This is a genomic window from Croceicoccus pelagius (assembly GCF_001661915.1).
Lineage (GTDB): Bacteria > Pseudomonadota > Alphaproteobacteria > Sphingomonadales > Sphingomonadaceae > Croceicoccus > Croceicoccus pelagius.
Genome location: NZ_LYWY01000019.1, coordinates 112327 through 167866, shown reverse-complemented (window position 1 = coordinate 167866; position 55540 = coordinate 112327). Strand labels below are relative to the sequence as shown.

Annotated in this window: 59 protein-coding genes (2 of these 59 running past the window's edge); 45 read left to right on the top strand and 14 right to left on the bottom strand. The window is 63.0% G+C overall.

What is annotated here, in order from left to right; translation table 11 throughout:
• A protein-coding gene (locus A9D15_RS04280; RefSeq protein ID WP_066762090.1) for a hypothetical protein crosses the window boundary here: on the bottom strand, positions 1 to 64 show its beginning. It extends 326 nt beyond the left edge of the window; only the first 64 of its 390 coding nucleotides appear in the window; it begins with the start codon at positions 62 to 64; its stop codon lies beyond the left edge, outside the window.
• A 41-nt stretch (positions 65 to 105) separates the two neighbouring features.
• Between A9D15_RS04280 and thiE the strand changes: the two genes are divergently transcribed.
• The 5 genes from thiE (at position 106) to trxB (ending at position 4249) form a co-directional block, all read left to right on the top strand.
• The gene (gene thiE / locus A9D15_RS04275; protein ID WP_066762088.1) at positions 106 to 756 is read left to right on the top strand and encodes a thiamine phosphate synthase; all 651 of its coding nucleotides are present in this window, start codon (positions 106 to 108) and stop codon (positions 754 to 756) included.
• A 73-nt stretch (positions 757 to 829) separates the two neighbouring features.
• Complete coding sequence (locus tag A9D15_RS04270) at positions 830 to 2056, top strand: L,D-transpeptidase family protein (protein WP_066762086.1); 1227 nt, start codon at positions 830 to 832, stop codon at positions 2054 to 2056.
• The gene (locus A9D15_RS04265; RefSeq protein WP_082924247.1) at positions 2053 to 2754 is read left to right on the top strand and encodes a M23 family metallopeptidase; all 702 of its coding nucleotides are present in this window, start codon (positions 2053 to 2055) and stop codon (positions 2752 to 2754) included. Before A9D15_RS04270 ends, A9D15_RS04265 begins: the two co-directional genes overlap by 4 nt.
• Positions 2755 to 2764: 10 nt before the next feature.
• Entirely contained in the window at positions 2765 to 3205 is a 441-nt protein-coding gene (locus A9D15_RS04260) for a cupin domain-containing protein (protein ID WP_066762084.1), read from the top strand.
• Between the two features lie 81 nt (positions 3206 to 3286).
• Positions 3287 to 4249, top strand: a complete 963-nt coding sequence (trxB, locus tag A9D15_RS04255) for a thioredoxin-disulfide reductase (RefSeq protein WP_066762076.1) — start codon at positions 3287 to 3289, stop codon at positions 4247 to 4249.
• A gap of 4 nt (positions 4250 to 4253) precedes the next feature.
• Here trxB and A9D15_RS04250 read toward each other — a convergent pair whose 3' ends face one another.
• Positions 4254 to 4535, bottom strand: a complete 282-nt coding sequence (locus A9D15_RS04250; protein ID WP_066762074.1) for a phosphopantetheine-binding protein — start codon at positions 4533 to 4535, stop codon at positions 4254 to 4256.
• Between the two features lie 78 nt (positions 4536 to 4613).
• Here A9D15_RS04250 and A9D15_RS04245 point away from each other — a divergent pair, with 78 nt between their 5' ends.
• The 3 genes from A9D15_RS04245 (at position 4614) to A9D15_RS04235 (ending at position 8001) form a co-directional block, all read left to right on the top strand.
• Positions 4614 to 6140 carry an acyl-CoA ligase (AMP-forming), exosortase A system-associated gene (locus A9D15_RS04245; RefSeq protein ID WP_066762205.1) on the top strand — a complete coding sequence of 509 codons (1527 nt, stop codon included), beginning with the start codon at positions 4614 to 4616 and terminating at the stop codon, positions 6138 to 6140.
• Positions 6137 to 7366: a pyridoxal-dependent decarboxylase, exosortase A system-associated gene (locus A9D15_RS04240; RefSeq protein WP_066762072.1), complete on the top strand. Its 1230-nt coding sequence runs from the start codon at positions 6137 to 6139 to the stop codon at positions 7364 to 7366. Before A9D15_RS04245 ends, A9D15_RS04240 begins: the two co-directional genes overlap by 4 nt.
• Before the next feature lie 305 nt (positions 7367 to 7671).
• Positions 7672 to 8001, top strand: a complete 330-nt coding sequence (locus tag A9D15_RS04235; protein WP_066762070.1) for a hypothetical protein — start codon at positions 7672 to 7674, stop codon at positions 7999 to 8001.
• A gap of 166 nt (positions 8002 to 8167) precedes the next feature.
• On the opposite strand, the gene A9D15_RS04225 is transcribed toward A9D15_RS04235, so the two are convergent.
• The 5 genes from A9D15_RS04225 to A9D15_RS04205 all read right to left on the bottom strand — a co-directional run bounded on the left by A9D15_RS04225 (position 8168) and on the right by A9D15_RS04205 (position 11654).
• On the bottom strand, positions 8168 to 8872 hold the full coding sequence (locus tag A9D15_RS04225; protein WP_066762198.1) for a pirin family protein: 705 nt from the start codon (positions 8870 to 8872) through the stop codon (positions 8168 to 8170).
• Positions 8873 to 9032: 160 nt separating this feature from the next.
• On the bottom strand, positions 9033 to 9233 hold the full coding sequence (locus tag A9D15_RS04220) for a hypothetical protein (RefSeq protein WP_066762066.1): 201 nt from the start codon (positions 9231 to 9233) through the stop codon (positions 9033 to 9035).
• Positions 9234 to 9298: 65 nt separating this feature from the next.
• Positions 9299 to 10411: a cell division protein ZapE gene (zapE, locus tag A9D15_RS04215; RefSeq protein WP_066762064.1), complete on the bottom strand. Its 1113-nt coding sequence runs from the start codon at positions 10409 to 10411 to the stop codon at positions 9299 to 9301.
• 5 nt (positions 10412 to 10416) lie between these two features.
• Positions 10417 to 10854, bottom strand: coding sequence for a PaaI family thioesterase (locus A9D15_RS04210; protein WP_066762061.1), 438 nt, complete (start codon positions 10852 to 10854; stop codon positions 10417 to 10419).
• A 14-nt stretch (positions 10855 to 10868) separates the two neighbouring features.
• Positions 10869 to 11654 (bottom strand): succinate dehydrogenase iron-sulfur subunit, encoded by a 786-nt coding sequence (locus tag A9D15_RS04205; RefSeq protein ID WP_066762060.1) that lies wholly within the window; start codon positions 11652 to 11654, stop codon positions 10869 to 10871.
• Between the two features lie 161 nt (positions 11655 to 11815).
• On the opposite strand from A9D15_RS04205, the gene A9D15_RS04200 reads away from it, so the two are divergent.
• Entirely contained in the window at positions 11816 to 12478 is a 663-nt protein-coding gene (locus A9D15_RS04200) for an HAD family hydrolase (protein WP_066762059.1), read from the top strand.
• Here A9D15_RS04200 and A9D15_RS04195 read toward each other — a convergent pair.
• The gene (locus A9D15_RS04195; protein WP_244881969.1) at positions 12475 to 13857 is read right to left on the bottom strand and encodes a lipopolysaccharide biosynthesis protein; all 1383 of its coding nucleotides are present in this window, start codon (positions 13855 to 13857) and stop codon (positions 12475 to 12477) included. The two genes, A9D15_RS04200 and A9D15_RS04195, sit on opposite strands and share 4 nt — an antisense overlap.
• Before the next feature lie 86 nt (positions 13858 to 13943).
• On the opposite strand from A9D15_RS04195, the gene A9D15_RS04190 reads away from it, so the two are divergent.
• Positions 13944 to 14687 (top strand): phosphocholine cytidylyltransferase family protein, encoded by a 744-nt coding sequence (locus A9D15_RS04190; protein WP_066762057.1) that lies wholly within the window; start codon positions 13944 to 13946, stop codon positions 14685 to 14687.
• On the opposite strand, the gene A9D15_RS04185 is transcribed toward A9D15_RS04190, so the two are convergent.
• Positions 14688 to 15116 (bottom strand): HIT family protein, encoded by a 429-nt coding sequence (locus A9D15_RS04185; RefSeq protein ID WP_066762054.1) that lies wholly within the window; start codon positions 15114 to 15116, stop codon positions 14688 to 14690.
• Positions 15117 to 15129: 13 nt separating this feature from the next.
• Positions 15130 to 16263, bottom strand: a complete 1134-nt coding sequence (locus A9D15_RS04180) for a CDP-alcohol phosphatidyltransferase family protein (RefSeq protein WP_066762052.1) — start codon at positions 16261 to 16263, stop codon at positions 15130 to 15132.
• 148 nt (positions 16264 to 16411) lie between these two features.
• Between A9D15_RS04180 and A9D15_RS04175 the strand changes: the two genes are divergently transcribed.
• Both A9D15_RS04175 and A9D15_RS04170 read left to right on the top strand, forming a co-directional pair.
• Positions 16412 to 17185: a nucleotidyltransferase family protein gene (locus tag A9D15_RS04175; RefSeq protein ID WP_229660361.1), complete on the top strand. Its 774-nt coding sequence runs from the start codon at positions 16412 to 16414 to the stop codon at positions 17183 to 17185.
• A 12-nt stretch (positions 17186 to 17197) separates the two neighbouring features.
• Positions 17198 to 17914 (top strand): SDR family NAD(P)-dependent oxidoreductase, encoded by a 717-nt coding sequence (locus A9D15_RS04170; RefSeq protein ID WP_066762048.1) that lies wholly within the window; start codon positions 17198 to 17200, stop codon positions 17912 to 17914.
• Positions 17915 to 17970: 56 nt separating this feature from the next.
• Here A9D15_RS04170 and A9D15_RS04165 read toward each other — a convergent pair whose 3' ends face one another.
• Positions 17971 to 20688: an Rne/Rng family ribonuclease gene (locus tag A9D15_RS04165; RefSeq protein WP_066762046.1), complete on the bottom strand. Its 2718-nt coding sequence runs from the start codon at positions 20686 to 20688 to the stop codon at positions 17971 to 17973.
• A gap of 622 nt (positions 20689 to 21310) precedes the next feature.
• Between A9D15_RS04165 and A9D15_RS04160 the strand changes: the two genes are divergently transcribed.
• From A9D15_RS04160 to A9D15_RS04130, 7 genes are all read left to right on the top strand, one after another.
• Positions 21311 to 22210, top strand: coding sequence for an N-acetylmuramoyl-L-alanine amidase family protein (locus A9D15_RS04160; RefSeq protein ID WP_082924246.1), 900 nt, complete (start codon positions 21311 to 21313; stop codon positions 22208 to 22210).
• Positions 22211 to 22291: 81 nt separating this feature from the next.
• A complete protein-coding gene (locus A9D15_RS04155) occupies positions 22292 to 24805 on the top strand; it encodes a penicillin-binding protein 1A (protein ID WP_066762044.1) in 2514 nt (837 codons plus the stop codon).
• Between the two features lie 69 nt (positions 24806 to 24874).
• Entirely contained in the window at positions 24875 to 25429 is a 555-nt protein-coding gene (locus tag A9D15_RS04150; RefSeq protein WP_066762042.1) for a peroxiredoxin, read from the top strand.
• A gap of 118 nt (positions 25430 to 25547) precedes the next feature.
• Positions 25548 to 26675 (top strand): peptide chain release factor 2, encoded by a 1128-nt coding sequence (gene prfB, locus A9D15_RS04145; protein ID WP_066762039.1) that lies wholly within the window; start codon positions 25548 to 25550, stop codon positions 26673 to 26675.
• A complete protein-coding gene (locus A9D15_RS04140; protein WP_082924245.1) occupies positions 26672 to 27475 on the top strand; it encodes a class I SAM-dependent methyltransferase in 804 nt (267 codons plus the stop codon). The genes prfB and A9D15_RS04140 overlap by 4 nt, the downstream gene beginning before the upstream one ends.
• Positions 27472 to 28878, top strand: coding sequence for an NAD(P)H-dependent flavin oxidoreductase (locus tag A9D15_RS04135; protein WP_066762037.1), 1407 nt, complete (start codon positions 27472 to 27474; stop codon positions 28876 to 28878). Before A9D15_RS04140 ends, A9D15_RS04135 begins: the two co-directional genes overlap by 4 nt.
• Entirely contained in the window at positions 28878 to 29318 is a 441-nt protein-coding gene (locus A9D15_RS04130; RefSeq protein ID WP_066762036.1) for a GFA family protein, read from the top strand. The genes A9D15_RS04135 and A9D15_RS04130 overlap by 1 nt, the downstream gene beginning before the upstream one ends.
• Here A9D15_RS04130 and A9D15_RS04125 read toward each other — a convergent pair.
• Both A9D15_RS04125 and A9D15_RS04120 read right to left on the bottom strand, forming a co-directional pair.
• Positions 29308 to 29823 carry a YkgJ family cysteine cluster protein gene (locus tag A9D15_RS04125; protein WP_066762035.1) on the bottom strand — a complete coding sequence of 172 codons (516 nt, stop codon included), beginning with the start codon at positions 29821 to 29823 and terminating at the stop codon, positions 29308 to 29310. The genes A9D15_RS04130 and A9D15_RS04125 overlap by 11 nt on opposite strands.
• 16 nt (positions 29824 to 29839) lie before the next feature.
• Positions 29840 to 30871 carry a 2-hydroxyacid dehydrogenase gene (locus A9D15_RS04120; RefSeq protein WP_066762033.1) on the bottom strand — a complete coding sequence of 344 codons (1032 nt, stop codon included), beginning with the start codon at positions 30869 to 30871 and terminating at the stop codon, positions 29840 to 29842.
• A gap of 72 nt (positions 30872 to 30943) precedes the next feature.
• Here A9D15_RS04120 and A9D15_RS04115 point away from each other — a divergent pair, with 72 nt between their 5' ends.
• The 25 genes from A9D15_RS04115 (at position 30944) to A9D15_RS04005 (ending at position 51741) form a co-directional block, all read left to right on the top strand.
• Positions 30944 to 31462, top strand: coding sequence for an SH3 domain-containing protein (locus A9D15_RS04115; protein ID WP_229660362.1), 519 nt, complete (start codon positions 30944 to 30946; stop codon positions 31460 to 31462).
• 3 nt (positions 31463 to 31465) lie between these two features.
• The gene (locus A9D15_RS04110; RefSeq protein ID WP_066762032.1) at positions 31466 to 32218 is read left to right on the top strand and encodes a prepilin peptidase; all 753 of its coding nucleotides are present in this window, start codon (positions 31466 to 31468) and stop codon (positions 32216 to 32218) included.
• 119 nt (positions 32219 to 32337) lie between these two features.
• On the top strand, positions 32338 to 32712 hold the full coding sequence (locus A9D15_RS04105; protein WP_066762031.1) for an NADH-quinone oxidoreductase subunit A: 375 nt from the start codon (positions 32338 to 32340) through the stop codon (positions 32710 to 32712).
• Positions 32703 to 33254, top strand: coding sequence for a NuoB/complex I 20 kDa subunit family protein (locus A9D15_RS04100; RefSeq protein ID WP_066762030.1), 552 nt, complete (start codon positions 32703 to 32705; stop codon positions 33252 to 33254). Before A9D15_RS04105 ends, A9D15_RS04100 begins: the two co-directional genes overlap by 10 nt.
• Positions 33255 to 33265: 11 nt before the next feature.
• The gene (locus A9D15_RS04095; protein WP_066762029.1) at positions 33266 to 34129 is read left to right on the top strand and encodes an NADH-quinone oxidoreductase subunit C; all 864 of its coding nucleotides are present in this window, start codon (positions 33266 to 33268) and stop codon (positions 34127 to 34129) included.
• Complete coding sequence (locus A9D15_RS04090) at positions 34126 to 34662, top strand: hypothetical protein (RefSeq protein ID WP_066762028.1); 537 nt, start codon at positions 34126 to 34128, stop codon at positions 34660 to 34662. The genes A9D15_RS04095 and A9D15_RS04090 overlap by 4 nt, the downstream gene beginning before the upstream one ends.
• Positions 34659 to 35870, top strand: a complete 1212-nt coding sequence (locus A9D15_RS04085; protein ID WP_066762027.1) for an NADH-quinone oxidoreductase subunit D — start codon at positions 34659 to 34661, stop codon at positions 35868 to 35870. The genes A9D15_RS04090 and A9D15_RS04085 overlap by 4 nt, the downstream gene beginning before the upstream one ends.
• Positions 35867 to 36091, top strand: a complete 225-nt coding sequence (locus A9D15_RS04080) for a hypothetical protein (RefSeq protein ID WP_066762025.1) — start codon at positions 35867 to 35869, stop codon at positions 36089 to 36091. Before A9D15_RS04085 ends, A9D15_RS04080 begins: the two co-directional genes overlap by 4 nt.
• A gap of 37 nt (positions 36092 to 36128) precedes the next feature.
• Positions 36129 to 36452 (top strand): nuclear transport factor 2 family protein, encoded by a 324-nt coding sequence (locus tag A9D15_RS04075; RefSeq protein WP_066762179.1) that lies wholly within the window; start codon positions 36129 to 36131, stop codon positions 36450 to 36452.
• The gene (locus A9D15_RS04070; RefSeq protein ID WP_066762023.1) at positions 36452 to 37120 is read left to right on the top strand and encodes a complex I 24 kDa subunit family protein; all 669 of its coding nucleotides are present in this window, start codon (positions 36452 to 36454) and stop codon (positions 37118 to 37120) included. The genes A9D15_RS04075 and A9D15_RS04070 overlap by 1 nt, the downstream gene beginning before the upstream one ends.
• Positions 37120 to 37284 (top strand): hypothetical protein, encoded by a 165-nt coding sequence (locus tag A9D15_RS16405; RefSeq protein ID WP_156521638.1) that lies wholly within the window; start codon positions 37120 to 37122, stop codon positions 37282 to 37284. Before A9D15_RS04070 ends, A9D15_RS16405 begins: the two co-directional genes overlap by 1 nt.
• Positions 37284 to 37421, top strand: a complete 138-nt coding sequence (locus A9D15_RS16720) for a hypothetical protein (protein ID WP_172807461.1) — start codon at positions 37284 to 37286, stop codon at positions 37419 to 37421. Before A9D15_RS16405 ends, A9D15_RS16720 begins: the two co-directional genes overlap by 1 nt.
• Positions 37421 to 38710 (top strand): NADH-quinone oxidoreductase subunit NuoF, encoded by a 1290-nt coding sequence (gene nuoF, locus A9D15_RS04065; RefSeq protein WP_172807460.1) that lies wholly within the window; start codon positions 37421 to 37423, stop codon positions 38708 to 38710. The genes A9D15_RS16720 and nuoF overlap by 1 nt, the downstream gene beginning before the upstream one ends.
• Positions 38710 to 40716 carry an NADH-quinone oxidoreductase subunit NuoG gene (gene nuoG / locus A9D15_RS04060; RefSeq protein ID WP_066762019.1) on the top strand — a complete coding sequence of 669 codons (2007 nt, stop codon included), beginning with the start codon at positions 38710 to 38712 and terminating at the stop codon, positions 40714 to 40716. Before nuoF ends, nuoG begins: the two co-directional genes overlap by 1 nt.
• On the top strand, positions 40713 to 41756 hold the full coding sequence (nuoH, locus tag A9D15_RS04055; RefSeq protein WP_066762017.1) for an NADH-quinone oxidoreductase subunit NuoH: 1044 nt from the start codon (positions 40713 to 40715) through the stop codon (positions 41754 to 41756). The genes nuoG and nuoH overlap by 4 nt, the downstream gene beginning before the upstream one ends.
• Positions 41753 to 42238, top strand: a complete 486-nt coding sequence (gene nuoI / locus A9D15_RS04050; RefSeq protein WP_066762016.1) for an NADH-quinone oxidoreductase subunit NuoI — start codon at positions 41753 to 41755, stop codon at positions 42236 to 42238. Before nuoH ends, nuoI begins: the two co-directional genes overlap by 4 nt.
• Positions 42239 to 42262: 24 nt before the next feature.
• The gene (locus A9D15_RS04045; protein WP_066762015.1) at positions 42263 to 42880 is read left to right on the top strand and encodes an NADH-quinone oxidoreductase subunit J; all 618 of its coding nucleotides are present in this window, start codon (positions 42263 to 42265) and stop codon (positions 42878 to 42880) included.
• On the top strand, positions 42877 to 43182 hold the full coding sequence (gene nuoK / locus A9D15_RS04040; protein WP_066762013.1) for an NADH-quinone oxidoreductase subunit NuoK: 306 nt from the start codon (positions 42877 to 42879) through the stop codon (positions 43180 to 43182). The genes A9D15_RS04045 and nuoK overlap by 4 nt, the downstream gene beginning before the upstream one ends.
• Complete coding sequence (nuoL, locus tag A9D15_RS04035; protein WP_066762011.1) at positions 43182 to 45176, top strand: NADH-quinone oxidoreductase subunit L; 1995 nt, start codon at positions 43182 to 43184, stop codon at positions 45174 to 45176. The genes nuoK and nuoL overlap by 1 nt, the downstream gene beginning before the upstream one ends.
• 21 nt (positions 45177 to 45197) lie before the next feature.
• A complete protein-coding gene (locus A9D15_RS04030; protein ID WP_066762009.1) occupies positions 45198 to 46748 on the top strand; it encodes an NADH-quinone oxidoreductase subunit M in 1551 nt (516 codons plus the stop codon).
• A complete protein-coding gene (gene nuoN, locus A9D15_RS04025; RefSeq protein ID WP_066762008.1) occupies positions 46745 to 48226 on the top strand; it encodes an NADH-quinone oxidoreductase subunit NuoN in 1482 nt (493 codons plus the stop codon). The genes A9D15_RS04030 and nuoN overlap by 4 nt, the downstream gene beginning before the upstream one ends.
• Before the next feature lie 12 nt (positions 48227 to 48238).
• Entirely contained in the window at positions 48239 to 48979 is a 741-nt protein-coding gene (locus A9D15_RS04020) for a biotin--[acetyl-CoA-carboxylase] ligase (protein ID WP_066762006.1), read from the top strand.
• A gap of 1 nt (position 48980) precedes the next feature.
• Positions 48981 to 49769, top strand: coding sequence for a type III pantothenate kinase (locus tag A9D15_RS04015; protein WP_066762005.1), 789 nt, complete (start codon positions 48981 to 48983; stop codon positions 49767 to 49769).
• Complete coding sequence (locus tag A9D15_RS04010) at positions 49766 to 51415, top strand: ribonuclease J (RefSeq protein WP_066762004.1); 1650 nt, start codon at positions 49766 to 49768, stop codon at positions 51413 to 51415. The genes A9D15_RS04015 and A9D15_RS04010 overlap by 4 nt, the downstream gene beginning before the upstream one ends.
• 11 nt (positions 51416 to 51426) lie before the next feature.
• Positions 51427 to 51741, top strand: coding sequence for a DUF1467 family protein (locus A9D15_RS04005; protein ID WP_066762003.1), 315 nt, complete (start codon positions 51427 to 51429; stop codon positions 51739 to 51741).
• A 10-nt stretch (positions 51742 to 51751) separates the two neighbouring features.
• On the opposite strand, the gene A9D15_RS04000 is transcribed toward A9D15_RS04005, so the two are convergent.
• Positions 51752 to 54976 carry a coiled-coil domain-containing protein gene (locus tag A9D15_RS04000; protein WP_066761996.1) on the bottom strand — a complete coding sequence of 1075 codons (3225 nt, stop codon included), beginning with the start codon at positions 54974 to 54976 and terminating at the stop codon, positions 51752 to 51754.
• Positions 54977 to 55199: 223 nt separating this feature from the next.
• On the opposite strand from A9D15_RS04000, the gene A9D15_RS03995 reads away from it, so the two are divergent.
• Positions 55200 to 55540 carry the 5' end (the start) of a hypothetical protein gene (locus A9D15_RS03995; protein WP_066761994.1) on the top strand. It continues 859 nt past the right edge of the window, so only the first 341 of its 1200 coding nucleotides appear in the window; the start codon lies at positions 55200 to 55202; the stop codon falls past the right edge of the window.

Sequence of the window (55540 nt, the reverse complement as noted above, 5' to 3'; positions counted from 1 at the left end):
TGTCGGGCAGGGTGGTGCATCCGGCGAGCAGGATCGCGAAGGCGGCGGCGGTCTGTTTCATCATGCGTCTTTCCTCTGGCGTCGCACGCGGGTAGAGCGCGGCACATGAACACAACGTGCCAGCTCTACCTGATATCCCCGCTCGACGTTTCGGGCGAGTTCCCCGAACGGCTTGCCCGCGCGCTCGACGCGGGCAAAGGCGTCGTCACCGCGTTCCAGTTCCGTGTGAAGGGGATCGAAGATCAGCATGAGGCCGCGCGCCTTGCCGAACCGCTTCAGGCGATTTGCGCGGAACGCGACGTCGCCTTCATCGTCAACGATTCGATCGCGCTTGCCAAACGGCTTAATGCCGATGGCGTGCATCTCGGCCAGTCGGACGGTGAGGTTAAGGACGCGCGCGAAAGGCTTGGCCGCGATGCGCAGATCGGCGTGACCTGCCACGACAGCCGCCACCTTGCCATGCAGGCGGGCGAGGATGGCGCAGACTATGTCGCCTTCGGCGCATTCTTCCCGACCGAGACGAAGGAGACCGAATACCGGGCAGAGCTCGACCTGCTTGAATGGTGGTACCACGTCTTCGAGCTTCCCTCGGTTGCAATCGGCGGCATCACGCCCGAAAACTGTGCGCCGCTGGTGACTGCTGGCGCGGACTTCCTCGCGGTTTGCGGTGCAGTCTGGAACGGGGACGAGGTTGCCGCTGTCAAGGCCTTCGCAAAGGCGATCGAAGGCGCACCGCCGCCCGATCCGGAGGCCTGATCAGGACGCGCGCGGACCCATCCGCGATTTCGCGCGTTGCTCCCGAAGACGATATAAATCTTCGGGAAATTCCATGATCCGCAAATCTGCACTGATGCTCGGCCTTCCGGTCATGCTGGCAATTGCCGGCTGCTCGGGCGGCGAGGAACAAGCCCCCGCACCGGAAGCGACCGCGACCCAGTCCGTCGATGAGAACTACGCCGACGAGATGCGCAGCAACGACCGCGGCGATGTCCAGAGCGAGGCCTCCATTCCCGATGCGGAGGATCGCCCTACGATGCAGGCACAGGTCGTGCTGGACCGCCTCGGCTTCTCGCCCGGCGTGATTGACGGAAAGATGGGCCTTTCGACCGAAAATGCGTTGGAAGCGTTCCAGGAAGCGAACGACCTCGACACTACCGGCAAGCTCGACGATGCGACAAAGGAGGCACTCCAGCGCTGGCAGGACATTCCTGCGACGCGCGTTGTGACCATCCCCGAGGATTTTGCAGTCGGCCGCTTCGAGAAGCTTCCCGATGACCCTGCAGAGCAGGCGAAGATGGCCCGCCTGGGTTACGAATCGCTGGACGAAAAGCTGGCGGAGCGTTTCCATACGACGGTCGAAACGCTGGAAATGTTGAACCCTGACGGCAAGCCGGCGACGAGCGAGGCGACACCGGACGGCGGTGCATCGCCCACGCCTTCGCCCACCACGACGTCCACGCCGACACCCGCCCCTAGCGCCACGGCATCGGGTGATGCGAAAGCCGGCCCGCCGAGCAAGTTTGCCGCGGGACAGAAGATCCGCGTGCCGAACATCGGCGCGGACTTCATCGACCGTAAAGCCGATGTCGACACGAATTGGCGGGACACGCTGCGCATGCTGGGCGTCGGAACCGACCAGCCCGAAGTCGCGAAGATCGTAGCGGACAAGTCGGAAGACACGCTCAAGGCATACGACGCGGAAGGCAAGCTCGTCGCGGCATTCACCATCACCAGCGGATCGAGCCACGATCCCCTGCCGATCGGCGAATGGAAAATCCTCGGCATCGCGCACAATCCGCCGTTCGCTTACGATCCCTCGCTGTTCTGGGACGTGCCAGACGATGCGGAGAAGCAGCAGCTACCCCCCGGTCCGAACGGTCCGGTCGGCGTTGTCTGGATCGACCTTTCGAAGGAGCACTACGGCATTCACGGCACGCCCGAGCCTGAAACGATCGGCCGCGCGGAAAGCCATGGCTGCGTCCGCCTGACAAACTGGGATGCCGCGCGCCTTGCCGAGATGGTCTCGCAGAGCACGCAGGTCATTTTCAAGGAATGAGCGAAACGGTTGTAACAACCGGAACCGCCCCGCGGTCGCGCCTGCGCCGGTTCGGGCGGGACTTGCGGTTGGTTCTCGTCACGGCTGCGCTGACATCTCTGGCGTGGATCGTCGTGCTGGCGTTCGCAGGCGTGGACCTGTTCGCGCCAAGGGTGGAGCCTGGCGAGCCTACGACCATAATTTCACCCGATGCCAACGATGGCTACCCCGACGACGTCGTGCCGATCGAGATGGTTTCTCCCATACAGTCGATGGAGCCGCTCGGCGCCTTGCGTGTCCCGGTCGAAGGCGTCGCCCCCTCGGACCTGATCGACACTTATGACGCCCCTCGCGGTTCGCGCAAACACGAGGCGCTCGACATCATGGCGCCCAAGGGCACGCCGGTCGTCGCGGCGGCGGAAGGAACAGTCGAAAAGCTGTTTCTGTCGGACGATGGCGGCAAGACGATCTATGTGCGCAGCGCCGACGGTGCGACGATTTACTATTACGCTCACCTCGCCACTTATGCGCCGGGTCTGGAAGAAGGCGCCTTCGTGCGTGCCGGACAGCGAATAGGCACGGTCGGCGCGTCGGGCAATGCCGATGCTTCAGCGCCGCATCTCCACTTTGCCGTTATGCAGACGACGCCCGATAAATCGTGGTGGGAAGGGACGCCGCAGAACCCTTATCCCTTGCTGAGCATGCCCGCCGCAGACTAACTTGCAGCCCATGGGCACAGCCGACGACGTCATCAGGCTTCTCGAGCTTCAGCCGCACCCTGAAGGCGGCTGGTACCGCGAGACATGGCGCGAGCCATCTCCGGTCGGTGGACGCGCGTTGGCGACAGGCATCCACTTCCTTTTGAAGGCCGACGAGAGGTCGCACTGGCACCGTGTCGATGCGTCGGAACTGTGGGTCTACAGCGCCGGCGGCCCGCTGCGCTTGCAGGGCGCAGAAGGCGCACAGGGCGAGATCGTACTGCCCGACCGTACGCTGGGGCCGGACCTGGCATCCGGGCACGTTATGCAGCACCTTCATCTCCCCCGCGCATGGCAGTCGGCGGAGCCCTTGGGTGACTGGACGCTCGTCACCTGCGTCGTCACGCCCGGCTTCGAGTTTGCCGGTTTCGAGCTTGCGCCGGCCGGTTGGGTGCCGATCGCGCTTCGCTGACGGGGAAAGCGGCCTTTCCCGCCATTGCATTTGGAGCCTGTCGGTCTATTTCCGAACCCGCGTTCAAAAGGGAAATCGTAAATGGCCACGCACAAGACCCGCATGCTCATCATCGGCTCCGGCCCGGCCGGGCTTTCCGCCGCAATCTATGGCGCGCGCGCGGGTATGGAACCGATCGTCGTGCAGGGGCTGCAGCCCGGCGGACAACTTACCATCACCACCGATGTTGAGAACTATCCCGGTTTCCGTGATGTGATCCAGGGGCCGTGGCTGATGCAGGAAATGCAGGCACAGGCCGAACACGTCGGCACGCGCATGATGTGGGATACGATAACCGAGATCGACATCGAAGGTGGCTCACCGTTTACCGCCAAGGGCGACAGCGGCGACGAATATGTCGGCGATGTGCTGGTCATCGCCACCGGCGCGCAGGCCAAGTGGCTGGGAGTTGAAGGCGAGCAGGAATGGTCGGGCAAGGGCGTTTCGGCTTGTGCGACTTGTGACGGGTTCTTTTACCGTGGCAAGAAGGTCGTGGTCATCGGCGGCGGAAACACCGCGGTCGAGGAGGCATTGTACCTCACAAACCATTCGGACGATGTGACGCTGATCCATCGCCGTGACGAACTGCGTTCGGAGAAGATCCTTCAGGAACGCCTTTTCAAGAACCCGAAGATCTCGACCCTGTGGAACAAGACGGTCAAGCGTTTCGAGGGCGATCCGGCAAAGGGCCTGACCCATCTCGTGCTGAAGGACACCGTGACGGGCGAGGAGTCGACTTTCGAGACCGAGGGCGCGTTCGTCGCCATCGGCCACGCGCCGGCGACCGAACTGTTCAAGGGCAAGCTACCGATGGACGAAAGCGGCTATCTGCTGGTCGAACCCGGCACGCCGAAAACCGCTGTACCGGGCGTGTTCGCCTGCGGTGACGTGATGGACCACACCTATCGTCAGGCCGTGACGGCGGCGGGCACGGGCTGCATGGCTGCGCTCGACGCCGAGCGTTTCCTCGCCACTCTCGATTTTGCGAAGGAAGCGGCCGAGTAAGGCGTTACTGCGCGCGCTTCTCGTCGACGAAGACGAGAAGTGCGCCGTAAGTCTCCAGCATCTCGCCGTCGATGTCCTCGTCCTCGATCACGATGTCGCAGCGATCCTCGATTTCGGTCAGAAGGCCTGCAACGGCCTGCGAATCGAGTTCGGGAAGGGCGCCGAATAGTTCGGTGTCCGCGTCAAATTCGGCAACGCGTTCAGGCGAAAGCGCCAGCACGTCGACAAGTATCGCGCGCAGGAGAACGTCGGTCGTCGGAAGTTCGGTAGGGTCGGCCTCACTCATGCGGCCCGCCTTTAACCGCGCGATCGGGCCTAGGCAAGCGTGGCGGTGCGGTGCACGCATGCTATGCGCTTGGCCATGATGGTCGCGAATCCCCAACCGATAGACCGGCTGACCTTGCGCGGCAGCCTGAACGCACCTGCATTGGTACTGCAGGGCGAGACGCTGAGCTATGCCGATCTGGAGCGCGACGTTGCCGCTCTGGCGGGCTGGCTGGCGGCGTTCGGATTCGCGCATGGTTCGCGTGTGGCAAGCTGGGCGGGGAAGGGCTGGCTGACCTGTTTGATGCCGCTTGCAGCGCCTAGGGCGGGGTTGGTGCATGTGCCGGTGAACCCATTGCTGAAACATGCGCAAGTCGCGCACATTCTTTCCGACTGCTCAGCCTCGTTGCTGATCGGTAACAAGGGTCGGCTCGGCGGGCTTGAGGACGGTGACGTCCCTGCCGACTGCCAGGTGAAGGACGAGAGCCATGTGCGCGCCGAATGTGTCGGCACCGACGATCTTGCGCCTTCCGACGCTGATCCCGATACTCTCGCGGCGATCCTCTATACCAGCGGTTCGACAGGCAAGCCCAAGGGCGTGATGCTGAGCCATGCGAACATGTGGCTGGGCGCGGAAGCGGTGGCTGGTTACTTGCGGCTCGATCCGTCCGACCGGACACTTGCGGTCTTGCCGCTGGCGTTCGATTACGGTCAGAACCAGCTGTTCTCGACATGGTATGCGGGCGGGGCGGTCGTGCCGATCGACTACCTGCTGCCTCGCGAGGTCGTTAAGGCGGTTGCCGCTCATGCGATCACCACGCTCGCCGCCGTCCCGCCCTTGTGGATCCAGCTTCTGGAACAGGACTGGCGCGAAGAAGCGGTGGCGCCGTTACGTAGGCTCACCAACAGCGGGGGCGCTCTTGGCGAACCGCTGGTCCGCGCATTGCGGAAGCAGTTTCCCGACGCTGATCTCTACGCGATGTACGGTCTGACAGAGGCATTCCGTTCGACTTACCTTCCTCCTTCGATGATCGATGAACATCCGACTTCGATCGGTGGGGCCATTCCTTACGCCGAGATCATGCTGGTGAAGGACGACGGCAACCTTGCCGGGCCGGGCGAGGAAGGCGAACTGGTTCACGCAGGGCCGCTTGTCGCGCAAGGTTACTGGCTGGATCAGGCCCGCACCGACGATCGGTTCAAGCCAGCGCCCGCTGCATCACAATACGGCGGTATCGCAGTCTGGTCCGGCGACAGGGCCCGGTATGACGATGACGGCCTGCTCCATTTCGTCGGACGGCGCGATGCAATGATCAAGTCGCTGGGACAGCGGATCAGTCCCCAGGAGATCGAGGACGCTGCGCTGGCAACTGGACTTGTCGCCGAATGCGTTGCGCTGGGCGTGCCGGATGCGAAGCTGGGGCAGGCGGTGCATCTCGTGGCGCGCCCGACCGTCGGGGTGGCTACCGACGATGCTCGGGCAGAATTGGTGAAGGCATTGCGCCGTGAACTGCCGAGCTACATGCAGCCGCAAGTCATCCATTGGCGCGATCAGTTGCCTCGCGGGGCGACCGGCAAGCTCGACCGGACGGGGCTGGCGCATGAAATTGCAGGGGAAGCGGCATGAAAGCGATGGGGCCGATACCGGCAGGCTACGTCGGCCGGGACGGCGAACTGGTCATTGCGGGGCAGCCGGTTTCGCACTGGATCGCCAAAGCGGGCGAGACGCCGCTGTTCGTCTATGACAGCGCTCGCCTGACCGGGCGTGTCGCTCAGTTGCGGGCCGCAATGCCGCAGCGGCTTTCGATCCATTACGCGATCAAGGCCAATCCTTTCGCGCCGGTGCTGCGCCACATGGCGGGCCTTGTCGACGGCTTCGACATTGCATCGGGCGGCGAGCTTGCGATGGCGCAGGAGGCCGGCTTTCCGGCGGATCGGATCAGTTTTGCAGGGCCGGGCAAGGATAACCGCGAGCTGGAAGCTGCCATTGCGGCGGGCGTGACGATAAACCTCGAGAGCGAGGGCGAGATGCGGCGGGCGCTGGCGACAGGCGAACGGCTTGGCGTGGCGCCGCGTCTGGCCATCCGGGTGAACCCAGATTTCGATCTCAAGGGCTCGGGCATGAAGATGGGCGGGGGCGCAAAGCCGTTCGGCATCGATGCGGCGCGCGTGCCAGCGCTGGCCCGGGAAATTGCGGACAGTGGGGCGCAGTGGCGCGGCTTTCACATCTTTGCGGGCAGCCAGGCGCTTTCCGCCGATGCTGTCATCGAAACGCAGGCCCAGACTCTGGCCCTGGCCGGCAGGCTGGCCGAGGAGACGGGCATCGCACTTCCGCACTGCAATCTGGGCGGCGGCTTTGGCATTCCCTATTTCCCGGGCGACGAACCGCTTAACATCGCGGCGGTCGGCGCCGCGCTGGGAGAGGCGTTTGATGCCTTGCCGGACGGGCTCGAAGAGACGCATTTCGCCATTGAACTGGGCCGCTGGCTGGTCGGAGAGGCGGGCGTTTACCTGACGCGCGTGATCGACGTGAAGGACAGCCACGGCGAGATTTTCGTTGTTGTCGACGGCGGCTTGCATCATCAGCTCGCCGCCTCGGGCAACTTCGGCACAGTCGTCAGGCGCAATTATCCTGTCGCTGTGGCCAACCGGTTCGGTGACGTGGACGCAGGCTTTGCGCAATCAGTCGTCGGCAGGCTTTGCACTCCGATAGACAGGCTGGCCGAAAAAGTCGCGCTGCCGCCGATATCCGAAGGTGATCTCATCGCGGTATTCTGCGCCGGAGCATACGGCGCCAGTGCCAGTCCCGCGATGTTCCTGGGGCATGGCGCCGCGGCAGAGCTGCTGGCCTGACGATCTTTCCGTAACGGATGCGTTTTGAGCGCCGATCGTCATGCTTAAGAGCATGTCGATCAATACGGAGGAAACTGCGCTTGCCGCCCATGTCTTCGATGCGTGAATGTACAAGCATCGAGCAAACATGGGTTATCTGTCATGTGCCATGGCAAATAAGGCGGCCCGACGCGAAGCGACAGGTTTCGCTTCTGTAGCGTGAGGGCAGGGCCGGCGCGGACATTACATTCGCTGCTGCAAGGTTTGTGCAGGGGGCGAAAATCGTGACGCTTTCAGCGGGTATGCGATGCGAACGCCAAGCGGTCATGTCCCAGGTCGAGCGTCTTGCCGGCCGGTATATTTCACGGTCGGTCAGCCTGAGAATTTCCGATATCGGCCGCGACTTTCCCGTCCATCTTGAGAGGGCGGGATTGTCGTGCGGACCGGGTCTTGGCGTATCGCCTTTCGCGACCTGGCAAACGCAGCGCACCTTGCTGATCGTCGATGAAGCCGAATTGCTGGACGACCGGAATTGCCGCCTCCTCACCGATATCTCAGACATAGGATTGGGCAATTCGGGGCAAGTGATTATCGCCGGAGGAAATGCTCTTCTACCACGTCTTTGCAGCCCCAATTGGGCGATGTCTGGCGGCTGACCGGCGTTGCGGCAACTCTCGAAAATCCGACTACGACCCCTGAACGCGAAATCGCCGGACTGCGCGATGAGATGGAGCGAACCTGGGCCTGCCTCGAAGCGCAGCGCCGCATACTCGCGATATCTGCAAGTAACGCGGGCGCTGCGCCCCATTGGGGTATCGACCCCTAGCGCGAATCCACCATGAGCAGTTCGACCGGTGAAATGGCCGTGACCGAAAGGCGCTCCTCGCCTGTGACGGCGACGCCGTCGCGATCGTTCGCAGTCTTGCCGTTGACTTCGACGGTACCGCCAATGGGCACCATATAGTAATGGCGATCACCGACGAGGTCGAGATCGATGGTCTCCCCTTCGTCCAGCGTCGCGGCCAGAACGCGGGCGTCGGCGTTCATCGAAAGAACGTCGCTACCCGTCTCGCCTTTGCGGCCACTGGCGAGTGTTACCCAGTTGCCTGCGCGCGTCCCCTTGGGGAATTCAAGCTGGCCCCAGCTGGGCGCAAGTCCCTTGCGATCGGGCAGGACCCAGATCTGGAACAGTTCGGTCGCCTCGTCCTCGAGATTGTACTCTGCATGCGTGATGCCGGTGCCCGCGCTCATCACCTGGACGTCGCCAGCCGCGGTGCGGCCTTCATTGCCGAGGCTGTCGCGGTGGCTGATCGCGCCCTTGCGGACGTAAGTAATGATTTCCATGTCGCTATGCGGATGGGGCGGAAAGCCGGAGCGTTCCTTGATCCAGTCGTCGTTCCACACGCGCAGCGCACCCCAGCCCATGCGGGACGGGTCGTAGTAGTTCGAGAACGAGAAGTGATAACTGGTGTCGAGCCAGCCGTGGTTGGCCTTCCCGAGGTTGTCGAAGGGCCTGATCTCAATCATGTCCATTTCCACATCGGCGGGGAAAATGCTACTGAAACAAGGGCAAGCCGCCGGAACAGGATCGAGATGGCCCCCGACGAAGGCTACTTCAAGAAGGCACAGCGGTGTGCCCTAACTGACCACCCCGATCATCGGGCGGAACGCCGCGCGGCGATGCCAGTCAAGGACGAGCAAGGCCGCCAATTACGAAGCTGGCCAGCATGAGCGGGGTTACGAAGCCGATATGCGACAACACGTCCTCAAATTGCGCACCGGGGCCGGTCTTTGGCGGAAACCGATTGCCCTTTTCGCAGGGCATCGACCAGCCGTCATAGATGCCGATTACAGCGAAGAACCCGCCGTAGCCGAACCTCAGTGCCATTATCGCAATGTCGCCGGTGTTTTTCGCACCAGTTTCTGACGCGGGGCGGTACGTGCAAGTGTGGCTTACTGCTCGCCGTGGCCCCGGGCGAGATAGTCGGCGCTCTGCATTTCCATGAGACGGCTGACGGTACGGTCGAATTCGAAACGCCCGTCGCCGGCTTCGTAGAGGTCGGCAGGCGCCGCATCGGCGGTCGCGATCAGTTTCACGCCATGTTCGTAGAGCGCGTCGATCAGCGTGACGAAGCGCGCGGCCTCGTTGCGCATGTCCGGGCCCATCTTCGGGATCGCGACGATAATGACCGAGTGATAATTGCGCGCAATCGCGAGATAGTCCGACGCCCCGCGCGCATCGACGCACAAACGCTTGAACGAGAAGACGGCAACGCCTTTCAGGCTCTTGGGCACCCACATCGTGCGTGCCGAGCCGACCTGCAACTCGCATCCCGTGACGTGTTCTGCATCTTCAGGCGGATAGTCGGTCAGGCGGAAGAAAATCTCGCGGACTCTCTCGGTCGCGACGGGGCCGATCGGCGTGTACCACACGTCTGCGCCGCCCAGGCGTTCGAGCCGGTAGTCGGTCGGGCCGTTGAGCGTAATGACGTCGAGCTTCTTTTCGATGAGGGCGATGAAGGGGAGGAAATGCTCCCGGTTCAGGCCGTCCTTGTAGAGTTCCGACGGTTCGCGGTTAGACGTCGTCACGATGGTGACGCCGCCCTCGATCAGCGCCGTGAACAGACGGCTCATAATCATGGCGTCTGCGGAATTGTTCACGACCATCTCGTCGAAGGCGAGCACGCGGGCTTCTGCCGCGATCTGGCTTGCGACGGGAAGGACCGGGTCGCCGCTTTCCTTCTTGCGTTCCTCGCGAAGGCGCGCATGTACGTCGAGCATGAATTCGTGGAAGTGCGCGCGGCGCTTGGCGGACACTTCCAGTGTGTTGTGGAACAGGTCCATCAGCATCGACTTGCCGCGCCCGACGCCGCCCCACATGTAGATGCCGCGCGGGGTAGGGCTGTCGCTACCGAACAGGCGCTTCAGCAAGCCTCCGCCGCGAGGCGTGGCCTCCAGCTGTTTTTGCAAGCCATCGAGCCGTTCGGCAGCTGCGCGCTGTTCGTCGTCGGGACGCAATTCGCCCGCGGCCAGAAGCTCTTCGTAGCGTTCGAGAAGACCTGCCATCTTGCTCAGGAAATCTTGCGGAGGAGTCCGGTGTAGGAACAGATCGTCACATCGTCCTGCACCAGCAAGCCACGCGTGAAGATCATGCGACCGGTTTCGCGTGTCAGTTCGACAAGCGCATCAAGCGGCTTTTCAAGGACGCCGGGTGCAAGGAACTGGGTTTGCATGTCGACCGTGACGCCGCGCTGGTCCGGCTTGCCCGCCAGCATGTTCGCACCGCCGAACATGGCCGTGTCGATAAAGGCCATCAGCGCGCCGCCATGGAAGACGCCGTTCACGTTCGCAAGCTTTTCCGTCGGTTCGAGCAGACGGACCCGCGCCTTGCCGTCTTCAGTCCGGATCAGCATGCGACCGAGCACCGCGCGGTTGAACTGGCCCGGCTCTCCGATCCGCCATTCCTGCCAGCCGGGATGGTCCGGCGCAGCGATGAACCTGTCCGACATCAGCCTCTCTTACCTCAGACGAGGCGTTCGGCTTCCATCTTCTTGATTTCGGCGATTGCCTTGGCCGGGTTCAGGCCCTTCGGACAGACGTTCGCGCAATTCATGATGGTGTGGCAGCGATAGAGACGGAAGGGATCTTCCAGCTCGTCCAGACGCTCGCCCGTCATTTCGTCGCGGCTGTCGGCCAGCCAGCGATAGGCCTGAAGCAGGATCGCGGGGCCGAGGAACTTGTCTGAGTTCCACCAGTAGCTGGGGCACGCGGTCGAGCAGCAAGCGCAAAGAATGCACTCGTACAGGCCGTCGAGCTTGTTGCGATCTTCCGGCGATTGCAGGCGTTCCTTGCCCGACGGGGTCGGCGTGACCGTTTGCAGCCAGGGGCGGATCGAGGCGTACTGTGCGTAGAAGTGCGTGAAGTCGGGGACGAGGTCCTTGATGACTTCCATGTGCGGCAGCGGCGTGATGCGAACTTCGCCCGTGCCGCAATCCTCGATCGCGGTGGTGCAGGCCAGACCGTTGCGGCCGTTGATGTTCATCGCGCACGAACCGCAGATGCCTTCGCGGCAGGACCGACGGAACGTCAGTGTCGGGTCCATCTCGTTCTTCATCTTGATGAGCGCGTCGAGAACCATCGGGCCGCAAGCGTCGAGATCGATCTCGAACACGTCGTAACGCGGGTTCTCACCGCTATCCGGGTCGTAGCGATAGACCTTGAAGTCCCGTTTCGCCCCATCGGTCTCAGCCTTATGGGTGCGGGTCTTGCCGCTGATCTTGCTGTTCTTCGGCAAAGCGAACTGGGCCATGGGAAAATCAACCTACCGACTGTGTGTTTGCATTGGTGCGTCAACAGCAGCAGCCCCGACAAGTCAAGGGTGCTGCAGTGCGTCATCGCAATTCTTTGCATGTTGTCAACGCGTGGCACAGCACCTAACCGGTTGACCAAGCGCAGGGAAGGAACGGAAAATTGCGTCGCCAAATCGCGATCTACGACCTTGACGGTACGTTCCTGTCACGCGCGACTTTCACGCCTTTCCTGTTGTTTGCGGCGGGAAAGCGGGCAAAATGGCGGCTCTCCTTCACGCCGGTGTGGATCGGCGCGATGATCGCCTACAAGGCCGGCGCCTTCACCCGACAGCAACTGAAGCAGCTGGGCCTGTCACTTTTTACAGGGGCGATATCGAAAGACGAACTTTCGGCCCTTTCCGAAGAATTTGCGGATCGCGTGGTGCCGGGCTGGATCGGTTCGGGCGCGGCAAAGGCGTTCGAGCGCGACCGTGAGGAAGGCCGGCTGCTGATCCTCGCGACCGCGGCGATGGAATTCTATGCATCGGGCATTGGAGAACGCGCCGGTTTCGATCACGTAATCGCGACGCGCAGCGAGATCGTGGACCGGCGGTGCCGTATTACGGGCGGCAACAACTATGGGCAGAACAAGATTCCACGGGTAGAGGCGGTGCTGGATGCGCTGGGCCTTCCTCGCGAGGAGTGCCACGTGCGCTTCTATTCCGACTCGATGGCCGATGCGCCCTTGCTCGACTGGTCGGACGAGGCGGTGTTCGTGAATGGTGGAGCGGCCAGGAACGCCAAGGCCTTGGCGCGGGGCTGGCAGGTCGCCGATTTTCGCTAGCCGCGAGGGAGCGCCGCTTCTTCTGCATCCATCCGGCGCAAGGTCATGACCGCCAGAATGCCCATTACGACGTAGCCTACCGCTCCGCCGATCGCGACGGCCCACGCGATGCCCGGGCTGCCGTAAGGGCCGACCAGCACATAGACCGCAGCCGCTGCGGCAAAGACCGAAACAAGCCGCGATATCAGCGATAGCATCGCCTTGCCGGTCGAGTGCAGAACCGGTTCGAAAGCAACGCCTGCCAATTCGAAACTTGCCGCGACGGTCAGCGGGATCAGTATCACATAGCCGCCCCGGAACTCGTCGCCGCCCAGCAGCGCCATGATCTGGCCGCCCAGCGCCACGGCGAGCAGCACGACGATCGCGCCGCCTGCGCCAGCGATCTTGCTGGTCTGCGCGGCGAGCTTGCGGAACTCCTTCGCGGCCGAGGCCACCTTGGCGCGCGAAATCTCGGCATAGGCGGCGCGGCTAAGCAGGCTGGACAGCTTGGCAAGGCCTTGTGCCAGCTGGTTCGCAAGGCGGAAAAGGCCAGCAGCGCTGGTATTGACGAAATAGCCAACTGCAAGCAGCGGGCCGTGGCGGAACACGGCCTCGACCGTGGCGCTGGCATAAGTGACGAAGAAGAACCGGACGAGACCGGGATTTTCCTCACGCGCTTTGAAAGCGTCCTTGAGGTGAGCCAGCCGGATCGCCTGCGGGCATAGCCTGCGGGCCACGATCCAGTAGATCGCCGCCTCGAGCAGGTCGATCACGGCCCATGCGATGAGGAAGAGAACAAGGCTTGGCCCCGTAAGCCAAATCGCGATCGCGGCCAGCAACCGGCCCAGCGGAACGATGGCCTCGATATAAACGGCCATGTCGAACCGGTCGAGCGCGCGCACTATGCCGGTCGGCGCCGAAACCAGAGCCCAGAGCGCGGCGACGTTGAACCAGAACGCGGTGTCGACCAGCGTCGGGTTCAGTTCCAGCGCATCGGCAAATTCGTAGAAGGCAAAGTATGCAATGACACAGCCCAGCACCGCGCCGATGACGTCGAGAACGCCCGACATCATGGCAAGCCGTCCGAACTTGCCCCAGTCCTTCTGATGTACGTGTTCGACGCCGTATTTCACGACGACGCGCCATGTCTGGAATTCAGCCAAGGCAATAAGCGCCTGCGAAGTGCCGAAGATCAGCGCGAAGTGGCCGAAGTCCTTGAGGCCGAGGGAGCGGGTCAGGATCGCGAGGTAGACGAGCGAGCACACCGCGCCGAAACCCTTGCCGCCGATCAACCAGGCGACATTGGTGAGCATGCGCGAAAGCAGCGAGCGTGTGCCCGTATTGTCTGGACCCTTGGCACCCATCATCGCGCCTTTGGACCAGAGCCACGCAAACGGCAAGCTTCTCACCTGCTCTCTGCCCGACTTGTGCGGCACTCCCTTCAGGTCATTGCGGTGAAAGGAAGCGCGGCCTAAAGGGCTGCGCCATGATCGAACATGCCATCCTTCTGAGCGCAGGCCAGGGTTCGCGCCTGTTGCCACTGACCGCAGAGCGCCCAAAGTGCCTCATCGACTTTTCCGGTCGCTCGCTGATCGAGTGGCAGATCGAGATGCTCGCCCGCGCAGGTGTGAAGCGTGTCGACGTTGTCACCGGCTTCATGACCGACATGGTTGAGGAACATCTTGCGAAGATCGACGATCCGCGGATCGAGGTGACTTGCCACTTCAACCCTTTCTTCAAGGTCGCCGACAATCTCGGTTCGTGCTGGATCGTGCGCGAGCAGATGAAGGGCGATTTCCTTATCCTCAACGGCGACACACTGGTGAGCGAAGACATCGTGAAGCGCGTCCAGGAAGGGTCGGAGTGGCCCATCGCCGTGACCGTCGATGTGAAGCCGTCCTACGATAGCGACGACATGAAGGTCTCGCGCGGCGAGAACGGCCGACTGGCCCGAATCGGCAAGACGCTCACCGCCGAAGTGTCCAACGCAGAGTCCATCGGCTTCCTTGCTTTCCGGGGCGAGGGCGCGGATCTGTTTCGCGAGACGGTCCGCCAGACGATGCGTACACCCGACGGTGTCAATCACTGGTACCTGAAAGTGATCGACATGATCGCGGACAGCGGCAAGGTCGGCACGAAGTCGATCGAAGGTCTCGACTGGGCCGAAGTCGACTTCCTCAACGACATCGAGATCGCGACCGAGCTGACCGATCGCTGGGTCGAGGGTTGATCAGGCGAAGAGCGGCGTAAGCGCATCGCGCAGGGCCGCTTTCGCATCCCCATCGAGCGCAACTGCAGAGCCAAGGTCGGGCACCTTGGGCCAGCCGGCATCGATATATTCGGTGCCGGCGAATTCGCGCGCGCCGTCATAGCGCGGGATCACGTGGAAGTGGACGTTCGGGTCCACCATCATCAGCATCAGGTAGTTGATCTTCGCGTATCGGACGAAGGTCTTGAGGGCGTCCTCGATCGCTTTCGTGACGGCGGCGAGCTCGGCAAAGGCCTCTGCCGGGAGCGCAGAGAAATTGGTGCAGTCCGACTTTGCGGCGAGCACGAGACTGCCGAGCGTCGGTTGGGCCGGGCGCAGCAGGACGACCCAGTGTTCGTATTCGTGCACCAGCGTTTCGGGGAAGCCGAACTTCTCGATCGTCTCGTTCATCTCAAGGTCTCCCTCAGGCGTCGCCGCTGAGCCAGCTGGTCAGCGGAGCGCCTTTCTTCGCGCGGGCGAATTCCGCCTGGATCAGCTGGATCACGTGTACGACAAGAGAGATCACGGTCCACCATGCTACCGCGATGATGCCGAGATCGGGGCGGGCAAACAACATCGACACGAACAGGATGACCATGTTGGGATTACGCCGCGCGGTGATCAGGCGGAACTGGCTGTCGATGCGGCGCCAGACATGGATGTGCATCATGTTGTTGCGGCGAATGAACAGGCCTTCGATCAGGCGCTGGACGACATAGCCACCCTGGATCGCGCCCTGAACCAGCCAGAAGGTCGTATCGTCGAAGCCGAGTCCCCAATAGACGAGGCCCGTCGTCCAGAACCACCACCAGAACGGCGGATGCACGAGGTCGATGCCGTGATCGAACACGTTGCCCCACCAGCTGGACGTGACGGTACAACGCGCGAGCTTTCCGTCCACGGTATCGAGCACCATGAAGACCAGTCCCATCGCCATGCCAGCCCAGTAGTGGCCATAGGCAAAGGCGAAAGTCGCCGCGACGCAAAGGATCGCACCGATGCCGGTCACCATGTTCGGCGTCATGCCGATCCTGGCCGCAAACCGCGTAACCACCAGTGCCCATTCGGGCCAAAGGTACTTGGTGAGGATGTCGGTGACGCCCTTGTAGGCACCGAAATAGCTCGCCCGCTCGATCTGCCGCACGGTTTGCCGCGTCAGTTCCATCAGGAACGGCGTCTCGCGCTTGCGTAGCTGCTTGTTTTCGATTGTCGGACCGTCTTCGTAAGCCCAGATGGTGAGGCCGGCGACGCTATCAAGCGGTGCATCACGCTCGATCGCGTCGCGGACCGCGGCGTTCTGCGCCGGGTCCGTCACGTGGACGAGCGCAGGCACTCCGCCGAGCGTCAAGGCCAGGCCTGGGGTTGCGGCAACATGGCGCAGCCAGGCCGGGTCGAAAGCGAACCGCGCATTGGCGAGGACGACAGGCGCGCCGTCGCCCACTTCCAGCTCGGATGCTCTGGCTAGGCGGCGCGTGCGCTCGGCCATCGAGAGGCCCCAGAGCTTCGTACTGTTCTCGCCGACGGACTGGACGGCAGGTTTCACGGGAGGCGTATTCATCGCCCAGCGATTAGGGCGAAGGGGGCTGCGCTGCAACAAGCGTGAGGTCGCACATGCACAGTCCAGAGTGTGAGTTGAGCCCAAGGGGATGGATAAGCAGCGTCAGGGGGCTGTGCGCTGTGGGTAAGGCTGGCTAAGGATGGCCGCGATGATCGAACTGGCAAAGACCACTGCCCTGATCCTTGCGGGCACTCGCCCCGGAGGCGATCCCTTTGCGCAAGAGGTCGGTGTCGAACACAAGGGGCTGATCGACGTCGGCGGGCGCGCGATCCTTCAGCGGGTCGTATCCGCGTTGCAGGCCGCGGATGTGGGCAGGGTGGTCGTATCGACGAACTGTGATGCCGTGGCGGAACTGGCGCAAGAACTTGGCGCGCAAGTCATCTCGTCGAAGGCGGGCCCGAGCGCCAGTGTCGATGCCGCCTTTGGCTATTTCGGCGCCCCGATGCTGGTGACGACATCGGATCATGCCCTGTTGCAGCCGGACTGGATTCGCCAGTTCGCTAACGACTATCCGCCTCATGCCGATCTTGCCGTGATGCTGGCCCGCCGCGAAGCGGTCGAACGTGCCGTTCCGGGTACGCAGCGCACCTGGATGCGCTTCGCCGACGGGCACTGGTCGGGGTGCAACCTGTTCATGCTCGCCACGCCTGCTTCATCCCGCGCGTTGGGCTTGTGGAGCGAGGTCGAGGCCAATCGCAAGAATCCGTGGCGGATCGCGGCGCGGCTGGGGTTCGGAACGCTGTTCGGCTATGCGCTGGGCAGGTTGAGCCTTGCCGCCGTCGTCGCACGGCTAGGTCAGCAGATCGGGATCGATGCGCGGATCGTGGCGGCGGATGACGGGCTTGCCGCTGTCGATGTCGACAAGGCCTCCGATCTTGCGCTCGTGCGATCTCTCGTGGAGGCTCGGCCCGAACTCACCTGAAGGGAGAGACGGATGCGCTGTGTCATTTTCGGAGGGAGCGGGGGGCTGGGGGCCGCATTCACAGCGTTACTGTTGAAGCGGGACGATATCGAACTGCTCCATGTCGGATCGCGAGTTGCCCCGACCTTTGACGATCGGCGTGTGCAGCCCTTTACCTTCGATCTAGAGGACGAGGCATCGATTTCCGCTGCGGCCGAAGCAATAGGGAAGGGCGGACCGCTTGACCTCGTGCTCGTCGTGAGCGGCATCCTGCAGCGCGAACCCGATGTCCGGCCCGAGCGTAGTTGGCGCTCCATAGAGCTTGAGGCGATGCAGCAGGTATTTGCCGTCAACACTTTCGGACCCGCGCTGATCGGCAAGCACTTTCTGCCGCTAATGCGCCGCGATGGGCCGTGCCGGTTCGCGGCAATCTCGGCGCGGGTGGGATCGATCGGCGACAACCGGCTTGGTGGATGGCACACCTACCGCGCGTCGAAGGCGGCGCTCAATATGATGATACGCAATTTCGCCATCGAGATGGGCCGCCACAATCGCGAGGCAATCGTCGTCTCGCTGCATCCGGGAACGGTCGATACCGGCCTTTCGCAGCCGTTCCAGAACAACGTCCCCGAAGGCAAGCTGTTCACGCCCGAATACTCGGCGTTCTGCCTGCTCTCGGTCCTCGACGGGCTTCAGCCGAAGGATACCGGTGGCTTCTTCGCGTGGGATGGTCAGCCGATAGAATGGTGATCGGCCGGACCCGCGCTTGGCGGACCCGGCCGATCTAGAACCCTGTATTCAGGCGATCAGTTGCCGAAAGTGCGCTGCCACCAGCCACGGCGGGGTTCGCCGTTTTCATCGAGCGCATCGGCGTCTGGGCCTTCGGCAGACACGTCGTTCGCGGGTTCAGCTTCTGCAGCGGGGGCTTCCTCAGCAGGAGTCTCGGCTGCGGGGGCTTCGGCAGTAGCGGCCGGTTCTTCGGTCACGACCGGCTCCGGCTCAGCTTCCGCGGTTACTTGCGATTCCTCGGCAGCCGGTTCGACCTTCTTGCGGCGCGTGCGACGCTTCTTCGGTTTTTCTTCGGCCTCTGCCTCGGCTTCGGGCTGAGCTACTTCGTCGGCAGCCGGCTCGGTAGCAGTTTCGTTCGCTTCCTCGGCAGTCGGTTCGACCTTCTTGCGACGCGTACGGCGCTTCTTGGGCTTTTCCTCGGCTTCGGCCGGCTCTGCACCGGCCTCGTCCGAGGCTTCCGCCGGAGCTTCCTCTGCTACGACTTCGGGCTTCTCTTCGGCTTCGGCAGGTCCTGCTTCTGCGTCGGTGTCGTCACCCGATGTCTCGTCACCGTTGTCGGCCTGCTTCTTGCCGCCACGGCGGCGGCGTCGGCGCTTCTTGGGTGCGGCTTCGGCTTCCTCGCCGTTGTCGTCACCGTTGCCGGTGTCGGTATCGTCGCTGTCGTCCGAGTTTTCGTCGTCGCCGTTGTCGTCGTCCGAACCGTTCTCGTCGCTGCCGTCTTCACGGTCGCGATTGCGGTTGCGGCGACCGCCACGGCGGCGGCGGCGGCGCTTGCGGCGGGGCTGGTCGCCCTCGTCACCGCCGCGTTCTTCCTCGTCGGAGGTGTCCTCGTCCTCTTCCTCGATGTCGCCATCGTCGTCGTCATCGTCCTGGATGACTTCGAACTTTGGCGCATCCTTGGGGCGCGGGCCGCTGGAGGCGGCGCGCATCTTCGCGCCTTCGTTCTCGCCCTCGGGGATCACTTCGACGTGAACGCCGTAACGCTCCTCGATCTCGGCGAGATCGGCGCGCTTGGAGTTGAGCAGGTAGATCGCCGCCTCGGTCGAGGCGTAGAGCGTGATCGTCGTGCCCTTGCCCTTGGCCGCTTCGTCCTCGATCAGGCGCAGGGCTGAAAGGCCCGCGCTCGACGCGGTGCGGACAAGGCCGGTGCCATCGCAGTGCGGGCATTCACGGGTGGTCGCCTCAAGAACGCCGGTGCGCAGGCGCTGGCGGCTCATCTCCATCAGGCCGAAGCCCGAGATGCGGCCGACCTGGATGCGGGCGCGGTCGTTCTTCAGCGCCTCCTTCATGCACTTCTCGACCTTACGGATCGAGGAATTGTGCTCCATGTCGATGAAGTCGATGACCACGAGGCCCGCCATGTCGCGCAGGCGCAGCTGGCGCGCGATTTCGCGGGCGGCTTCGAGGTTGGTCGAAAGCGCGGTCGCCTCGATGCCGTGTTCCTTGGTGGAGCGGCCCGAGTTGATGTCGATCGAGACAAGCGCTTCGGTCGGATTAATGACGAGGTAGCCGCCCGACTTCAGCTGCACAACGGGGTCGTACATCGCCGAAAGCTGATCCTCTGCGCCATAGCGCTGGAACAGGGGCACGGGGTCGGCATACTGCTTCACGCGCCGCGCATGGCTGGGCATCAGAAGCTTCATGAATTCCTTGGCCGAGCGGTATCCCTGATCGCCCTCGACGATCACTTCCTCGATCTCGCGATTATAGATGTCGCGAATCGCGCGCTTGATGAGGTCGCTGTCCGAGTGGATCAGCGCAGGCGCGCTGGACTTCAGCGTATTCTCGCGGATCTCGTCCCACAGGCGGGCGAGGTAGTCGAAGTCGCGCTTGATCTCGGTCTTCGTGCGCTGAAGCCCTGCGGTGCGGACGATGCAGCCCATCGACTTGGGCAACGACAGTTCCGACACGATCTGCTTGAGGCGCTTGCGGTCGCTCGCGCTCGAGATCTTGCGGCTGATGCCCCCGCCGTGGCTGCTGTTGGGCATAAGCACGCAGTAGCGGCCCGCCAGCGACAGGTAGGTGGTGAGAGCCGCGCCCTTGTTACCGCGTTCTTCCTTGACGACCTGAACGAGCAGGACCTGGCGCCGCTGGATCACGTCCTGGATCTTGTAGCGGCGACGCAGGGCAAGACGCTTGGCGCGAGCCTCGTCGGCCGCGCGGGCGCGGTTACCGCCCTGGCGGCGACCCTTGCGGCGGCGGGGACGCTTGTCTTCGGACTCGTCGTTGTCGTCGCTGCCCGAAACGTTGCCGTCCTCGATCGTGGCGACGTCGTCCTTTTCGGACGTGTCTACCTCTTCGAAACCGTCTTCGCCGTCTGCGAGTTCCTCGGCGAACGAATCGGATTCCTCGTGGCGATCGTCATCGTCGTCATGTTCATCGCCGTTGTCGTCCGCGCCGTGGTCGTCGTCGTCATCCTCGGCGCGCAGGCGCGCTTCTTCTTCCGCGTGGGCAGCCTCTTCGGCCAGCAACGCTTCGCGGTCTTCCTTCGGGATCTGATAGTAGTCGGGGTGGATTTCGTTGAAGGCGAGGAAACCGTGACGGTTGCCCCCGAAATCGACGAAAGCGGCCTGGAGGGAGGGTTCGACCCTCGTCACCTTGGCCAGGTAGATATTGCCCTTGATCTGCTTGTGTTCGGCCGACTCGAAGTCGAACTCTTCAATTCTGTTTCCCTTGAGCACTGCCACCCGGGTCTCTTCCTGGTGGCGCGCATCGATCAGCATACGCGTTGACATCGATTATTCTCCGTGCGCGCAATAGGCCGGGTGGAGCGGCGGGCCGCTGTGCCGGGGCTGCGCGTCTATTTGTGAAAACGCGCCGATCCGGCCGGGCCCATGGCCCGCCGTTCGGCGCGAAAGCTACGTTGAGGTCGGCAGCACGCAGGACGCGCGTTGCCGGAATTGAAAACTGTGTGTGGGTGGGATCGAAGGCGCGCGCAAGGGCGCTCACGGCGAGAGCAGCGGCCGGCCCGGTGGGCAGGCATTTCACTGCAATCGACGATGTTTCGACCATAAAAACTTACCTATTCATCCGCGCAGCTTCGCGATCGGCACGCAGCTGATTAAACAGCGCGATGCCGCTATACGGGCCTGCCACTCGGCACGCCGGGAGAACATCAGCCCAGGGCGCGACACGGTTTCCTGCCTCCTTCCGAAGGCGCCACTTCCGCCCCGGCGCAAAGGACGCGCATCTTGGGAAGGGCTTGAAAACCGAACGGACCTGACTGTCCCGGTTCGTCGGTGACGCTAGCATCAGTGATCGGCGGCGGCAACAAAAAGCAATACCGCGCGCAACAATCTGAGCATGATGCGGCGGTAATCCTTGCCTGTCCGGCAGCCGCAGGGATAGTCAGCGCCCATGGTCAGGGCGGTAGACAGCGACGACGGCGCGGACGAGGGTCCCAACAGGGGACGTGCCGCGCTACTTGTCGTGGGCGGCGCGATTCTCGGTGCGACGCTCGGCTTCGGCTTCGGTGTCGCATTTCCCGGCGGCGGCGATGCGGTCATCTCGCGCGAATTGCCGGACTTGCAGGCAGCGGAACTGCCGCGGATCGCGGTGTCCGACCGGACAGGGGCGGATGCGCCGCTTGTCGTCATCGACCCCGGACACGGCGGGTTCGACCCGGGTGCCAGCAGTACCGATGGCGCGCGTGAAAAGGACATCGCCCTCGCGCTCGCCACTTCGGTTCGCGATATCCTTCTGGAACTTGGCGGCGTGCGCGTGGCGCTCACTCGCGAGACCGACCGGTTCCTGCCGCTGGAGGAGCGTCCCAGACTGGCCGAAGCGTTGGGCGCGGACGCTTTCGTATCGATCCACGCCGACAGCGCGCCGGTGCCCGAGGCACAGGGGGCGAACGTCTATGTCCTTTCTTCCCGTGCGTCCGACCGTGAGGCGCAGGCTCTCGCCCGTATAGAGAACGAGAGCGCCAGCGGCATCGACCTGCCCGACGGAGCGGACGACGTGGCGCACGTGCTCGCGGACCTGATGCGTCGCGAGACGGCGCTCGCCTCGGTTGGGCTTGCAGCGTCGATAGACGAGGAATCGGCAGGTGCGATGCCCCGGCACGAGCCGTTTCGCCGCTCGGCAAACTTCGTGGTTTTGCGCTCGCCCGAACTTCCCTCGGTCCTGTTCGAGGCCGGTTACCTGACCAATCCCGACGACGCGAAACGGCTTTCCGACCCTGCTACGCGGCAGGCTGTCGCCGAGGCGCTGGCCCGCGCGATACTTGCCGATCTGCTCACTTCGCAGCCGCGCTGACCTTCGCTTGCACACGAAGTTTCAACGCCCTGTCGCCAAGCATCTTTCCACTTCGCAAAAGGCCGTGCTAGGGCAGGGTCGATGACCGTGGGATCGCAATTCGAAACGTACTGGAACCGTGCCCGGGACGACATGTCCGCTCTTGGGACGAACCTTCGCACTCGCTGGCGCGAAAGCCGCCTGTTCCGCTGGTTTTCGGGACTTGCCGCCTTGGGCCTGGTCTTGCTTGTCGGCGGGTACTTCGCGCTTGGCGCGGGTCTGCCGTCGGCCGACCGCCTGCTGACGTATCAGCCGCCGCTTCCCACGATGGTGCGCGGCATCGACGGTGAGATCGTCAACTCCTATGCCCGCGAACGCCGCGTGCAGCTGCGCTATGTCGATTTTCCCAAGCAGCTTCAGGACGCCTTCCTGTCGGCCGAGGACAAGACGTTCTGGAGCCATGGAGGCGTCGATGTCGGCGGTCTTGCCGGTGCAGTCGTCGACTATGTTAGCAAGATGGGTTCGGGCCAACGGGCCAAGGGCGGCTCGACCATTACGCAGCAGGTCGCCAAGAACATTCTTGTGGGTGACGAATACTCGATCACGCGCAAGCTCAAGGAAATGATCCTTGCCCGCCGCATCGAAGGCGTGCTGACGAAGGAACAGATCCTGGAGCTCTATCTCAACGAAATTCCGCTGGGCCGTCAGAGCTTCGGCGTACAGGCCGCAAGCCGCGCCTATTTCGACAAGGACGTCGCCGATCTCGACCTTAACGAGGCGGCCTTCCTCGCAATTCTGCCCAAGGCGCCTGAACGTTATGGTCGCGCCAAGTATGCCGATATGGCGCTTGAGCGCCGGAACTACGTGCTCGAACAGATGGTCGATAATGGCTGGGCGACTCGAGCCGAAGTGGAAGAGGCCAAGGCGAAGCCACTAGGGCTCGTGCCGCGCCGCATTGCCAGTTACGACCCCGCAGGCGGGTATTTCGTCGAGGAAGTACGGCGCCGTCTGATTGACCGCTTCGGTGAAACCGCCGACGATGGCGAGAACTCGGTCTATGCCGGCGGCCTCTGGGTTCGCACCTCGCTCGACATGGAATTGCAGGAAGCGGCCCGCGCCGCGCTCCGTGCCGGCCTGCTGCGCTATCACAGCGGCAAGGGCTGGAGCGGCCCGATCGCCAAGATCAACATGGACGAGAACTGGCAGACCCAGCTTATCGTTTCGAACCTCGCCATCGACTACGAAGACTGGAAGGTTGGCGTCGTTACCGAGCGTAGTGGCAACAGCGCGCGCATCGGCTTTACCGATGGCGAGACTTATCCGCTCTCGAATCTGCCCGACAATTTGAAGGCGGGCGATGTCATTACCGCTGCGCCCAAGAACAAGTCCGAATGGGTCGTGCGCACCGTGCCGACCGTTTCGGGCGGCCTCGTCGTCGAAAATCCGCGCAATGGCCGCGTCCTGGCCATGCAGGGCGGTTTCGATGCGCGTCTCGGTTCGTTCAACCGCGCTACGCAGGCGGAGCGTCAGCCGGGTTCGACCATCAAGCCCTTCGTCTATGCCACGGGACTTGATCAGGGCATGACGCCGGCAACGCTCGTCAACGACGGGCCGTTCTGCGTCTGGCAAGGTGCGGGTCTTGGCGAGAAGTGCTTCCGCAACTTCGGCAATTCGCGCGGGGCAGGGGACCAGACGATGCGCTGGGGCCTTGAGCAGTCGCGCAACCTTATGACGATCCATATCGCCAACGATGCAGGCATGGACAATGTCACCGACACGTTCCGCCGCGTCGGCATCGGCGATTATCAGAACTACCTGTCCTTCGCGCTTGGCGCTGGCGACACGACCGTCGCCAAGATGGTCAACGCCTATTCCGCGCTGGCCAACCTTGGTCGCCAGTATGACCAGACAGTCATCGACTATGTCCAGAACCGCGACGGCAAGGTCATCTGGAAGGCCGACAAGCGCCGCTGCGAGGTCTGCAACGCAGATGACTGGGACGGCAAGGCCATGCCGCGCCTCGCGCCTGCGGGCAAACAGGTGCTCGATGCCGGCACGGCATATCAGGTCGTCCACATGCTGGAAGGCGTCGTGACGCGCGGTACCGCCGTGCGCCTGCGCAGCCTCGAACTGCCGATCTTCGGCAAGACGGGTACGACTTCGGGCCCGACCAATGCCTGGTTCGTGGGCGGTTCTGCCGATCTGGTGGCCGGCGTCTATGTCGGCTTCGACCAGCCGCGCAACCTTGGTGGCTGGGTGCAGGGCGGCAATACCGCCGGCCCAATCATCAAGCAGCTGATCGAGGAAACGAAGAGCCGCTGGCCGACGACGCCTGTTCGCGCCCCCAAGGACATTCGCATGGTGCGCATCGACCGACGTTCGGGCAAGCGCGTCTTCGATGGCTGGCCGACGAACGAGTGGACGCCCGCGATCATCTGGGAAGCGTTCAAGCCTGACAGCGAACCGCGCCGTTCACTCGACCGCCAGACGCTGGAAGAGCGCCGCAACGCCGCGATTGCCGCGCTTCGTGCCGCAACCGAGGAACGCGCCGTCCAGAAGCGTGGGCCGCGCCGGATCGACGACACCTTCCTCGAGGACCAGGGCGGCATCTATTGATTGCCTGCATTGTTGCAGTGCACTGTCAGGCAATGGACTTTCGCTGCAGCAAGCCCCATTGAAGGCTCCATGAAAAAGCTCGCTCTCTCCCTCGTCGTGGCGGCTGCCGCCATTGGCGCGACCATAGCCGTTCCTGCCAGTGCCGCGCTGAAGAAAGGGGCCGAGGCGCCCCTGTTCACGACTTCGGGTGCGCTGGCCGGCAAGTCCTTCCGCTTCGACCTGAACGAGGCGCTGAAGAAGGGCCCGGTCGTGCTCTACTTCTATCCCAAGGCGTTCACGCAGGGGTGCACACTGGAAGCGCACGCCTTTGCCGAGGCGATGGACGAGTTCCGCGCAGCGGGCGCGCAGGTTGTTGGTATGTCCAACGACGACATCGAGACGCTCAAGAAGTTCTCGACCGAGGCGTGCCGGGACGAGTTTCCCGTGGCCCGCGCGACACCCGGCCTGATCCGCGCCTATGACGTCGCATTGAAGCGCGAAGGCGTGCCGACCGGGCTGACCGATCGCACATCCTATGTCATCGGCACCGACGGCCGCATCGTCATGGTCCATTCCGATCTCGACTGGCGCGAACACGTTTCGAAGACGCTGGCGGCGGTAAAGGCGATGAAGCGCAAGGGCTGACCCGCGTTCGGTCCCACGTCGGGGACAGCATTGCCGCTGCGGCTCTTTTGCGACAGCACCCACTTTCCACATCGGACCCGCTGGGCTAAGCGGACCGCCGACTTACGGAGAATTCACCATGCGTGCCGAAGGGCAGGCCCATATTGACCGCATCGAAGCGGCACTTGCACTCATCCGCCGATCGCTGGACTGGGACGCCGCGCTGCGTCGTCTGGACGAGCTTAACGCACGCGTCGAGGACCCGACCTTGTGGGATAATCCCAAGGGTGCGGAAGAAGTGATGCGTGAGCGTGGCCGACTCGAAACCTCGATCCGTGCGGTGCAGGCGATCTCGGCCGAAATGGCCGATGCGATCGAATTCGTCGAAATGGGCGAGGCCGAGGGCGACGAAGATATCGTCGGCGAAGGCATCGCGACGCTTGCCTCGCTGGTCGAGCGGGCCGACCGCGACAAGGTCGGCGCCCTGCTTTCGGGCGAGGCGGACGGCTACGACACCTACCTTGAAGTCCATGCAGGTGCCGGCGGCACGGAAAGCCAGGACTGGGCCGAGATGCTACAGCGCATGTATTCGCGTTGGGCCGAACGGCGCGGCTACAAGGTCGAGCTGGTCGAATACCAGGCGGGCGAACAGGCGGGCATCAAGTCCGCGACCCTGCTGATCAAGGGCGAGAACGCCTACGGCTATGCCAAGACGGAAAGCGGCGTTCACCGCCTCGTCCGCATCAGCCCATACGACAGCTCGGCCCGTCGCCACACCTCGTTCAGCTCGGTCTGGGTCTATCCGGTGATCGATGACGACATCGAGATCGAGATCAATCCAGCGGACCTGAAGATCGATACGTATCGCGCTTCGGGCGCGGGCGGACAGCACGTCAACACGACCGACTCCGCCGTTCGCATCACCCACCAGCCGACCGGTATCGTGGTGGCCAGCCAGAACGACCGTTCGCAGCACAAGAACCGCGCCACCGCGATGAACATGCTGAAGGCGCGGCTATACGAGAAGGAACTGGCAGAGCGTGAGGCCGCGGCCTCGGGTGAATACCAGGCCAAGACCGAGATCGGTTGGGGGCACCAGATCCGCTCCTACGTGCTGCAGCCGTATCAGCAGGTGAAGGACCTGCGTACCGGCCATGTATCGACGAACCCGGGCGATGTTCTCGACGGCGCGCTCGACCCGTTCATCACCGCCGCCCTCGCGCAGCGCGTGACAGGCGAGGAAGTCGAAGTGGAAGACGTGGATTGATCGCCTCCCGCGCCTTGTCTGCCGCGCTTGTCCTGACGGCCTCTCTCACCCTTTCCGGGTGCGACATCACGGCGGCCGGTGACAAGCGGGCGGCCACCGCGCGCGATTTTCCGCAGCCTGACCGGCCCGTCTCGAAAACGACCAGCAACCAGGTCGCCACCGAACGTTCGCGCGATGACCGCAAGGAAGCCGCGACCGTCATGGATCTTGCCAACATCGGCGAGGGGATGACCGTGGCCGACATCGGCGCGGGCGAAGGGTACTACACCACGCGGCTTGCCGAACGGGTTGGCGCGCGTGGCCGCGTCCTGGCGCAGGACATCGATCCCGAAGTGCTGGATCGGCTTGGCGCGCGTGTGCAGCGCGAACGGCTCGACAACGTGTCGATCGCGCGCGGGTCCGAGGATGATCCCAAGCTGCCCGAAAACAGCTTCGACCGCATTTTCCTGGTCCACATGTACCACGAGGTTTCCGAGCCCTATGCCTTCCTGTGGCGGCTCCGTCCGGCGCTGAAGGACAAGGGGCAGGTAATCGTGGTCGACACCGACCGGCCAACGGATTCGCACGGAATTCCGCCGGTTCTGCTATTCTGTGAATTCGAGGCGGTGGGCTTTCGCCTTGCCGCCTTCATCCGCCGGCCGGAACTGGCCGGTTATTACGCGCGGTTCGAGGCCGAGGGTTCTCGCCCCGATCCGCAGGATATCGAGGCTTGCCAACAGGATGTGGCAGCCGGGACCGATATCGAGAGACACCTGGGCAGCCTTGATGGCGCGCCCGAAACCGGGACGGTAAGCACATGAGTTTCAAGGGGTTGCAGCCCATCAATTACGGCGGCAAAGAAGTCTGGCCGCTGATCGAGGGCGGCAAGGGCGTGTCGGCCACGAACCACATGAGTTCGGGGGCCTGGGCAGCGGCAGGCGGCATCGGCACGGTCAGCGCGGTGAACGCCGACAGCTACGACGCCGAGGGCAAGATTATCCCGCAGGTCTACGAACAGCTGACCCGCAAGGAACGGCACGAGCAGTTGATCCGCTACGCCATTGACGGCGGCGTGGAACAGGTGAAGCGCGCCCACGAGATTTCAAACGGGCATGGCGCGATCAACATCAACGTCCTGTGGGAAATGGGCGGTGCTCAGGCGGTTCTCGAAGGTATCCTCGAACAGACCGAGGGCCTCGTCACCGGCGTGACCTGCGGTGCGGGCATGCCCTACAAGTTGGCCGAGATCGCGCAGCGCTACAACGTCTGCTACCTGCCGATCATCTCCTCGGCCCGCGCCTTCCGCGCTCTGTGGAAGCGTTCCTATTCGAAAGTTCCGGAACTGATGGCCGCCGTGGTCTATGAAGACCCGTGGCTGGCCGGTGGGCACAACGGCCTGTCGAACGCGGAAAACCCGCGTGAGCCGCAGGACCCCTATCCCCGCGTTGCCGAACTGCGCGCGACGATGCGCAAGGAAGGCGTTTCGGAAGAGACCGCCATCGTCATGGCCGGCGGCGTCTGGTTCCTGCGCGAGTGGGAGAACTGGATCGACAATCCGGAAATCGGCAAGATCGCGTTCCAGTTCGGCACGCGCCCGCTGCTGACGCAGGAAAGCCCGATCCCGCAGGGCTGGAAAGACGCGCTTCGCAACCTGGAGCCAGGCGACGTCCTGCTGCACAAGTTTTCGCCGACGGGCTTCTATTCCTCGGCCATTCGTAATCCGTTCCTGCGCAATCTCGAAGCGCGGTCGGAGCGTCAGATTCCCTACTCGCGTGTCGAGGCGGGCGATCACACAGCGCAGCTCGACGTCGGCGTGAAGGGCAAGAACTTCTGGGTCACCGAACACGATCGCGACCGCGCACGTGGCTGGGCGTCCGAAGGGTTCGAAACCGCTCTCAAAACGCCTGACGACACGGTCGTCTTCGTGACGCCGGAAGAGCGTGAGACGATCCGCAAGGACCAGGCCGACTGCATGGGTTGCCTGTCGCACTGCGGTTTCTCATCGTGGAAGGATCATGACGACTACACCACGGGCCGTCTTGCCGATCCGCGCAGCTTCTGCATCCAGAAAACACTCCAGGACATTGCCCACGGCGGTCCGGTGGACGAAAACCTCGCCTTTGCTGGCCATGCGGCATACCGCTTCAAACAGGACCCGTTCTATTCCAACGGCTATACGCCGACGGTGAAGGAGCTTGTTGAGCGTATTCTGACCGGCGATTGATGCCCGAAACCGACTTTCGCGATGTGACCGGCGCCTGCCATTGCGGCGGCGTCGGCTTCGTGGCGAAAGTCGATCTGGCGAGCGCGCGGCGCTGCAACTGCTCGCTGTGCCGAATGCGCGGTGCCGTAGCGTTGAGCGCGGATCTGGCCGATTTCACGGTGACGCGCGGGGAAGGGCTCCTGACGCTCTACACCTTCAACACCGGTGCCGCGAAGCACTACTTCTGTTCGAAGTGCGGCATCTACACGCATCACCAGCGGCGATCGAACCCGCATCAATTTGGCGTCAATGTCGCCTGCATCGACGGGATGAGCCCTTTCGATTTTGCCGAAATCGCAGTGATGGACGGTGTGCTGCATCCCAACGATGGGGGAGGCGGCATCGTCGGCATGCTCCGCTACACGCCGACTCAATCCGCCGGTCGCGAACCTACGAACTGATTTTCAGATCATCCGGGTCGGCATAGACCCGCTCCTCCCCGCGGCGGAAATGTCGGTCGAGGTAGCGATTAATGCTCTCGATCCCGAGGTTGAGCAGCGCCGTCGCCATCGCGTCGGCGCCTGCCAGCCGGTCATCGGCCCACTGCGCGCGAAGTTGCTGGTAGCTGCGCGGATCGTGCTTCGCGAGGTCCGCGAACATTGCGCGCACAGTGGCGACGCGGGCCTGCGCCACGTCCAGCGCGATTTCTCCGGCATCCAGTTCTCGCAAGGTCGGGCACCGGAAGTCGGAGCAGGTCTCGGGCCTCTGCGCGTAGATCGTGCAGCGCGTACCTTTCAGCATCGGGCAGGGCTGGTCGAAATCGTAATTGTCGTCTTCACAAGGCGTCAGCACGACACCCAGATCGTGCAGCCGGTCAGCGTCTTCCTCGACGATCTCGACCGTGCCGAACAGGCTGCCATCGCAGCATAGCCCGCAATTTGCGCAAAGTCCGGCGGCAAGGACCATCGGGTCCGCTCCCGCTTCAAGCCCAACCTTCGAGCACCCAGTCCAGTGGGCGATGTCCATCGGCCCAGGTGCGGATATTGGCGATTACGCGCTCACCCGATGCCGCACGGCCTTCCTCGGTCGCGCTACCGAGGTGGGGCTGGGTAATTACGTTGGGATGATCGATTAGGCGCTGGTCGACTTGCGGTTCATCCGGAAAGACGTCGAGGCCTGCGCCGAACAGTTTGCCACAATAGAGCGCGTCGATCATCGCCTCATAGTCGATCAATTCACCGCGAGCGGTGTTGATGATGACCGAGCTGTCTTTCATCAGTCCGAAGCCGCGTGCATCGATCAGGTCGTGCGTTGCTGAAGTCGCAGGGCAATGCAGGGTCACGATGTCGGACCGTTCCAGCAATGCATCGAGCGTCGGGATATATTCCGCCCCCAGCATCCGTTCCAGCGCTTCGGGCAGGCGGTGGCGGTTGTGATAGACGACTTGCATGCCGAAGGCGCGGGCGCGGTGGGCGACGGCCTGCCCGATGCGACCCATGCCGACGATGCCCAGTACCTTGTCTGCCAGCTTGCGTCCCAGCATCGCCGATGGTGCCCAGCCGGTCCATTCCTTGCGGCGGACAAGGCGCGTGCCTTCGCGCATCCGGCGCATTACGCCGATAATCAGCGCGATCGTCATGTCGGCGGTGTCTTCGGTGAAGACGCCCGGCGTATTGGTGATCATGATCCCCTTGGCGCGAGCGGCCTTGAGATCGATATGATCGGTGCCCGCGCCGAAATTGGCGATCAGCTTAAGCGACGGACCGGCATTGGCGATCAGTTCACCGTCGATATGGTCGGTCACCGTCGGCACCAGCACGTCGATGTTCTGCATCAGCGCAGCCATCTCGTCACGCGAAAGTGGCCTGTCCTCGCGGTTCAGCTTCGCGTCGAACAATTCTTCCATGCGCGTTTCGATGGAAGGGAGGAGGTGGCGGGTGACCCCGACGCGGGCTTTGCCCTCGATACGGCGGGTCTCGGTGCTCGACAGGCTGGTCTCGGTGCGATTGGGCATGGAAACCGCGCTACGTCCACAGGCGGGGGCTGGTCAAGCGTCCGAGCTTGCTAGTGGGCGCGGCGGGGCGCTATGCGCAAGATCCTGTCACTTGTTTCGCGCACCGGAGTTTCCATGCCGCGCCATTCGCTTACCGGGCCGATCTGCGCCGCTATCGTCAGCCTTGCCATCGCCGCGCCCGCCCATGCCGAGGATGAGGTGCCCTATTGGGTCTCGCTCCGCGCGGACGAGGCCAACATGCGCGTCGGGCCGAGCGAAGCCTACCCTATCGAATGGGTTTATCAGCGTGCGGGCCTGCCACTCAAAGTCGTGCGCAAGATGAGCGGTTGGCGACTGGTCGAAGATCCCGACGGTGCGCGGGGCTGGATCGTCTCGCGCTTCCTGAGTCTGGAACGCAGCGCGATCGTCACCGGCGAGGAACCGTCCGCCATCCGCGCGGAACCTTCGTCAGGCGCCTCGCTGCTCTGGCGCGCCGAACCGGGCGTGGTCGTCACGCTAGGCGACTGCAAGTCGGGCTGGTGCAAAGTCACGATCGGGGAAAAGTCGGGGTGGATGGACGAAGGCAGCCTCTGGGGCGACGGCGAACCCTGATCCGTGGACTGGCCGTGGGTTCTTTGCGGCGCGGGGCTGGGGCTGCTCGTCGGTAGTTTCATCGGCGCCGTCGCCATGCGGCTTCCCCGCGATGAAGGCATCGTAACCGGCAGGTCGAAGTGCGACGGATGCGGCCGCGTTCTGGCGGTACGTGATCTCCTGCCGGTCATTTCCTACCTTTTTGCGCGGGGGCGCTGCCGGGCATGCGGCGCTACGATCGACACGCAGCATTTGCTGGCGGAATTGGGCGGGGCGCTCATCGGCGGCGCTGCCGTGGCGCTTGGTGCGGACTGGCTCGATGCACTGACTACGGCGATTTTCGGTTGGCAGCTCTTGCTGTTGGCATTGCTCGACGGGAGGCATTTTTGGCTTCCCACGCGGCTCGTCGCGCTGCTGGCGGTCAGTTCGGTGCTGGTGACGATCTCCGCCGACGAATGGCAGGAGGTCGCGCTCAACCAGATAGCGGGCGGTGCGCTCGGTTTCGCGCTGCTCGCTGCTTCCGCGCTTGGCTATCGCTGGCTCCGCGGGCGGGAAGGACTGGGCAAGGCAGATCCCTGGCTGCTCGGCGCGATCGGGCTCTGGCTCGGCATGTTTGGCGTGATCGCGACTCTCCTGCTGGCAGCGCTCGCCGGAATTGCGGCGGCAATCGTCCTGAGACTCGCGGGGGAGGACGTGGATTCGCAGTCGGCCCTGCCGCTCGGCCTGTTTCTCGCGCTGGCCGGAATCGCGGTCCGAATGGTCGGTTTGCCCCTCTAGAAAGTGGTTTCAGACGAAAGGGGTAGGGGACTTTGGCCAAGGTCCCCCTTGCGCGTCGCCTGACAGATGCCTAGGGCGCTTCTCGCAACCGCAACGCGCCAAAGCAAAGCGAGTCTGTCTTGGTCGACCTATCGCAATATCTTCCGATCCTGATGTTCCTTGGGGTCGCAGTGGCCCTCTCGGCACTCTTCGTGTTCCTACCGATGGGCGTTTCCCGCCTGACCGGAACGCACAACCCGGATGCCGAGAAGAACTCGGAATACGAATGCGGCTTCCCCGCGTTCGAGGATCCGCGCAGCCAGTTCGACGTGCGTTTCTACCTCGTCGCCATCCTGTTCATCATCTTCGATCTCGAAGCGGCGTTCCTGTTTCCCTGGGCCGTCAGCCTCGATCTGACCGGATGGCCGGGCTGGATCACGATGATGGTGTTCCTCGGTGAACTCGTCGTCGGCTTTGCCTACGCATGGAAAAAGGGAGCCCTGGAATGGGAGTGAACGAAACCCTCGTCCCCGCGGCCCAGCCCGGAGAGGTCCGCCAGCCGGACCAGGACTATTTCCACGCGCTTCAGACCGAGGTGAACGACAAGGGCTTCCTCGTCACCAGCACCGAGGAACTGTTTCAGTGGGCCCGCACCGGTTCGCTGTGGTGGATGACGTTCGGCCTTGCCTGTTGTGCGGTCGAGATGATCCACGTGAACATGCCGCGTTATGATATGGAACGCTTCGGCGTCGCCCCGCGCGCTTCGCCGCGCCAGTCGGACGTGATGATCGTCGCCGGAACCTTGTGCAACAAGATGGCTCCGGCCCTGCGCAAGGTCTACGACCAGATGTCGGATCCGAAGTACGTGATCTCGATGGGTTCGTGCGCCAATGGCGGCGGCTACTACCACTATTCGTATTCGGTCGTGCGCGGCTGCGATCGCATCGTGCCGGTCGACATCTATGTGCCTGGCTGCCCGCCGACTGCAGAAGCGCTGCTTTACGGCGTGATGCAGCTTCAGCGTAAGATCCGCCGCGTCGGCACGGTTTCTCGGTAAGGGACAAGGACATGGCTGTTCTCCATTCCGCACCGAAGTATGCCTCGAACGAAGGCGTTGCCGACGCGGTCAAGGCCGCGCTGGACGGTGCCGTCGCCTCGACGCATGAAGAGCATGGCGAAATTCTGCTCACCGTGGTCCGCGAAAAGCTGGCCGACGCAATGCTTAGCCTTCGTGACGATCACGAATACCAGCAGCTGATGGAAATCGCGGGCGTCGACTATCCGGGCCGGGCAGAGCGGTTCGAAGTCTGCTACTGCCTGCTTTCGGTCACGAAGAACCACCGTCTGATCGTCAAGGTCTCGACTGATGAGGCGACGCCGGTTCCCAGCGTGACGTCGATCTGGCCGAACGCCGGCTGGCTCGAGCGTGAGGTTTTCGACCTTTACGGCGTGCTGTTCGCCGGCAACGACGACCTTCGCCGCATTCTTACCGACTACGGGTTCGAAGGGCATCCTTTCCGCAAGGACTTCCCGCTGACGGGCCATGTCGAACTGCGTTATTCCGAACAGGAAAAGCGCGTCGTCTATGAACCGGTCGAACTGGCGCAGGATTTCCGCAGCTTCGACTTCATGAGCCCGTGGGAAGGCGCCGATTACGTGCTTCCCGGCGACGAAAAGGCGGTTGAGCAGGCTGCTCCGCCGCCGGTCGACAAGCCGCAGACAACGGACAAGCCGTCCGATACCGGCGCAGGCGCCAAGACCGACGCGAAGGCTGCCGAGAAGGTCAGCGCCGGTGCCCCTGCCGAAGAAGAGGGCGGCAAGGAACCGGAAGAGCCTGAGGCCACCGAAGACCGGCCCGCACGCAAGCCCCGCAAGGGCAAGGTGCAGGACACGCCCGCATCGACCGAAGTGAAGAAGGAAGAAGGCGAATGAAACTGCGTATCGCACTTCTCTGCGCGCTTGCCGTTTCGGCCTGCAGCCAGCCTGCCGAAGAGCCTGTCGCGGTCGAGACCGAGAAGGTCCAGACGAGCTTCGCGCCCGACGAGGCCCGCCTCGACGAAACGCTTCCCGGTGCCGGCAGTGAATATGCCTACGCCGAACTTCTCGCGCTCGAGCCCGATGACGGCGTCGTAATCGCCGAGAGCACGAAGGGCGCAGGTTTCTGCACTTTCACCGAGGAAGGTGGCCGCGTGCTGCTTTCGGCCGGTGCTCCGACCGAAGAGGAAAAGGCCGGTGCCGCCGTTGTGCGTCCCAACGGCCAGCCTGCGGCTGCGCTCTACGCGCAGGCGGACGGCAGCGAGTACATCACCACCGGCCCGATCTTCGTACGCGAAGCCGCCGACGGTGTGATCGGCATGACCGCCACCATCGTGAAGGCTGACGACACCGGTTCAGCAACCTTGACGTTCGAAGTGCCGGATGGCGAGCGTGCGCCCTACAACGGAACCTGGAGCTGTCAGGGATGACGATGCAGCTCGAACAGTCGCCGACCACCGGCGATGAAGTGATCACAAACTACACGATCAACTTCGGCCCGCAGCACCCCGCGGCGCACGGCGTTCTACGCATGGTGATGGAGCTTGACGGCGAAATCATCGAACGCGTCGATCCGCACGTCGGCCTGCTGCATCGCGGCACAGAGAAGCTGATCGAATACAAGACGTACCTGCAGGCGCTGCCCTATTTCGACCGGCTCGACTATTGCTCGCCGTTGGCGCAGGAATACAGCTACGTCCTGGCGATCGAAAAGATGCTGAACGTTGAGGTGCCGGAGCGGGCGCAGTACCTTCGCGTGCTGTTTGCCGAGCTTACCCGCATCTGTAACCACATGCTGAACCTTGGTTCGCACGTCATGGACGTCGGCGCGATGACGCCGAACCTGTGGATGTTCGAACTGCGCGAAGACTGCCTGAACTTTTTCGAGCGCGCATCCGGCGCGCGTATGCACAGCGCGTGGTTCCGTCCCGGCGGCGTCCATCAGGACGTGCCGTTGAAGTTGCTGACCGACATCGGCGACTGGGTCGACGGACGCCTGCCCGAACTTTTCGGCGACGCGATGAGCCTTGTGACCGGCAACCGCATCTTCAAGCAGCGCAATGTCGATATCGCGCATGTTTCTAAGGAAGATGCGCTGGCATGGGGCTTTTCCGGCCCGATGATCCGCGCCGCCGGTATCCCTTGGGACCTTCGTAAGAGCCAGCCCTACGACGTCTATGACCGCATGGACTTCGAGATTCCGGTCGGCACGAACTCGGACTGCTACGACCGCTTCATGGTTCGCGTGCAGGAAGTCTACCAGTCCGCCAAGATCATCAAGCAGTGCATCGCTGAAATGCCCGAAGGGCCGATCGCGAGCCTCGACCGTAAGGTCAGCCCGCCCAAGCGCGGCGAGATGAAGAGTTCGATGGAAGCGCTTATCCATCACTTCAAGCTCTATACCGAAGGTTTCCACGTGCCTGCGGGCGAAGTCTATGTCGCGACCGAAAGCCCCAAGGGCGAGTTCGGCGTCTATCTGGTCTCGGACGGCTCGAACAAGCCGTACCGCTGCAAGATCCGGCCCACCGCGTTCAGCCACCTTCAGGCGATGGACATGATGTGCAAGGGCCACATGCTGCCCGACGCAACCGCCATCCTCGGCGCCATCGACGTCGTGTTCGGGGAGTGCGACCGGTGACCCTGACTTCGAACCAGCAGTTGAGCGTTCTGGCCTCGGCAACAGGCCTCGTACTCATCGCGTTCTATTTGATCACGCTCTACCTCGGTATCGACACGGTAGCCTGGTTGCCCGACATGGTCGCCGGGATCGCCGGTTTCGAACTTGCGATGTTCGGGCAGGGCCAGTGGACAGCGTTCCGCCGCCGCCGTACCAACCGACGGGGAGGCGAACGTGGCTGATGCTGCCGTGATCGACCGGACCGCCATCGCGCGCTCCATGATCGACGCTTACAACGCGCAGGACGTGGACACCTACGTCTCGTTCATGACCGACGATGCCTGCGAGGCGAATTATCGCGGCGATGTGGTCCGCGAAGGCAAGGAAGGTACGCGCAGCGGCCTTGCCGCCGCGTTCTCCCGCTGGCCGCAGAACCGCGCCGAAATCCGCGATGCACAGGAAATCGGGAACTACGTCATTTTCCGCGAATACGTCACGCGGGGCCCCTCGACCGACGGTTCGCCGCTGGTCGAACCCTTCGACGTCGTCGCGATCTACACTTTCGAAGGCGACAAGTGCGCCCGCGTGGAGTTCGTCCGCTAATGGCTGACCGCTACATCGAACCCGTCACCGCCGAACTGCGCGAACGCTGGGGCGCTTTCGCCTTCTCTCCCGGGTGGGAAGAAAAGGCGAAGGCGGCGATTACCCGATATCCCGATGGCCGCCAGAAGTCGGCCGTCATGGCCTTGCTCGATTTCGCGCAGCGCCAGGTGGGCGAGGAGACCAATACACAAGGCTGGCTGCCGATTCCGGTCATGGAATATGTTGCCGCCTATCTCGACATGCCGGTCATCCGTGTGGTCGAGGTCGCGACCTTCTATACCATGTACAATCTCGTGCCGGTGGGCCGCTATCACGTGCAGGTTTGCGGCACCACGCCGTGCTGGCTGCGCGGTTCGGACGAGGTCATGGAGACATGCAAGAAGCGCGGCATGAAGAAGGGCCACACGACCGAGGATGGCCTGTGGACGTTGACCGAGGTCGAGTGCATGGGCAACTGCGCCAGCGCACCGATGGTCCAGATCAACGACGACAACTTTGAGGATCTGACGGGTGAACGCCTCGATGCCGTCCTCGACGCGCTGGCGGAAGGCAAAACGCCCAAGGCCGGGACGCAGGAGCCGGGTCGCCACACGGTTGAACCCGTTGGCGGGCCCACAACGCTCACCGCCATGGTCGATGCAAACCACGACTATCGGGGCGAATGGTGATGCAGGTCACTGGCCGCAACTTCGTCCTCGCGGGGACGCTCTTCGTGATCGCGTCGCTGCTGTTCTACCTCACCGGTAGCAGCGGCCCCGTCGGCGCGACGCTGCTGGCCGTGGGCATTGCCTTTCTCGCGTTCGGTCTGGTCAAGCGGAAGGACCGTTCCTGATGGACTCGCTGCTGATCATCATCGCGGCGCTGGTCGCGGTCTTCATCGCCTGGAAGGTGCTGAAAGGCATCGTAAAGACGCTGGCGCTGGGCGCGATTCTGATCGTGGCTGCAATTTTCGTATTCGGAGTTCTGTGATGCTGGCTGACAAGGACCGCATCTTTACCAACGTCTACGGTTTTCAGCCGTGGAACCTCGACGCGGCACGTGCGCGCGGTGACTGGGACAATACCAAGGACATTCTTGCCAAGGGGCAGGATGCCATCATAGACGAGATCAAGGCCTCTGGCCTGCGTGGTCGCGGCGGTGCGGGCTTCCCCACCGGCATGAAATGGTCGTTCATGCCCAAAGAGAGCAAGGACGGTCGTCCCAGCTTCCTCGTCATCAACGCCGACGAATCCGAACCGGGTTCGTGCAAGGACCGCGAGATCATCCGCCACGATCCGCACAAGCTGATCGAAGGCGCGCTGGTTGCCGGTTTCGCGATGCGCGCGCGCGCAGCCTATATCTATATCCGCGGCGAATACATCCGCGAAGCAGAGACGCTGTTCACCGCCGTGCAGGAAGCTTACGACGCAGGTCTCATCGGCAAGAACGCCTGCGGATCGGGCTACGACTTCGACGTCTTCGTCCACCGCGGCGCGGGCGCCTACATCTGCGGTGAAGAAACCGCGATGATCGAAAGCCTCGAAGGCAAGAAGGGCCAGCCCCGCCTCAAGCCGCCGTTCCCGGCAGGCGCAGGCCTCTATGGCTGCCCCACGACGGTGAACAACGTGGAATCGATCGCGGTCGCTCCCACGATCATGCGTCGCGGTTCAGCCTGGTTCTCCAGCTTCGGGCGAGAAAACAACAAGGGCACCAAGCTCTTCCAGATCAGCGGGCACGTCGAAAAACCCTGCGTGGTTGAGGAAGAAATGGGCATCCCGTTCAAGGATCTCATCGAGAAGCACTGCGGCGGCATTCGCGGCGGTTGGGACAACCTGCTGGCTGTCATCCCCGGCGGTTCGTCGGTTCCGCTGGTTCCTGCGGCCGAAATCATGGATGCCCCGATGGACTTCGACGGCCTGAAGGCGGTCGGATCGGGTCTTGGCACCGCCGCGGTCATTGTCATGGATAAATCCACCGACATCGTGAAGGCGATCAGCCGGATCAGCTACTTCTACAAGCACGAAAGCTGCGGCCAGTGCACGCCGTGCCGCGAAGGCACCGGCTGGATGTGGCGCATGATGGAACGCCTGCGCGTCGGCGATGCACAGCCGGAAGAAATCGACATGCTGTTCCAGGTGACGAAGCAGGTCGAAGGCCACACGATCTGCGCCCTCGGTGACGCGGCCGCATGGCCGATCCAGGGCCTGATCAAGCACTTCCGCCCCGAACTCGAACGCCGCATCGCGGACGCTGGCAATATGGCAGAGGCAGCTGAGTAATGCCGACAGTTAAGGTAGACGGTCAGGAAATCGAGGTTCCCGCAGGCGCCACCGTCCTGCAGGCGTGCGAACTTGCGGGTAAGGAAATCCCGCGTTTCTGCTATCACGAACGCTTGAGCATTGCAGGCAACTGCCGCATGTGCCTCGTCGAGGTGAAGCCGGGGCCGCCCAAGCCGCAGGCTTCGTGCGCGCTGCCGGCCACCGAAGGCCAGGAAATCCGCACCGACAGCGAAATGGTCAAGAAGGCGCGCGAAGGGGTGATGGAGTTTCTCCTCATCAACCACCCGCTCGACTGCCCGATCTGCGACCAGGGCGGCGAATGCGACCTGCAGGACCAGTCGATGGCCTATGGCCGCGGCGCGACGCGCTATGACGAGAACAAGCGCGCGGTCACCGAAAAGTACATGGGTCCGCTCATCAAGACGACGATGACGCGCTGCATCCACTGCACCCGCTGCGTGCGCTTCTCCGAAGAGATCGCCGGCGTGGACGAGATCGGCGCGCTCTATCGCGGCGAGAACATGCAGATCACGACCTATCTCGAACACGCAGCCAAGCACGAGCTTTCGGCCAACGTGATCGACTTGTGCCCTGTCGGCGCTCTGACTTCGCGGCCCTATGCGTACGAAGCGCGTCCGTGGGAGCTGAAGAAGACGCTCGGCATCGACGTGATGGACGCGATGGGCGCGAACATCCGCATCGATAGCCGCGGCCGCGAGGTGCTTCGCGCGCTCCCCCGCATCAACGACGACGTCAACGAAGAATGGTTGTCGGACAAGTCGCGTTATGCGGTCGATGGTCTTACGCGCCGCCGTCTCGACAAGGTCTGGATCCGCAAGAAGGGCAAGCTCGAAGTCGCGACCTGGGACGAGGCTTTCCAGAAGATCAAGGCAGCCAAGCCGGGCAAGGACATTGCCGCAGTCTATGGCGACCTGCTCGACTGCGAAACGATGTTCGCGGCCAAGGCGCTGCTCGGCGCGATGGGCTCGACCCTGATCGAAGGTCGCCAGACCGGCATGACCTACGACACGTCGAACCTTGCCGCGGTGAATTTCAACACAACGCTGGCCGAGATCGAGAATGCGGACGCGGTCCTGATCGTCGGCAGCCAGATCCGCCACGAAGCTCCGCTGCTCAACGTCCGCCTTCGCAAGGCGGCCAAGCGCGGCGCGAAGGTCTTTATCGTCGGTCCCGAATGGGAAACGACATATCCGGCGACTTTCCTCGGCAACGATCTCGGCGTTCTGAACTCGCTTTCGAGCGACGTGACCGATGCGTTCACCAAGGCCGAGCGTCCGGCGATCATTCTCGGCGGTGCGGCGCTGGGTCGCGGCGCGCTGGGCAAGGCGTTCGCGCTCGCCAAGGAATGGAATGTCGTTAAGGACGGCTGGAACGGGTTCAACTCACTCCACTTCTCAGCCTCGCGCATGGGCGGTTTGATGCTCGGCCTAGCGCAGAAGGGCGGCATGGCCGACCTCGTCGCGGCAAAGCCGAAGGTGCTGCTGGCACTCGGCGCGGACGAGGTGGACTTCGCCAAGTTCCCCGACGCGCTCAAGGTCTTCATCGGCCACCACGGTGACAAGGGCGCGCACGCGGCGGACATCATCCTGCCCGCCGCCGCCTACACCGAGAAGGCGGGCACTTACGTCAATATCGAAGGCCGCGTGCAGCGTAGCGAAAAGGCCGTCTTCGCACCGGGCGATGCCCGCGAGGACTGGACGATCCTGCGCGCGTTGGCCGATGCACTTGGCGTGACGGTCGGTTTCGACAGTTTCGACCAGCTTCGCGCTGCCATGTTCGCCGATACTCCGGCGCTGGCCACCGAAGGCCTGGCAGATCTGGGCGGTGAACTTCCGGCAGGGGGCGGTGACGCGTCGGGGGTTATCGAGGCCTATCCGGTCGCCGACTTCTACATGACGAACGCGATCTGCCGCGCCAGCCCGACGATGCAGCGCTGCTCGGAAGAACTGCTCCACGGCGAGGACCTTGCGGAGGCCGCGGAATGACTGCTTTTTTCCAATCGCTCGGCATGAATTACGAGTGGGCCTGGTTCATTGCCACGGTCTGCGGGATCCTGCTGATCGCGCTGCCGCTGATGCTGGCGGTCGCGATGATCATTTACGTCGACCGCAAGGTCTGGGCCGCGATCAACCTGCGGCGTGGTCCCAACGTGGTGGGCCCCTTCGGTATCTTGCAGTCCTTCGCTGACGGTCTGAAGGTCTTCCTGCAGGAAACCATCATTCCCTCGGCCGCAAACAAGGGCATCTTCATCCTTGCCCCGATCGTGACCTTCACGGTCGCGCTTGGCGCATGGGCGGTGATCCCGTTCGATGCCGGCGTCGTGCTGGCGGACATCAACGTCGGCCTGCTCTACATCCTCGCGATCTCTTCGCTTTCGGTCTACGGCGTCGTCATGGCGGGCTGGGCTTCGAACTCGAAGTATCCGTTCTTCTCGGCCATGCGCGCATCGGCGCAGATGATCAGCTACGAAGTCTCGATCGGCTTCATCCTGGTCTGCGTCGTCCTCTACGCAGGGTCGTTCAACCTCACTGAAATCGTGATGTCGCAGAAGGGCCATGGCCTGGGCATCGTGAACGGCTATGTTTTCAACATCCTGCTGTTCCCTATGTGGGTGATGTTCTTCATATCCTCGCTGGCAGAAACGCAGCGCGTTCCCTTCGACCTTACCGAGGCGGAATCCGAGCTCGTCGCAGGGTACCAGACCGAATATTCGTCGATGAGCTTCGCGCTCTTCTGGCTGGGTGAGTACGCTAACATCCTGCTGATGTGCTCGCTTAACACGATCCTGTTCTTCGGTGGCTGGCTGCCGCCGGTCGACTGGGCACCGCTGTATTATGTGCCGGGCATCATCTGGTTCCTCCTGAAGACCTTCTTCTTCTTCTTCATGTTCAGCTGGGTCATGGCGACGGTGCCGCGATACCGTTACGACCAGCTGATGCGGCTTGGCTGGAAGATCTTCCTGCCGATCTCGCTTTTGTTTGTCGTGCTGATCTCTGGTTGGCTTATGTTCACGAGGTACGCATGAGCGTCGCCCATCTCGTAAAGTCGTTCACCCTGTGGGAGTTCGTGAAGGCGCACGCCCTCACGCTGAAGTACTTCTTCAAGCCCAAGGTGACGATCAACTACCCGTTCGAGAAGAACCCGCTGTCCCCGCGTTTCCGCGGCGAACATGCGCTGCGTCGCTATCCTAACGGTGAGGAACGCTGCATCGCGTGCAAGCTGTGCGAGGCCGTTTGCCCCGCGCAGGCGATCACGATCGAGGCCGAGCCGCGCGACGACGGGTCGCGCCGAACCACCCGCTACGATATCGACATGACCAAGTGCATCTTCTGCGGCTTCTGCCAGGAAGCGTGCCCGGTCGATGCGATCGTCGAAGGGCCAAACTTCGAATACGCGACCGAAACGCGCGAAGAACTGCTTTACGACAAGGCGAAACTGCTGGCGAACGGGGACAAGTGGGAGCGGGCGATCGCCGCAAACCTTGAAGCCGATGCGCCCTACCGCTAGGGGCCGCGCGCAGGGACATTATCCATGATCCATATCATCGCCTTCTATCTCTTCGCAGTGCTCCTGATCGCCAGCGCCGTGCTGGTCATCATGAGCCGGAACCCGGTCCACTCGGTGCTCTGGCTGATCCTCGCGTTCTTCAACGCGGCGGGCCTCATGGTTCTCGTCGGCGCCGAGTTCATCGCGATGCTGCTCGTCATCGTATACGTCGGCGCGGTCGCGGTGCTGTTCCTTTTCGTGGTCATGATGCTCGACATCGACTTTGCCGAACTTCGCGCAGGCTTCGTGAAGAACTTCCCGCTAGGCATCCTGCTCGCCGTGATCCTGCTGGCCGAACTCGTGCTGGGCTTCGGTGCGTATCGTGCCGGCGCGCTTAAGCTGGGCGAGGCGGACGGCACTGCCGGCGTCATCGCGGGCCGTTCGAACATCGATAGCATCGGTGCGCTGCTCTACGGCGAATACCTGTTCCTGTTCGAGGCCGCTGGCCTGGTCCTGCTGGTCGCCATGATCGGCGCGATCGTGCTCACGCATCGTGAACGCACCGACACGCGCGGTCAGAACGTTTCGAAGCAGAACAAGCGCCGCGCCGAAGACGCGACGGTCAACGTGAAGCCCGAAGTGGGCAAGGGGATCACGCTGTGATCGGTATCGAACACTATGTCGTCGTCAGCTCGATCCTGTTCGTGCTGGGCGTGCTGGGGATCTTCCTCAACCGCAAGAACGTCATCGTCATCCTGATGGCGATCGAACTGATCCTGCTTTCGGTGAACCTCAACCTCGTCGCCTTCAGCGCCTTTCTCGGCGATCTCGTCGGGCAGGTCTTTGCCATGTTCGTGCTGACCGTCGCAGCAGGCGAGGCCGCGATCGGGCTTGCCATTCTTGTCATCTACTTCCGTGGCCGCGGTACTATCGCGGTTGACGACATCCATCGCATGAGGGGCTGATCCAAGTGATCGAGATCATCGTCTTCGCGCCCCTACTGGCGGCCATCATTGCCGGTCTCGGCAATCGAATGATCGGCAATATGCCGGCCAAGATCGTGACGACCGGTGCGTTGTTCCTTTCCTGCGCACTGTCGTGGCCGATCTTCCTCGGCTTCATGACGGGCTCGGAAACTGCCTATGTCGATCCCGTGCTCAAGTGGGTGCAGTCGGGCGGCATGAACTTCGACTGGTCGCTGCGCGTCGACACGCTGACCGCGGTCATGCTCGTCGTCATCACCAGCGTCTCGGCACTCGTCCACCTCTATTCGTGGGGCTACATGGACGAGGATCCGGACCAACCGCGCTTCTTCGCCTACCTGTCGCTGTTTACTTTCGCGATGCTGATGCTCGTGACGGCCGACAATCTCGTCCAGATGTTCTTCGGTTGGGAAGGCGTGGGCCTTGCCTCGTACCTCCTGATCGGTTTCTGGTTCAAGAAGCCCAGCGCCAGCGCCGCCGCGATCAAGGCCTTCGTTGTCAACCGCGTGGGCGATCTCGGCTTCATGATGGGCATCTTCGGCGTGTTCCTCGTGTTTGGCACGACTTCGATCCCCGAAATCCTCGACCGCGCGCCCGAAATGGCGGGCAGCACGATCGGATTCCTCGGCATGCGCGTCGATACAATGACGGTGCTGTGTCTGCTGCTGTTCATCGGCGCGATGGGTAAGTCGGCCCAGCTTGGCCTCCACACCTGGTTGCCTGACGCAATGGAAGGCCCGACGCCTGTTTCCGCGCTCATCCATGCGGCAACCATGGTCACCGCTGGCGTGTTCATGGTCTGCCGCCTCTCGCCTCTGTTCGAGACCAGCCAGACTGCGCTGACATTCGTCACCTTCATCGGTGCAGCGACCTGCTTCTTTGCCGCCACGATCGGCACGACGCAGACTGACATCAAACGCGTAATTGCCTATTCGACCTGTTCGCAGCTGGGCTATATGTTCTTTGCAGCAGGCGTCGGCGCATATGGCGCGGCGATGTTCCACCTGTTCACGCACGCCTTCTTCAAGGCACTGCTGTTCCTGGGCGCAGGCTCGGTCATCCACGCGATGCACCACGAACAGGACATGCGTTACTATGGCGGCTTGCGTAAGCAGATCCCGATCACGTTCTGGGCTATGATGGCGGGTACGCTGGCGATCACCGGCGTCGGCATCTGGTTCCTGCATATCGGTTTCGCAGGCTTCTACTCGAAGGACGCAATCCTTGAGAGTGCCTTTGCCAGCGGCAGCGAGATGGGCCAGTTCGCCTTCGTGATGGGCATTGTCGCCGCGTTGCTGACCAGTTTCTATTCGTGGCGCCTGATGTTCCTCACCTTCTGGGGCAAGCCGCGCTGGATCGAGAGCGAGCATATCCAGCACACCGTCCACAAGACGCCGGAAGAGGCGGGCGCCGATACGACCGGCGGCTATCATCCGCACGAAAGCCCGTGGGTCATGCTGACCCCGCTGGTGATCCTTTCTCTCGGCGCAGTTTTCGCGGGCGCGATCTGGAGTCACTCGTTCCTCGACAGCGCGGAATTCTGGAACGGCTCGATCTTCTATAACGAGCATCTGATCCACGCGATGCACAACGTGCCCACATGGGTGAAGATCGCGCCAGGTGCCGTCATGCTGATCGGCCTGCTGATCGCTTGGAATAACTACATCCGCGATCCGGACGCTCCGGCCCGTTTCGTGGGCATGTTCGGCGGGATCTACACGTTCCTCAAGAACAAGTGGTACTTCGACGAGCTCTACAACGTGATCTTCGTGAAGCCGGCCTTCTGGCTTGGCCGCAAGTTCTGGAAATGGGGCGATGTCGGCACGATCGACCGGTTCGGCCCGGATGGTGCCGCATGGGTCGTCGCACAGGGGTCTCGCTACGCGCAGAAAGTGCAGACCGGTTATCTCTACAGCTACGCGCTGGTCATGCTGCTCGGGCTGCTCGCCGCGATCAGCTGGATCATGGTTCGATAAGGGCGGGGCAGGTTTAAAGACATGGACGGCTTTCCGATCCTCTCGCTGATGCTGCTGGTACCGCTGGTCGGTGCTGCCATCTGTTTCTTCGTTCCGGCCCAGACGGCGCGCATGGTCGCGCTCGTCGCGACACTGGTCGATCTGGCACTGGGCGTGGTCCTATGGGCCAGCTACGACATTGGCGGCGCGCAGTGGCAGTTCGTTGAACGGGCAGAGCTTTTTGCCGGCTTCTCCTACGCGCTGGGCATCGACGGCATCGCGCTGATGCTGATCATGCTGTCGGTTTTCCTCATGCCGATCTGCATCGGCGCCAGCTGGAATTCGGTGACCAAGCGGGTCGGCGAATACATGGCCGCCTTCCTGATGATGGAAACGCTGATGATCGGCGTTTTCGCAGCGCAGGACCTGTTCCTGTTCTACATCTTCTTTGAAGCGGGCCTGATCCCGATGTACCTGATCATCGGGATCTGGGGCGGCGACAATCGCATCTACGCATCGTACAAGTTCTTCCTCTACACGCTGATCGGTTCGGTCCTGATGCTGATCGCGATGTTCTGGATGGTTCGCGAAGCGGGCACGACCGACATTCCAACTCTGATGGCGACCGACTTCCCCGCAGGGGCCCAGAACTGGCTGTGGCTCGCTTTCTTCGCCAGCTTCGCCGTAAAGATGCCGATGTGGCCGGTTCACACGTGGCTGCCCGACGCGCACGTCCAGGCCCCGACCGCAGGTTCGGTCATCCTTGCTGGCGTTCTGCTGAAGATGGGCGGCTACGGTTTCATCCGGTTCAGCCTGCCGATGTTCCCCGAGGCTTCGGCGAACCTTGCATGGGTCGTGTTTACCATGTCGATGATTGCGGTGGTATACACCTCGCTCGTCGCGTTGGTTCAGCACGACATGAAGAAGCTGATCGCTTATTCGTCGGTCGCCCACATGGCGATCGTGTGCATGGCGCTGTTCAGCTTCAACGTGCAGGGCCTCGAAGGCTCGATGATCGTGATGTTGAGCCACGGGCTCGTTTCGGGTGCGCTGTTCCTTGCCGTCGGCGTCATTTATGACCGCCTGCACACCCGCGAAATCGACCGTTACGGCGGCCTTGCGATCAACATGCCGAAGTATTCGCTGTTCTTCCTGCTGTTCACCATGGCCTCGATCGGCCTTCCGGGCACCAGCGGCTTTGTCGGCGAATTCCTGTCGCTTGCGGGCGTCTACCAGATTTCCAGCTGGGTCGCGCTGATCGGCACGACCGGCATCATCCTTGGCGCTGCCTACATGCTCTACCTCTACCGCCGCGTGGCCTTTGGCGAACAGAAGAACGCCGATGCCGCCGCCATGCCCGATCTCGACAAGCGCGAATGGGCTATGATGCTTCCGCTCGCAGCCGCAGTGCTGTGGATGGGTGTCTATCCAGAAAGCTTCCTCGCACCGATGCGCGCCGACATCGAATGGCTGGACCAGCGGCTCGAGGCTGCGGCACCGGCCGGTGACGCGCACTTGTCCGAACCCAATCCGGAGGCTGCTGCGGAACATCACGGCGAAGAAGCCGCTGCGGAAGGAGGGTCGCACCAATGACCGATTTCTCCCAGTCGCTGGCGCTGATCGCCGCGGAGGAACTGCTGACCGTCGTCGGCCTCGTCCTGCTGCTCGCGGCAGCGTGGATGGGCGACAAGTCATCGCGCCTGATCTCGATCGTCGCGGTTGCCGCGCTGGTCGCCTGCGCCTTCATCGCCGCGCCCGCGCTGTGCGGCGGTCTGATGGGACCGGAGCGCGTAGCGTTCTCGGGCCAGTACACGGCTGACGCCTTCTCGGCCTTTGCCAAGCTGCTTATCTACGCCTCGGGCATCGCCTCGCTCATCGTCGCGCCGCGCTTTTTCGATCGCGTTGGTGCGATGCGGGCCGAATACCCGATCCTCGTCCTGTTCGCTGTCCTCGGCATGAACATGATGGTTTCGGCGACCGACTTCCTGTCGCTCTACATCGGTCTCGAACTGAACAGCCTTGCCGCCTACGTACTGGCCTCGTTCCTGCGGGATGACGAGCGTTCGGCCGAAGCGGGTCTCAAGTACTTCGTGCTGGGCGCGCTGGCATCGGGCATCATCCTGTTCGGCATGAGCCTGACTTACGGTTTCACCGGCTCGACCAACTTTGCTGCCGTCGCGCTGGCGATGGACGGGACGCTGGCAACCGGCGCTCTCGTCGGCCTGATCTTCGTGCTCGCGGGTCTGGCCTTCAAGATAAGCGCCGTGCCGTTCCACATGTGGACGCCCGACGTTTACGAAGGTGCGCCGACGCCGGTAACGACCTTCTTCGCCACCGCGCCGAAGGTCGCCGCCCTCGCGCTCACCATGCGCGTTGCGCTGGGTGCTTTCGGTACGCAAGTCGATGCGTGGCAGCAGATCGTGATCTTCGTCTCGCTGGCCTCGATTGTGGTCGGTGCGCTGGGTGCGATCGGTCAGTCGAACATTAAACGCCTGCTCGCCTATTCGTCTATCAACAACGTCGGCTTCCTGCTGATCGGCCTTGCAGCCGCGACGCAGGAAGGTGCATCTGCCATGCTCGTCTACCTCGCGATCTACGTCGCGATGAGCGTTGCTGGGTTTGTCGTCGTGCTCTTGCTGCGCGATGCCGAAGGCCGCCCGGTTGAGGCGATTGCCGATATGGCAGGTCTTTCGCGCACACGTCCGGCGCTGGCATGGGCGCTTGCTGCGGTCATGTTCAGCCTTGCCGGTATTCCGCCGCTGTTCGGCTTCTGGGGCAAGTTCGTGGTCTTCCAGGCCGCGGTGAACGCCGACCTCGTCGCGCTGGCGGCCATCGGTATCGCAGCCTCGGTGATTGGCGCTTTCTACTACCTTAAGGTCGTGAAGATCGTGTTTTTCGACGAACCGGCGAACGTGGTCGCGCGAGACGGTGAAAGCGGTGTCGATGCACTAGCGCACAAGGTCGTCCTGCTGATCGCCAGCCTGTTCATCTCGCCGCTCGGGTACCTCCTCACGCCTTGGCTGGGCGACCTTGCCGACAAGGCATCGGCCGCCCTCTACTTCGCAGGCTAAGGGGGGCGCCGCATGACCAGCGGCCATCGCATCGAAACGGTCGGGCAGATCGGCTCGACCAATGCGGAACTTCTCCGCCGCCTCGCCTCGGGTGAAGCGGCGGAAGAAGGTACATGGCTGGTCGCCGATCGGCAAAGCGAGGGCAGGGGCAGACTTGGCCGCGAATGGTCCGACGGCGCGGGCAATTTCATGGGCTCGACGCTGGTGTATTTGCGAAGTTCCGATCCGGCTCCGCAAACGCTGGCCCTCGTAGCCGGTGTCGCAGTTTACGAGGCGATATCGAAATTTCTCGGCCGGGCGCAGGGGCTCCTGCTCAAGTGGCCGAACGACGTTCTGCTCGACGGGGCGAAGCTGGCGGGAATCCTTTTGGAACGCGCGGGTGATGCAGTCGTGATCGGGATCGGGGTGAACCTCGCGTATGCGCCCGATTTGGCTGATCGCGTGGCGGCGGCAATCGCGTCTCACGGTTTGTCCGTCGACCGCGACGATTTTGCCGAAGAGCTTACACGCCGTATGGCTGCGGAGCTTTCGAGCTGGCGCAAATCCGGCCTTGGCGAGACGATATCGCGCTGGACGATCCGCGGCCCGCACATCGGCGCGCCGTTGCGCTATGTCGGTGTGACCGATACGATCGAGGACGGCACTTTCGCCGGAATAGACCAGGACGGCGCTCTGATGATGCGCTTGGCCAATGGCACTGTGCGTGTCATCCACGCGGGCGAAGTTTCGCTCATCGGCGAAGAGGGAGCCTGAGATGCTGCTGGCGTGCGACGTCGGAAATACCAATATCGTCTTCGCGCTGATGGAAGGCCGCGAGGTGCGTACGCGCTGGCGGATCGCGACCGATGCACGCCGTACCGCTGACGAATATGCCGTTTGGCTGATGCAGCTCTTTACGCTCGAAGGGTTGACCTTTGAAGTTGTCGACAACGTCATTGTCTCGACCGTCGTTCCGCGCGCGCGGCACAATCTTCAGGTGCTGGGCGAAAAGTACTTCGGCAAGCCGCCGATTTTCGCAGGTGAGACCGGGGCCGATTGGGGCATCGCAATCGACGTCGATGAACCGGCCTCGCTGGGTGCGGACCGTGCAGTAAACACGATCGCAGCGCACGATGGACATCCCGAGGACCTGATCGTCATCGATTTCGGCACGGCGACGACTTTCGACGTGGTCGATTTCAACGGTGCCTACAAGGGCGGCATCATCGCACCCGGCATCAACCTTTCGCTCGACGCGCTGGTGAATGCTGCCGCCAAGCTGCCCCGTATAGCGATCGAGGCACCGACGGGCACCCAGACGCTGATCGGTCGCAACACCGAGGCGCAGATGCATATCGGTGTTTTCTGGGGTTACATCGCCATGATCGAAGGCCTCGTGTCTCGTCTCAAGGCAGAGATTGGGCGCCCGGCAAAGGTCATCGCGACGGGCGGCCTCGCGCTCCTGTTTGACAGGCATACCGATGCTTTCGACGAGATTGATGTCGACCTCACATTAAAGGGACTGGCTATTCTCGCCGAAAGAGCCTCTACACGCGGGCGATGACTCCAGAAAAAGAACTGCTTTTCCTCGCGCTCGGCGGGTCGGGCGAGATCGGCATGAACGTCAACCTTTACGGGGCGGACGGGAAATGGCTGATGGTCGACCTTGGCATGAGCTTTGCCGATCCCGGCTATCCGGGCGTTGACCTTGTCTTCGCCGATCTCGAATTCATCGAGGAGCGTTGTGACGACCTGCTCGGCATCGTGCTCACCCATGCTCACGAAGACCACATCGGCGCGATTCCATACTTCGCCGCCGACCTCGGCGTGCCGCTTTACGCGACGCCGTTCACGGCCGAATTGGTCCTGCGCAAGCTGGAAGAGGCGGACCTGACCGAGACGGTCGAACTCCACATCATCGATCATCTCGACGAGTTCGCGCCCGGCGGTGAAGGGCCCTTCAAAGTCCGGTACGTCCCGCTCGCCCACTCGATCGCAGAGGGCAACGCGGTGCTGATCGACACGCCTTACGGGCGCGTCTTCCACACGGGCGACTGGAAGCTGGACGACGATCCGCAGATCGGCGAGCCGAGCACCCCCGAGGAACTGACCGAAATCGGCGACGGGGGAATACTTGCTCTCGTCTGCGACTCCACCAACGTCTTCAATCCCGAACCGTCAGGTTCGGAAGGGGCTGTCAGGCTGGCGCTCGATGCCGAAATCGCTCGCCATCACGGCAAACGGGTTCTCGTAACCACGTTCGCATCGAACGTCGCGCGTCTGCAGACTCTTGGGCAGGTCGCCAAGGAAACGGGCCGCCAGCTTTGTGTCGCAGGTCGTTCGCTTGACCGGATTATTACGGTGGCCAAGGACAATGGCTATCTGCAGAACTTTCCCGAGACGGTCGATTTCGACACCGCCATGCGCCTGCCACGCGGCGATATCCTGATCATCGCCACCGGCGGCCAGGGCGAGCCTCGCGCAGCGCTCGCCCGTATTGCCTCGGAATCGCATCCTCTTGAACTCGACAAGGGCGACGTTGTGCTGTTCTCGAGCCGTCAGATTCCGGGCAACGAGCTTCAGATCGGGCGTATCATGAACCAGCTCGCCGACCGGGAGATCAAGATCGTGACCGACCGGCAGGAGCTGATCCACGTCTCCGGGCATCCCGGCCGGCCCGAACTCGAAGCACTCTATTCGTGGCTGCGGCCCGAAGTGCTCGTGCCGGTTCATGGCGAAATTAGGCACATGCGTGAGCAGGTGAAGGTCGGCGCAGAGGCTGGCATTCCGTCGCGCGTGTTTCAGAAGAACGGCGATATCGTCCGTCTCGCCCCGGGCAAGCCAGGCAAGATCGGTGAAACCCGTACGGGTCGCCTTGTCCTTGACGGTGACATTATCGTGCCTGCCGATGGGGAGACGATCGTCGAGAGGCGCCGGCTTTCGCAGAACGGTCACATCGTGGTGACCCTCCCTCCGGTAGCGTCGAAAGCGGACCCGATCATCCTGCCCATCGGCCTGCCGTTGGACGAGGATGAGGCGGATTTCATCGCAGAGGCGCAGGACGACTTGTCCAAGGCGGTCAAGAGGCTGAAGGGCGGGCGTACGAAGGACCGCGATGCGATTCACGAAGCGGTCCGGCTCGCCGTTCGCCGAGCGGCGCGGCGCTGGTCGGGCAAAAACCCGCAAGTGACCGTGCAGGATTTCGACTAGGAGTTTAAGCGATGCAGTGGACCTCGGTCCTTGCGATCTACCTGCTTTTCTGGGTGATGAGCGCGTTCATTGTCATGCCCTTCGGCATTCGCACCCACCGCGAAGCCGGAGAGGAACTTGTCCCCGGGCAGGCCGATTCCGCGCCTAGCAATTTTCGCCCGGGTCGCGTCGCCATCCGCGCGACGATCCTTGCTGCGATCCTTTGTGCGCTCTTTTACGCCAATTACGTCAATGGCTGGATCACCGTCGCCGATCTGAACTTTATCCACCCTCCGAAGGAGATCGTGGAAGAGCAGATCTGGATGCGCGAAACCGCGAAAGACTGAACGCCCGCGCTTAGCGGCGCAAGCGTTCGATCGCCTGCGCCAGCGCGACGTAGAGTTTGCCCATATCCGACGACAGCACCGTTACCGCCAGCGAGTTGCCTTCGCGGGTGGCGAGCAGGTTGCGCAGCATGCCTTCGAAGTCGTGGATGTAGCGGTTTACGTGCTCGCGGAACTCTTCCTCTGCCTCGTAGTGCTCGACGATCTGCCTGGCGTCGCCGGAATCGATCAGGCGCACCGCGCGGCGGGTGAAGATGCCGCGCTCGCCTTTCAGATAAGCCTGCCATGAGGCTTCGCTGACTTCGGCCGATAGAACCTTGTCGATGTCGATTGCGGTCGAGTTGAGCGATTCGGTGATCTGGGAGACGCGGCGCGCAAAGTGATCGTCGATGTCCTCTTCGGCGCGCTGACGCGCAGCGACGATGCGGGCTTCGAGGTGCCCCGTGATCTCGTCGACACGGCCAAGCTGCTCGCGCAGTTCCGCTGCGGCTTCGCGCGCGGCTTCGGTCGCCTTGCTGACGGCGGTGTCGAGCCCTTCGAGCGCGTCGCTCGTGCTTTCGCGCAGGGCCTCGGTGACGACGATGCCGCTTTCCTTGGCCAGCTTCTCGGCAATCGAGCGGACGGCTTCGGACGACGTACCCTCGATGTTGGCAACGGCTTCGCGGCTCGCTTCGGCAAGGCGCGCGATTGCTCCGTTGAGCGTCGCCTCGGCGGCAGTCGCCATCGCTTCGCTGTCCTTGCGTGCCTGCGACAGCGTTTCTCGCAAGTCGCCAAGCTGCGTGGCATGCGCCGAACCACGTTCGTGCAGCGTGTCGTGCAGGCCTTCAATTTCGGCAAGGGCGGAGCGGGTGGCCTCGCGCGTTGTGTCGACGGCGCGGCCCAGTTCTTCGCCCCGTTCGCCAGCCTGGCTGAGCATGAGGCGCATGGCCTCGATCCGGCCGGACACGTCGTCGAGTCGCCCTTCTGCTTCGGACAGCGCGCCGGGTAGTGCTTCGCGCGTGTGGCGCGAGCTTGCCTCGATCAGTTCGAGCAGGCGCACCGAACTGTCGGTCAGGCCAAGGATGGCACTGTCCGTGCCGGTCAGCGCATCGCGGCTTGCGGCAAGCTTTTCGGACAGGAGGTTGAGGCCGTTGACGATGGCCTGCTCCGCCTCGCGGCCCTGTCCCGCGGCGGCGTCCATGCGTGAACCATAGTCGCCAAGCTGGTCGGCGATGCGCTGGGCATGGCGGCCAAGTGCTTCGGTCGCTTCGAGATGACGGGCGCGGCGTGTCTCGAATTCGCCGTCGAACTGGACCAGCAGGTCCAGCAGCTTGTTCGACAGGTCGCGGCCCGCTTCCTCGTGACGTTCGCGGCGTTCGGTAAGCTGGCGGTCGAGTTCGGCCAGTTCGTCGGCGTAACCTTCGGCCAGTTCGCGCGCGGCTTCGCGACTGTGAGCGCGGCGGCGTGCGATTTCGCTATCGAGTGCGTCGAGCGCGGTGCGCAGGCTTTCGGACATGAGCGAAGCGGCTTCGCGACCGCGTTCCTCGCGGACCTCGATCTCGCTGTCGAGCGAGGTGAGGGCGGTCGAAACGCCGCTCGTCATTGCGCGGCCTGCTTCTTCGCCGCGCTGGGCGCGCTGGGCGATTTCCTCGTCCAGCGAGGCAAGCGACGAAGCGACGCGCGCGGCCAACGCCTTGCTTTTCTGCTCGCTGATCTCGGCACGCGCGTCGATTTGCGCATCGAGATGGGCGAGGGCCTCGCCGATCTTTTCGGTCAGAACGCGGCTTGTTTCTTCGCCACGGGCGACGCGGTCCTCAATGCCGGCGTCGAGCTGCGCGAAAGTCGTTGCAAGTTCCTCGACCAGCGCACGGCTCGATTGCGCGCCGCGGACGCGGCGGGCCTCGATCTCGCTGTCGAGCCCCGCGACGAGGGCGGAGAGACGCTCTGCCAGCCCGCGATTGGCATCTTCGCTCTTCGCGTAGCGTTCCTCGATCTGGGTATCGAGAGTTTCGCCTTGGCGGCGCAGGTCGCCGTGGAGGCGGCTGATTTCCGAGGACAGCGCGGCCACCCGGGCACCGGCAGCGTCCAGCGCCTCGGCGGAATTGTTGTCGAGCTGGACAAACAGCGCGCGGGTATCGCTCTCGATAACGGCAAGCCGGTCGCGCCAGCCATCCATGGCAGCCGCTTCGCCACTCTTCAGGCGCTCGCCGAGATTGTCGGCGTCGGCCCCAAGCGTCGAGAGACGTTCACGCAAGGACTTGAGCGCAAAGCCCTCGGCATCGGAGAGCTTGGCTCGAATGCTTTCCAGCATGCCTTCAAGATCGTCCGCACGCTTTCGCACGGCGGCGAGTGCGGCGATTTCCTGCTCGTCCATACGTTCGCGAAGGGCCGCGCCCTCGGCGTCGAGCGCCTCGAAGCGATCCCTGGCGATCTGGCCGAGTTGTTCGGAACAGCGATTGAACTCGCCCAGAACATCGTTCACGCGTTCGCGCATCGCGTCGATCTTCAGCGTGCTCGCCTCGCCCGCCTCGCCGATCTTGTCGAAGCCTTCGGACAGGCGTTCAAGCTGCATGCTCGCGCCCTGGCCTGCCTGGCCGATGTTGTTGGTGAGGTCGCGCGTCGCATTGGTGACGACGGGAAGCTGGCCGCGCAGCTTTTCCATGTTTTCCAGCGCAGCGGTGCTCACGGTCTGGAGGCGATCGACGCGTTCGGAATTATCCGAGATCAGCGCCTCCAGCTTGTTCGCGCTTTCGCCGAGGCGTTCGCTGGCGATGCGGCCGAGCGCCTCGAGGTCGCGGCCCTGCGCGATGATGAACTCGCGCGCGATGCTCAGTTCCGAGTTCACGTGGCCGAGACGATCTTCGAGCGCGGCGGATTCTGCGCGAAGGCTGGCGGCGGCATCGGCGAAGCGTCCGGCCTCGACCCTGCTGTGGCGCATGGCCAGCATCCAGAGCGTGACGACAAGAGCGGCGGGCATGGCCCACTGCGCGAGCAGGGCGGTCCATTCGGCCGGTATGGGGCCAGAGAGCAGCGAAGCCTGGTTGGCCCAGGCAAAGAACGCGGTCCAAGCGAACAGCGCCACGATACCGAGCGTCGGGACGAGCCACGAGAGATTGCGGCTTCGCACCGGTTCTTCGTACCAGTCCTCGCTCGCCGTGTACTCTTCTTCGGCAGGCGCGGTTTCCGCACCCGTCGTTTCCACGAATTCTTCTTCGCTGCCTTGTCCGCCGAAGGCGACGATGTTCCGCTGCTTTGTCATGGCGCATGACTAACACCGAATGAACGCGCGCGCACGTGAGAAATCTTCCGTTTTCCCCGGCCTCATCCACGGATTTCCAAGGGTTAAGGACAATCCGGCAGCGCCATCTTGCAGAGTGGCGCAGGGCGATCCATGAACCGTGCTGGAACTTGATCGCGAACGAGCTGCCCGGACTGATCCGGCGGCACAGGGGCCACGAAACTTGCGAATTGCCGTACTTTCCATGCTGGAGCCGCTGGCCGTCGACGGCCTGCTGACACGTGCCGGCCTGCGCGTAGGCGGCGAGACCGTTGTCGAGCGTCAGCTGGAACTGGCCGAAGCAACGGGTGCGCAGCGGATCCTACTGCTCGCCGACAGGCGCACGGTCGGCCTCGACGATGTCGTTGCCTTGGCGAGCGAGATGAAGCTGGAGGCACGGGTCATCGCCGATGCGCCCGCGCTCTGTTCCGAAGTCACGGCAGCAGACGAACTGGTCGTGTTCGGCGATGCGCTGCTGGCCGATCCGGTACTGGCGGTTCCGCTCCTGAAGCAGTCCGGCATCGCGACGCTTCCGGTGGAGGAGGG

Coding starts and splice junctions, on each gene's coding strand:
- thiE (WP_066762088.1), top strand. CDS start 106: ATGAACACAACGTGCCAGCTCTACCTGATATCCCCGCTCGACGTTTCG.
- A9D15_RS04270 (WP_066762086.1), top strand. CDS start 830: ATGATCCGCAAATCTGCACTGATGCTCGGCCTTCCGGTCATGCTGGCA.
- A9D15_RS04265 (WP_082924247.1), top strand. CDS start 2,053: ATGAGCGAAACGGTTGTAACAACCGGAACCGCCCCGCGGTCGCGCCTG.
- A9D15_RS04260 (WP_066762084.1), top strand. CDS start 2,765: ATGGGCACAGCCGACGACGTCATCAGGCTTCTCGAGCTTCAGCCGCAC.
- trxB (WP_066762076.1), top strand. CDS start 3,287: ATGGCCACGCACAAGACCCGCATGCTCATCATCGGCTCCGGCCCGGCC.
- A9D15_RS04250 (WP_066762074.1), bottom strand. CDS start 4,535: ATGAGTGAGGCCGACCCTACCGAACTTCCGACGACCGACGTTCTCCTG.
- A9D15_RS04245 (WP_066762205.1), top strand. CDS start 4,614: ATGGTCGCGAATCCCCAACCGATAGACCGGCTGACCTTGCGCGGCAGC.
- A9D15_RS04240 (WP_066762072.1), top strand. CDS start 6,137: ATGAAAGCGATGGGGCCGATACCGGCAGGCTACGTCGGCCGGGACGGC.
- A9D15_RS04235 (WP_066762070.1), top strand. CDS start 7,672: ATGTCCCAGGTCGAGCGTCTTGCCGGCCGGTATATTTCACGGTCGGTC.
- A9D15_RS04225 (WP_066762198.1), bottom strand. CDS start 8,872: ATGATTGAGATCAGGCCCTTCGACAACCTCGGGAAGGCCAACCACGGC.
- A9D15_RS04220 (WP_066762066.1), bottom strand. CDS start 9,233: ATGGCACTGAGGTTCGGCTACGGCGGGTTCTTCGCTGTAATCGGCATC.
- zapE (WP_066762064.1), bottom strand. CDS start 10,411: ATGGCAGGTCTTCTCGAACGCTACGAAGAGCTTCTGGCCGCGGGCGAA.
- A9D15_RS04210 (WP_066762061.1), bottom strand. CDS start 10,854: ATGTCGGACAGGTTCATCGCTGCGCCGGACCATCCCGGCTGGCAGGAA.
- A9D15_RS04205 (WP_066762060.1), bottom strand. CDS start 11,654: ATGGCCCAGTTCGCTTTGCCGAAGAACAGCAAGATCAGCGGCAAGACC.
- A9D15_RS04190 (WP_066762057.1), top strand. CDS start 13,944: ATGATCGAACATGCCATCCTTCTGAGCGCAGGCCAGGGTTCGCGCCTG.
- A9D15_RS04185 (WP_066762054.1), bottom strand. CDS start 15,116: ATGAACGAGACGATCGAGAAGTTCGGCTTCCCCGAAACGCTGGTGCAC.
- A9D15_RS04180 (WP_066762052.1), bottom strand. CDS start 16,263: ATGAATACGCCTCCCGTGAAACCTGCCGTCCAGTCCGTCGGCGAGAAC.
- A9D15_RS04175 (WP_229660361.1), top strand. CDS start 16,412: ATGATCGAACTGGCAAAGACCACTGCCCTGATCCTTGCGGGCACTCGC.
- A9D15_RS04170 (WP_066762048.1), top strand. CDS start 17,198: ATGCGCTGTGTCATTTTCGGAGGGAGCGGGGGGCTGGGGGCCGCATTC.
- A9D15_RS04165 (WP_066762046.1), bottom strand. CDS start 20,688: ATGTCAACGCGTATGCTGATCGATGCGCGCCACCAGGAAGAGACCCGG.
- A9D15_RS04160 (WP_082924246.1), top strand. CDS start 21,311: ATGGTCAGGGCGGTAGACAGCGACGACGGCGCGGACGAGGGTCCCAAC.
- A9D15_RS04155 (WP_066762044.1), top strand. CDS start 22,292: ATGACCGTGGGATCGCAATTCGAAACGTACTGGAACCGTGCCCGGGAC.
- A9D15_RS04150 (WP_066762042.1), top strand. CDS start 24,875: ATGAAAAAGCTCGCTCTCTCCCTCGTCGTGGCGGCTGCCGCCATTGGC.
- prfB (WP_066762039.1), top strand. CDS start 25,548: ATGCGTGCCGAAGGGCAGGCCCATATTGACCGCATCGAAGCGGCACTT.
- A9D15_RS04135 (WP_066762037.1), top strand. CDS start 27,472: ATGAGTTTCAAGGGGTTGCAGCCCATCAATTACGGCGGCAAAGAAGTC.
- A9D15_RS04130 (WP_066762036.1), top strand. CDS start 28,878: ATGCCCGAAACCGACTTTCGCGATGTGACCGGCGCCTGCCATTGCGGC.
- A9D15_RS04125 (WP_066762035.1), bottom strand. CDS start 29,823: ATGGTCCTTGCCGCCGGACTTTGCGCAAATTGCGGGCTATGCTGCGAT.
- A9D15_RS04120 (WP_066762033.1), bottom strand. CDS start 30,871: ATGCCCAATCGCACCGAGACCAGCCTGTCGAGCACCGAGACCCGCCGT.
- A9D15_RS04115 (WP_229660362.1), top strand. CDS start 30,944: ATGCGCAAGATCCTGTCACTTGTTTCGCGCACCGGAGTTTCCATGCCG.
- A9D15_RS04100 (WP_066762030.1), top strand. CDS start 32,703: ATGGGAGTGAACGAAACCCTCGTCCCCGCGGCCCAGCCCGGAGAGGTC.
- A9D15_RS04095 (WP_066762029.1), top strand. CDS start 33,266: ATGGCTGTTCTCCATTCCGCACCGAAGTATGCCTCGAACGAAGGCGTT.
- A9D15_RS04090 (WP_066762028.1), top strand. CDS start 34,126: ATGAAACTGCGTATCGCACTTCTCTGCGCGCTTGCCGTTTCGGCCTGC.
- A9D15_RS04085 (WP_066762027.1), top strand. CDS start 34,659: ATGACGATGCAGCTCGAACAGTCGCCGACCACCGGCGATGAAGTGATC.
- A9D15_RS04075 (WP_066762179.1), top strand. CDS start 36,129: ATGATCGACGCTTACAACGCGCAGGACGTGGACACCTACGTCTCGTTC.
- A9D15_RS04070 (WP_066762023.1), top strand. CDS start 36,452: ATGGCTGACCGCTACATCGAACCCGTCACCGCCGAACTGCGCGAACGC.
- A9D15_RS16405 (WP_156521638.1), top strand. CDS start 37,120: ATGCAGGTCACTGGCCGCAACTTCGTCCTCGCGGGGACGCTCTTCGTG.
- A9D15_RS16720 (WP_172807461.1), top strand. CDS start 37,284: ATGGACTCGCTGCTGATCATCATCGCGGCGCTGGTCGCGGTCTTCATC.
- nuoF (WP_172807460.1), top strand. CDS start 37,421: ATGCTGGCTGACAAGGACCGCATCTTTACCAACGTCTACGGTTTTCAG.
- nuoG (WP_066762019.1), top strand. CDS start 38,710: ATGCCGACAGTTAAGGTAGACGGTCAGGAAATCGAGGTTCCCGCAGGC.
- nuoH (WP_066762017.1), top strand. CDS start 40,713: ATGACTGCTTTTTTCCAATCGCTCGGCATGAATTACGAGTGGGCCTGG.
- nuoI (WP_066762016.1), top strand. CDS start 41,753: ATGAGCGTCGCCCATCTCGTAAAGTCGTTCACCCTGTGGGAGTTCGTG.
- A9D15_RS04045 (WP_066762015.1), top strand. CDS start 42,263: ATGATCCATATCATCGCCTTCTATCTCTTCGCAGTGCTCCTGATCGCC.
- A9D15_RS04030 (WP_066762009.1), top strand. CDS start 45,198: ATGGACGGCTTTCCGATCCTCTCGCTGATGCTGCTGGTACCGCTGGTC.
- nuoN (WP_066762008.1), top strand. CDS start 46,745: ATGACCGATTTCTCCCAGTCGCTGGCGCTGATCGCCGCGGAGGAACTG.
- A9D15_RS04020 (WP_066762006.1), top strand. CDS start 48,239: ATGACCAGCGGCCATCGCATCGAAACGGTCGGGCAGATCGGCTCGACC.
- A9D15_RS04015 (WP_066762005.1), top strand. CDS start 48,981: ATGCTGCTGGCGTGCGACGTCGGAAATACCAATATCGTCTTCGCGCTG.
- A9D15_RS04010 (WP_066762004.1), top strand. CDS start 49,766: ATGACTCCAGAAAAAGAACTGCTTTTCCTCGCGCTCGGCGGGTCGGGC.
- A9D15_RS04005 (WP_066762003.1), top strand. CDS start 51,427: ATGCAGTGGACCTCGGTCCTTGCGATCTACCTGCTTTTCTGGGTGATG.
- A9D15_RS04000 (WP_066761996.1), bottom strand. CDS start 54,976: ATGACAAAGCAGCGGAACATCGTCGCCTTCGGCGGACAAGGCAGCGAA.